This window comes from Tractidigestivibacter sp., from assembly GCF_050946515.1.
GTDB lineage: Bacteria > Actinomycetota > Coriobacteriia > Coriobacteriales > Atopobiaceae > Tractidigestivibacter.
This window is the reverse complement of sequence record NZ_JBMNUX010000006.1, coordinates 57,672-115,342: the sequence shown is the minus strand read 5'-3', so window position 1 is coordinate 115,342 and position 57,671 is coordinate 57,672. Positions and strand designations below refer to the sequence as shown.

The following is a 57,671-nucleotide window of genomic DNA, read 5'->3' as shown; positions in this document are numbered from 1 at the left end:
GCGCGCCAGCGTTCTGCCCACTCGGCGCCCCTATTTCTCGTCTTCTCCTGCGTCTCCCAGCGAGTCAAAGCGCACGGCGACCATGGCCACGTCGTCATCCAAGCGGCTCCCCGTGAACGCGTCAAGGCGCTGCAGGAACCGCTCGAGAAGGTGGTCGAAGTCGTCCTTGCTCACCTCGTCCATCACCATGTCGCGAAGGCCGTCCTCCCCGAAGAACGCCCCCGAGGGCGAGCGCGCCTCAGTGGTGCCGTCGGTATAGAGCAACAGCACGTCGCCTTCGTGTAGGTGCTCGCGTCCATCCTGGTAGTTCATGTCATGGAAGGCGCCCACCACGCCCGACTGCACGTCTAGCATGTCAATCTCTCCGGTCTTTGCACGCCAAAGGACCGCGGGCGGGTGGCCTGCGGAGCAGTACGTAAGCGTTGCCGAAGGAAGGTCGATGATGCCCACGAACAGCGTCGCAAAGGTCTCGATGCGCGAGAAGCCCAGAAGGAAGTCGTTCAGCGAGCGAACCATGGAAGCGGGCGGCAGGCCCTCCCACGAATAGGCGCCAAGCGCCGTCTTGACGGCCGCAGAGACCGATGCCGCCTCGACGCCCTTGCCCGAGACGTCCCCCATGATCACGCAGGCGCGGCCACCTGGCAGGCGGATGAGGTCATAGAAGTCTCCGCCCACAAACGCGTCAGCCGTGGCCGAAGAATAGATGCCATGCGCAGTGATGCCGTCCACGCGCTGAAGGACGTTCTGCATGCCGCTCTGAAGTGCCTGCGAGATGCGCTTGTCCTGCTCGCGTGCAAGCTCTCCCTGAGAGATGTCACGGACGTCCTCGCCCAGGCGCCGGAGGAAGCGCAGCTCAAGCTCGTCTAGGGGCTCGGCGCCGTCCTCCCTCAAGAGCATGCACGCGCGGTGGTTGCCGCTTGAGTCAAGGAAGTCGAGAAGGGCCCCCACGCACGGCTCGCCAAGCTCGTGAAGGCAGTCGTAGACCTTGGTGCCCGGCACGACGCTCACTACCGCCACGCCGCCGATGTAGCGCCCCGAGGTGGCCTCCTCCAGGTCAAGCGGGATGGCTCGCATGCCAGCGTTTGGCAAATCAGCCACAAGCACGTTCTGATGGGTGTTGAGCGACAGGGGCACGTAGCGCGCGTCGAGGCTCTCGGCCGCCTCGGAAACGGTCTTGCGCGTTGCCTCAACGAGGTCGTCCCCTTTGCCGGACGCGTCTAGGAGCTCTTCTCGAAGCGTTGTCCCAAGGCTCTCAAGGCGTTCCGAGCGCTGCGTTTGCATGGCGGAAAGAGCGCCGACAAGCTGGACGGACAGATAGTGCGCGACGGCGTCAAGCAGTCGCCTGTCCTCGCGAGACGTGGAGCGGAGCTTGTTCCATCCGACCTCGATGATTGCGATAACGTCGCTGCCGAACCACACCGGCACGACAAAGAAGCAAGAGAAGGGCGGCATGGAGCTGACGCCCACGCGAAGGACCTCTTTGGTCTCTTGGTTCACGACCTCGCGCGTCTGCAGGCGGCCCCTGCGAAGGTCTTGCGAGTCAGGGGGCAGAACGCGCAGGCTCAGCGAGTGGCCGACCTCGATAGCGATAGACGCCACCGTACGACCGGGCTCAAGAAAGCGGGGAACCCGAGAGCCTCGAAGCGATTCGGACATTCCGCGCAGGTGATAGCCGTCGGACTCGGCCAGATAAAGAATCGTTGCATCTGCTTCCATCGTTGAGGTGATCTCGTCAATCACGCGCGAGAAGAGCGTGCTGACGTCACGCGAGTCAAGCGTGTCGAGAACGATGTTCAAGGCACCCGAGAGCTGGTGGTTTGCATGGCGCAGCTCGTCAAGCTCGCGCTCGCCAGCCTGGAATGCTTGCTCGTTCTCGTCTGCGGGAAGCGCCACCATAAGATAGGTCTCGCCAGGAGCGGGAATGTGGTCGCAGCGAACCCAGAGCGTCAGCGGCGTACCATCCGGTGCCGAGCGATTGACAAGCTTTGATGAGCCGTCAACGGGAAATGGCAGATCGGTTGGCGAGAAAGTCCCGGGATTTGGCCCCACCGCCTCCGGCGGGGTGTCAACGGGCGCGAAGAGGTCGGCAACGTTCTTGTTCACGAGCCTCTCGCCCTCGCGGCAGAACAGCAGCGTCGCCTGGTCGTTCGCCAGAAGAATCTGACCGAACATGTCGAATACGACAATCGCCTCGTTTACCAGCTGCATGAGGCGGGACAACGTCCCGACGGCACCGTTCTCGCCAAGTCCTTCCATGCGTACGCTCAGTGCGTTGTTTGCCACGTCTCGTCCTCTTCCCGAACGCAGCCAAACGCAGCGGTCGCATCAGGAAGAGGAAGCTCCCTGGACGAAGCTATGCGCCTGGGCGTGCGTAAATCTGATCGGCGGGAACCATCACGAGGTTGCTTTCTTGCAGCTTGACCTCAAGCGGCTCTCCCGTAACCTTGATGATATCGATGGTCCTACCCTCAATGGAGCAGGTATAAGCGTACTCCAGGTTGAGGTCGCAAGACGAGAGATGATCGAGCAATGCGGCAAGTCCGCCAGGCTCGTTGGTGACTTCGACGGCGACGACCTGCGTGAGCATGACGGTATAGTCCTTAGAGGCGAGGAGCTTCTCAGCCTCCGCAGGACGGTCGCAAATGAGGCGAACCGTGCTGAAATCGGTCGTGTCGGCAATCATGATGGCATGAATTTGAATGTCCACCTCGCCAAGAAGGTGACAGACTTTCGCAAGGCTTCCCGGCTCGTTGGGCAAGCAAACAGTAACCTGGTCAATCATCGCTCTCCCCTTCCCTAAAACTATTGAGTAGTTTGATGCTAGTTCTCGTTCGCTACAGGAAGGTTTCGACAGCGATACGAACGGGGCACAGCTGCCAGACGGTGGGCCAGGGAGGACGGGCGGCAATCGGCATAAAAAACGAGCCCCGGTTGGGGCTCGCTAAATTTCGTGGTGTCGGAGGCGGGACTTGAACCCGCACGACCTTTTAGTCAGTCACTAGCACCTCAAGCTAGCGCGTCTGCCAATTCCGCCACTCCGACATGCGCATCAGCGCGAGGAACATATTAACACAGACGACCCTCAGGGCAAGTGTGATTTGCGAGATTTCTTGATTCTCGCTTTGGCGGAGTCCGCCCGCCACGCGGCACCCGCACCCGCTTCAGCAGATTGCCCTCCGGCACCAAACTAATAAACACCAAAACGGCTGCGCCGCTTGCTCCAGACCGGATTGCCCGAGCGGTGTTTATTGTTTCCCCACAGCCACGCAAGCTGCAGTAAACGCCACGCATCGCGCGCCAGCAGCTCCCCCGCCCCGGATTAACAAACACCAAACCGGCTGGGACGCGTGAACCAGGTCTGATTGCCAGAGCGGTGTTTATTAATCTGCTTCGGAAAAATCATCTGCTTCAACAAGCAGATTCTGGTTGGTCGTGCGAGAAAGGCGGCGGTCGACGCCAGCAGGCGCACCGATTGACAGATTAATAAACACCAGAATGGCTGACTGAATTGCTCAACTCGGAAAACGTCTAGCGTTGTCCCTGCCGTGTTTATTAATTTCCACGGCGAGACCCAGCTTGCAAAAGTGCGGACCACACGGAGAGAAGTGCGGGATATCTCCGCATGATCTGATGCCAGCGAAAGCCGAATGGCGTGAAAGCGGAGGCTGGCGCCAGATTAATAAACACCATCCGACATTTATGCGTTTCAAAGTCCAATATGCCCGAGTGGTGTTTATTAATCTGAGGCAGCAGGCAGATATTGGCGACCGAGAAGGCGAACCAGGCGAGCAGGGCGAACCAGGCGAGCAGGGCGAACCGGGCGAGAAGGGCGAGCCAGGCGAGAAGGGGCTGCCAAGCCGGGCGAGAAGGGCTTCCGGACCAGGCAAGAAGGACCAACGGAGCAGCGCAGGTCGCCGGCCGGCGCTACTCTCCCCTGCTACAAAAAACGGCACCCGGCCGCAAAGCGAAGCCGGGTGCCGCATGTCTAGCAGCTTAAAGCCAAACGGGGAAGCTACTCGTCCTTCTGCCAGCCGATGTCCTCGGGACGGACGTAGTCGGTGTGGTACAGAGCAGGACCGTAGTTGGCCAGGCCCTTCTTGGTGACGACCACGTCGGGGCCGTTGTACAGGGGGATGAAGGCGTAAGACTCCAGGGCCTCCTTCTCGGCCTCGTTGACGGCAGCCATCTGCTCCTCGTGGGTCGACTTGGTGATTGCCTCGGCAAGCTTCTCGTCCAGCTCGGTGCTGCCCCAGCCGGTGAAGTTGGAAGAGGAATCGGAGCCGTAGATCTGCGGGAGGTTCCAGAACGAGGTGGGCGTGCCGCTCCAGCCAAAGAGGACGGTGTCCCACTCGCCGCTGCTCAGGGTCTCGGAGAACTCGGAAGACGCCTTGGCGTCCTGCTCGACCAGCATGCCGGCGCTCTTTGCCATCTGGATGACGGCAGCGGCGCGGTTCTTGACCATGTTGGAGTCGCCGAAGGTGGTGAAGGAGAACGAGACCTGCTGACCGTCCTTCTCGTAGTAGCCGTCGTCGTTCAGCGTGTAGCCAGCGTCCTCGAGGGTCTGCTTAGCGGCAGCGATGCCGTCATCGGCGGAGGCGATGTTCTTGACGTCGTCGGGACGGTTGTCCTCGATGCCATCGGCCCAGAACGGATACATGAGCGAGCCGCAGGGGTCCTCGTCCCAGTTCACGCCGTTGAAGACGACGGAGCGGATGGTGGCCTGGTCGAGGCACTGCATGAAGGCCTTGCGGACAGCGATGTCAGACAGAGAGTCACGCGTGGTGTTGACCTCGATGCACGCAATGGAGATGCTGTTGGCGCGACGGACGTAGGCGTCCTCCATGGAGCTGAAGTTGGAGAGCATCTCCTGCGAACCGGACTGGGCGGTACCGGTGGCGTCGATCTCGCCGTTGCGGAAGGCGTTGAAGAGCGCCTGGGAGTCCATCTGCTTGTAGGTGATCTTGTCCAGCTTGGGAGCGTCGCCCCACCAGTTCTCGTTGGGCACGTAGACGACCTCGGTCTCGGACACGGAGTCGATCGTGTACGGGCCATAGCCCCACTCGGCGTGCGGCTCGACGTTCCAGCCGCTGTTGAAGACCTCGGGGTCGGCGGCGTCGGGGTGGATGACCTGCGTGAACAGGGCCTCGGGCGGATAGACCAGCGAGGAGGCGGTGATGACGACCTGGAAGTCGTTGTCGCCGCGCTCGACCGAGGTGATGCGGTCGTAGCCGTCGGTGGCTGCGGGCGTGTAGTCGGTGTTGCTGCCGTTCATGACGGTCCAGATTGCCTGGTAGGCGCGGTAGTCGAGCGGGGTGCCGTCGTTGAACTTGGCATCCTGGTTCAGGTCGAAGGTGACCGTCTGGGAATCGCCATTCTCCTGGATGTCGACGTTCGTGATGAAGTCGGGGTTGGGCGTCCAGGTGGAGCCGGTCTCGTCAGAGATGAAGATGTCGACGGGCATGTAGTAGCTCCAGAGGGTCTTCATCTCGACGGTGTTGCCCTCGACGGACAGCATGTTCCAGTTGGGGCCAATCTCGCCGGACGGAAGGACGAGCTCGCCGCCATCCTGGACGTTGTCGCGCTCCTGCGGGTTGTTGTAGGCCTTGCCTGCCTCGGGCAGCGGCAGCTGGTCGAGCGCCGTGGTGGCCGGGCTGCCCTCCTGAGGCTCGGTGCCTGTGGTGGAGGTGTCGTTCGTGGTCGTCGACGAGTCGCTGGAGCTCGAGTCGGACGAGCCGCCGCAGCCAGCAAGGCCAAGGCCCATCAACGTGGCAGCGGCACCGCTGACGCCCAAGAATGAGCGACGCGACAGGTTAGAACTCTTCATAAAGCTCTCCCTTTCCTTCCAATACTTACCAAACCAGCGAGGACGAAGCGATTGCCAGGTCCTCACAAGTAACCAAATGATACCAGAGCAAAACCTTAAAGCTTTCTATAGGCACTCCCATCCTTGCAGGAGACCCTCCGGCAGTCGCAGGCGTTACTTCTCGTCCCTGTAGTTGACAGGGATCAGGCTGGAAGCGGGCACAAGCTTGCCATCCTGGTACACAAGGCGCTCGCGCGTGCGTTCCACCTTAGGATCAGGGATGGGGATTGCAGACAGCAGGGCCTTGGTGTAGGGGTCCTTCGGATTGGTGAAGACGTCCTCGGTCTCGCCGTACTCGACGATCTTTCCAAGGTGCATGACTGCAACGGTGTCGGAGATGTGGCGAATGACGGCGAGGTCGTGCGCCACGAACAGGTACGAGATCTTCAGCTGGATCTGCAGGTCCTCAAGCAGGTTGATGATGCCAGCCTGGATGGACACGTCAAGAGACGCGATGGGCTCGTCCAGAAGCAGCAGCTTGGGCTCTGTTGCCAAGGCGCGTGCAATGGCGATGCGCTGGCGCTGGCCGCCGGAGAACTGCGACGGGAAGCGGTCGACGTAGTCGGGGTTGATGCCAACCAGATACATAAGCTCCCCGATGCGCTTGTTGATCTTGTTCTCGTCCCACTTCTGCGCGCGCAGGGGCTCGGCAAGCACGTCGTAGACGGGCATGCGAGGGTCAAGGGAGCTCATGGGGTCCTGGAAGATAACCTGGAGATTGCGCCTCACCTCGCGGCGCTCGCGGTTGTTCTTGAGCTCAGCGACGTCCTTGCCCAGAACGATGATGCGACCTTCCTCGGGCTTGACCAGGTCCATGATCTGCGTCAGCGTAGTGGACTTGCCTGAGCCGGACTCGCCGACAAGCGCAAGCGTCTCGCCTTCGTGAATCTTGAACGACGCGTGGTCGACGGCGGTCATCGTTCCCTTTTTCCTGCGGATAAGGCCCTTGCCCTGAACCGGGAAGGTCTTGACAAGGTTCTCGACCTCAAGCACAACGGGACGCTTCTCACGCGGCACGTCTGCCCATTTGGGAAGAATCGGCTCGACGCCAGGATAGACGTCGGCAAAGGTAAGGCTATTTTCTTTGATCTCCTGCTGGCGATGGCAAGAGACAAGGTGCCCCTCTGAGGCCTCAATAGGCAGCAGGTCAGGCTCGACCTTGTGGCACTCGGGGCGCGCCATCGGGCAGCGCGGCGAGAACGGGCAGCCAGAGGGAATGGCGGCCAGCGAGGGCGGATTGCCCTTGATGGGGACGAGGCGCGTGGTCGCCTTCTCGTGCGGCTTAGGAACAGCGCCGAGAAGGCCCATGGTGTAGGGGTGAGAGGGACGGTCGAACACGGTGTCGATGCTGGCGCGCTCGACGGCACGGCCGGCGTACATGACCATGACGTCGTCCGCGGTTCCGGCGACGACGCCCAGGTCGTGCGTGATCAGCACGACGGCAGCGCCGGTCTCGCGCTGCGCAACCTTCAGGATGTCCAGGATCTGCGCCTGGATGGTGACGTCGAGCGCCGTGGTGGGCTCGTCGGCGATGATGATGTCGGGGTTGTTCGCGATGGCGATTGCGATGACCACGCGCTGGCGCATGCCGCCGGAGAACTCGTGCGGATAGGCATCAAGGCGGTCCTCGGGATCGGTGATGCCAACCATGGTGAGAAGCTCGATGCAGCGCTTGCGCACTTGGTCCTTCGGCATGTCGGGGTTATGGATGAGAAGCGCCTCGGCAATCTGGTCGCCGATGGAGAACATGGGCGTGAGCGCCGAGAGCGGGTCCTGGAAGATCATCGAGATCTTGGTGCCGCGATACTTGGACATCTCCTCGTCGGTCTTGCCCAGAAGCTCCTCGCCGTTCAGCTTGATTGAGCCCGTGACGTGCGCGTTGTCGTCCAGAAGCCCAATCAGCGAAAGCGCCGTGACCGACTTGCCGGAGCCGGACTCGCCGACGATGCCCAGCGTGCGCCCGCCCCAAAGGTCAAAGTTGACGCCACGAACAGCGCGGACGACGCCCGCCTCGGTGTTGAACGAGACGTGCAGGTCACGAACCTGCATGACGGGCTTGCCCTTGGGCGCGCCCTTGGGACCGTTCGACTCGTTCAGCTCATAGCGAAGGACGTCATCCTCCTGGAAGCCAGAGCCTGCGGAGTCGGCCGCAGTGGTCTTGTTGTCAATAGTCTCAGACATGTGCCTGCTCCGTTACCTACTCGTTGCCGTTCTCGTTGACATTCTCGGCAGCCGTTGTCTCGGCCACCTCGGCGGTCTCCTGCTCGTCCTTCTTGGACTCCTCGTCGCTGACCTTGCCAGCAGCGCGAGAATACGGGTCGAAGGCGTCTCTCAGGCCGTCGCCGATGAGCTGCATGCTCACGCAGAGCACGATCAGCACGATGGACGGGATAAGGACCATCCATGGGGCGGAGATCATTGCAGAGGAGCCTTGCGAAAGGATGTAGCCGAGCGAGGTGTCAGGGGCCTTGATGCCCAGGCCGAGGAAGCTGTAAGCCGTCTCGGAGTTGATGCCGCTGATGACGCCCAGCACCGTCTCGATAATCAGGATGGAGCCCAGGTTGGGGATCAGGTGGCGGACGATGATCTTGATCGGCGAGACACCCATGTACTTGGCGGCGCGCACGTAGTCACGCTCGCGGAGCGAAAGCGCCATGGTGTGAAGCACTCGCGCATAGCCAATCCAGCCGAATGCCGTCAGACCCAGGATGAGCACGACCCAACCCGTGGTGCCAGAGGAAGACCGAACGATCATTGCGACGAGAAGGAAGCTCGGGATAACAAGGAGCATGTCCAGGATCCACATGCCGACCTTCTCGCCCCAGCCGCGAGCATAGGCGATGGCTGTGCCCACGAAGGCCGCGATGATCATCGTGAGGACTGCGTAGGTGATGCCAATCACGAGCGAGCGGCCAAGGCCGTGCACGACGCAGGCAAAGAGGTCAAAGCCGCCGCCATCCGTGCCAAACCAGTGCTTGGCGCTGGGGGGCTGGCTGATAGACGTGAAGTCGGGCGTCTGGTAGTCGTACTCGCAGATGAAGGGGCCAAAGATGGCGACCAGCACCAAAAACACCAGGATGACGAGGCCCACGATGGCGCTCGGCTGCCTAAAGAACCTTCGGGCGATAAGGCCCGCGTAGCTGATTCGCTTGACCTGAGAAGGACCGGCCGCGTCAGCCTCGAGCTCAAGCTGGGCGTTGGTGAGCTGCTGGCCCTGCTCCTGCTCTTGCTTGTTCTGCTCTTCCATGGCCATCTCCTTAGCTCATCTTGATTCGAGGGTCGAGCGCAGCGGCGAAGAGGTCCGCCAAAAGCGCGCCGGCCAGGGTGCACACGCCAGAGAACGCCGCTACGGCGACGGCACCGTTGATGTTGTTGTCATTGATGCAGTTCACGAAGTACTCGCCCAAGCCGTGGATGGCGAAGATCTTCTCGGTCATGACGGCGCCCGTGAAGATGCCGGCGATGGAGAAGGCCACGTTGACAGAGGTGGGAATCAGGGAAGCGCGAAGCGCGTGCTTGCGGATGGCCTGCTTCTTGGTGAGGCCCTTTGCGCGTGCCGTGCGCACGTAGTCGGCATGCATCTCATCGAGAAGATAGGTGCGCTGGTTCAGGTGATAGCTCACGGAGCTGATGATGGTAAGCACGACGGTGGGCAAGAAGAGGTGCTGCATAAGGTCGATGAACTCGAGCCACAGGTCATTGCCTTCATAGCTTGAAAGCCCGGTCACATAGAAGATGCGCATACCGGTTGCGTTGTTTATCTCAATGGCGATGAAGACGACCAAGATTGCAAGAACGACAGTCGGAATGACAAGGAAGACTGACGCCAAGCCGCTCCAGAATCGGTCTTGCCATTGGTACTGCCGCTGGGCCGTGTAGACGCCGAGGCTCACGCCAATCACAATCGAAAGGATCGTCGAGAGAAGCATGAGCTGCACGGATGCGGGAATGCGGGAGGCAATCTCGTCGTTAACCGAGCCGCCGTCGGGGGTAAGCCCCCAGTTGCCCTGAAGGACATCGCCAAGCCAACGCTGATAGCGCTCAAAGATGGGGGTGCGGTCGTTCAGGTTCGCCTTGTCAAGCGACGCCTCAATTGACTCTTGCGGCGGGCGAGGCGTCTTGGACTCGTAGTTGGAGCGTGGGTTCATGAACGTGCACGCAAGGAAATACGTCAGCGACGTCGCGACGAAAATCATCACGATGTAGTTGAGGACTCGCTTGGTAATGTACCAGACGAATCGTGCCATGGGGACTCCTTCTTCTTCCGATAATGCGGTGCAAACCATGCCCATAAGGGGAATGGAAGGCAAGGCAGGGCGACATCGCCCCAGCTCTTAGAAAGGCTATTCATCGCGGGCGCGATAAATACAACGGAAATAATTCTAACACTTGTTAGAAATAATCTAGAAACCGTGCCGTTCTGTAACAAACGTTTCAACTAGCTGAGCGGCAAGATGGCTAAAAATAGAAAGATGCGGAAGAGACCGTAAAGGTGTATCTTCCGCATCAGATATTCGATACTTTGTCTCCCCTGCCTACAGCCCGATGGTGCCGGTGGGGAATGTGATGGCCATCACGAGAACGCAAACGCCGAAGATGGTTGCGGAGATGATGGTAAGGCGGTCGAGGTTCTTCTCCCAGACGCCAGAGCCAGAGTTGGCGTTGTACATGGAGGAGGCAATCATATCCGAGACGCCCGTTCCTTTGCCCGAGTGCATAAGCACGAGCGCAATGCAAAGCAGTCCCGAAATGAACAGCAGGACGGTAAGAATGATGTTCAAAACACTCACGATTGTGGTCTCCTCTAGGTGACAGTGCGGGCTTTGAGCGCACATCGGCACGCTGCCCCAGTTCGCATGTACTTTGCTACATTACCACAATCGTTTGCCAAAGCGCAGAAGTATCGCAAACGGCCATGTGAGAGAAGTTTGATGGCCCGGAAGCAACGTCCCGAAAAGGGGAATCGTCGACCTTCCCAAAGGTGGCGTCGCTCCCCCACCGCTTCAGTCAAAAAAGGGCCGCGCGCCAAATAAGCGTGCGGCCCACAAGGTCTGGAAAGTGAGACCAAAGGCTACATGGCGGCCTTCACCATGGCGGCGAAGGAGTCGGCCTTCAGCGAAGCGCCGCCCACCAGAGCGCCGTCGACGTCGTCCTTCTCAAGGAACCCGGCGACGTTGTTAGGCTTGGCGGAGCCACCGTAGAGGATGCGGATGCCGTCGGCGGTCTTCTGACCAAAGATCTCTGCCAGGGTCTTGCGGATGGCGCCGCAGACCTCCTGGGCATCGTCGGCAGTGGCGGTCTTGCCGGTGCCGATGGCCCAGATGGGCTCGTAGGCGATGACGTACTTGGAGGGATCGGCAATCTCGAGGCCCTCGGTGTCCTTCTTGATCTGGTCGACGACAAACTCGACGTGCTTGCCGGCCTCACGGACCTCAAGCGGCTCGCCGCAGCAGCTGATGGGGACGATGCCGTGAGCCATCAGGGCCTTGGCCTTCTTGTTGATCTCCTCGTCGGTCTCGTGGAAATAGCCACGACGCTCGGAGTGGCCAATGATGCAGTACGTTGCGCCGATGTTGGTCAGCATGTCGGGAGCGGTCTCTCCGGTGAAGGCACCGTGCTCCTCCCAATAGACGTTCTGCGCACCAAGCGCGAAGGGGGCCTTCTTCTGGTCGATGACCTCGGCGACGCCCTTGAGGTCAACGGCGGGCGGGCAGACGACGACGTCGACGCTGCCAGTGCCGTCCTTGAGCTCGTCAGCAAGACCGCTCGCGAGCTCGACGCCCTCGGTGTAGGTCTTGTTCATCTTCCAGTTGCCAGCGATCATCCTGTTACGCATCGAGAAGCGCCTCCACTCCAGGAAGAGCCTTGCCCTCGACGAGCTCCATGGAAGCGCCACCGCCGGTGGAGATCCAGCTCATCTTGTCGGCCAGGCCGAACTTGTTGATTGCTGCGACAGAGTCGCCACCGCCGATGATGGAGGTGCCGCCATTGGCCTTGACCTCGGCAACCGCACGAGCGACGGCCTCGGTGCCCTTGGCGAACTGGTCCATCTCGAAGACGCCCATGGGGCCGTTCCAGAAGACGGTCTTGGCGCCCTTGACGGCCTCGGCGTAGAGCTCGACGGTCTTGGGACCAATGTCCATGCCCATGCGGTCATCGGGGATGCTGTCGGATGCGACGACCTCGCCGGTGGCGTCCTCGCCAAAGTGGTCGGCAACGACGTTGTCAACGGGGAGAAGAACCTTGCAGCCCTTGGCCTCTGCCTTCTTCAGCATCTCGCCAGCACGCTCGACCCAGTCGGGCTCCTGCAGGGAGGTGCCGACCTTGTAGCCCTTGGCCAGGAAGAAGGTGTAGGCCATGCCGCCGCCGATGATCAGGGTGTCGGCGGAGTCGATCAGGTGGTCAAGCACGCCGATCTTGGAGGACACCTTGGAGCCGCCGACGATGGCGACGAACGGACGGGCAGGGTCTGCGAAGATCGACGTAAGGGTGTCGACCTCCTTCTCAAGCAGGAAGCCGGCGTACGCGGGCAGATAAGCGGCGGGGCCGACGACGGAGCCCTGAGAGCGGTGGGCGGTGCCGAAGGCATCCAGCACGAAGATGTCGCCATAGGAGGCGAGGGTCTTGGCGATCTCGGGGTCGTTCTTCTTCTCGCGCTTGTCGAAGCGGACGTTCTCGAGCAGGATGATGTCGCCCGGCTTCATGGCGGCAACGGCGTCGGCGGCAACCTGGCCGTAGGTGTCAGGCACGAACTTGACGTCGTAGCCGGTGAGCTCGGCGAGCTTGCCAGCGACAGGCTTCAGGGAGAACTCCTCCTGATAGCCAGTTCCGTCAGGACGGCCAAGGTGGCTCATCAGGATGATCTTTGCGTTGTGCTCCTTGAGGTACTTGATGGTGGGGATGGCAGCGCGCACGCGCGTATCGTCAGTGACGACGCCATCCTTCAGAGGCACGTTGAAGTCGACGCGGACGAGGACGCGCTTGCCGTCGACGTCAGCATCGCGGACGGTCTTCTTGGTAAAGGCCATGATGCTTCTCCTTCTGATAGTGCTTCCAACAGAAAAAAGGGTGCGGCCGCGGCCTTTAGACCTGCGACCGCACCCCTTAGAAACCGAGCGAGTGCGCCAAACTAGGCGACGAACTTCTCGAAGTACTTGATGGTGCGGACCATCTGAGAGGTGTAGGAGTTCTCGTTGTCGTACCAAGAGACGACCTGGACGAGGTACTCGTTGCCACCGACGGGCAGGACGGAGGTCTGCGTGGCGTCGAAGATGGAGCCGTGGGTCTCGCCCACGATGTCGGAGGAGACGATCTCGTCCTCGTTGTAGGCGAAGGTCTCGGGGATCTTCTCGGCGTAAGCCTTCATGGCAGCGTTGACCATGTCGACGGTCAGCGGCTCAGCGGACTCAACGACCGCGTAGAGCAGCGTGGTGGAGCCATCGGGCACGGGCACGCGCTGAGCGGCGCCGATGAGCTTGCCGTCGAGCTCGGGGAGGACCAGGCCGATTGCCTTGGCGGCACCCGAGGAGGTCGGGACGATGTTGGCAGAGGAGGTGCGGCTACGACGCTTGTTGCCCTTGCGCTGCGGGCCGTCGAGCGGCATCTGGTCGCCGGTGAAGGCGTGGATGGTCTGCATGATGCCGGACTTGATGGGGAACGCGTCGTTCAGGCCCTTGGCCATAGGAGCCAGGCAGTTGGTGGTGCAGGAGGCAGCGGAGATGATGTTGTCGTCTGCGGTCAGCGTCTCATGGTTGACGTTGTAGACGATGGTCTTGAGGTCCTTGCCTGCAGGAGCAGAGATGACGACCTTCTTGGCGCCGGCGTCGATGTGAGCCTGGGCCTTGGCCTTGGAGGTGTAGAAACCGGTGCACTCGAGGACGACGTCAACGCCGAGCTCGCCCCAAGGAAGCTTGGAAGCGTCGGGCTCCTTGTAAATGGTGATCTCCTTGCCATCAACGATGATGGAGTGATCGGTAGCCTCGACCTTGTGATCGCGAGCATAGTTACCGTGCGTGGTGTCGTACTTCAGGAGGTACGCCAGCATATCGGGGGACGTGAGGTCGTTGATTGCGACGATCTCGGAGCCCTCGTGGGCGAACATCTGGCGGAACGCCAGACGACCGATGCGGCCAAAGCCGTTAATTGCAACCTTAACTGCCATGCTGTCTCCTTTCGAGAGGTCGATGGGGCCTCCCCCCACCTAACCTGTAACAACGCCGAAATGACATTGCTAGTGGCTATTCTAGCGCACGTTTGCGCTGCAGGAAGGCTTAATAATTGTCGTTGGCAAATTTGTCGGCAATTTCCTCCCAGCTTTGTTGTATGTACCCCACTTTACCTGCCCTTATATCAGCAGAATTATTTCTTTTTTTGTGTGGGAACGTTCCCGGTTTCCTCAACTTCACCGACTAGTTGTTGCAGGCGCAGGAGCCTGTGGTACATTGCTGATTTTGAGGCAGGCGGATCAAGCTTCTGGCCGAGGGCCCCCAGGGAGAGCTCTGGGTTTGCCTTCCTTACGCGGCAAAACTCGCGCACGGCGGGCGGCAGCTTCGATAGGCCAATCTCGCGCTCTGCTCGCGCGATGAGGTCGAGCTGGTCTGCCGCCGCGCTTGAAGAACGCGCTTGGTTTGCGACCTCGGCGTTCACACGACGGTTCACGTCGTTTTTCACCGACTTTCGCACGCGCGCCACCTCGACAACCTGAGCCATCCTGTGCGCCCCCATAGCGCTTAGCAAGCAAGACACGTCGTCGAAGCTCTTGAGGTATATGGCAAACGAGCCGCGCCTATGGTTGAGGCGGGCAGAGACGCCCAACGTGCCCATGACGTCCACAAGCCCGTGGGCAAAGGTCTCGCCCGTCACGGCAATCTCAAGGTGGAAATCTCCTCTGGGATCCGCGATGAAGCCGCCCGCCATGAAGGCCCCCCGCACGAAGGCCCGCCTTCCGTCAGCGGTGCGCAGGAGCTGGCGTGGCACGCCTGAGGCAATGCCCCTGCCAGGCACGAGAATTCCCAGCCCCTCAAGGTCGTCTGCTAGGCGCTCCTGCTCTGGAATCTCGATTAGGTAGTTTCTCGTCTTATGGAGGACGGAGCGGCGAACGGTCAGCGCCGTCTCAAGGTCGAAGAGCTTGTGAGTAAGCTTGATGATGGTGCGAGCGACAGCGCCCGTCTCTGTCGCAATGCGAATTGAGTAGCGCCCCGAGCCATGGAAGCTCAGGGTGCCGCAGACGCGCACAAGAGCCGATAGCTGCGCCAGCTCCGCCTCGCGGGTAGGCGGCTCGACGCGCGAAAGCTCGTCTTTCACCTGCGCCGTGAACGACATGGCCCTCTCCTAGCTGGCGTTCGCCCGCGGAAGGTCGCGGTGCGAAAGCCGAACCTGATAGCCGTTGGAGGCGAGGTAGTGCGCCGTCTCTGTTGCCAGGACCACCGAGCGATGCTGGCCTCCCGTGCAGCCCACGGCAATGGAGAGGCGCGGCTTGCCCTCTGCAACGTAGCCGGGCATGACAGCGTCAAGCAGGGAGTGCCAAGCCTTCAGAAACTTCCTGGTTTCGGGGCGATCGAGCACGAATGACGAGACCTTCTCGTCTAGCCCGGTAAGCTCGCGCATCTCGGGGTCGTAGAACGGGTTGGGCAAAAAGCGCACGTCGATGAGAAGGTCAGCCTCCACCGGCATGCCGTACTTGAAGCCGAACGAGAAGACGTTGACCTCCATGAGCTGCTGGTCAGAGAGCTCGGAGTAGTGCTCTAGGAGCTTCTTGCGCAGGCGCTGCGTACGCATGTGCGAGGTGTCAATGACCACGTCCGCGCGCTCGCGAACCTCAGAGAGCTGCTGGCGCTCGCGCTTGATGGCGGATACCGTCGACTCTCCGTCATGGGCCAGCGGGTGACGACGGCGGCGCTCGGAGAAACGGCGCAGCAGCACCTCGTCAGAGGCGTCCAAGAAGAGCAGGCTGTAGGAGAGCTCCTGGTCGCCAAGGCTGTCCAGAACGTCGAGCATCTCGTCAAAAAGACCTTGGCTGCGCAGGTCGCAGACAATGGCGAGGTGGCGGCCGATGCCCGAGTTGATGCCCGTGAGCTGCGCCATCGTGGGAATCAGGCGCGGCGGCAAGTTGTCGATCACGTAGTAGCCCAGGTCCTCGAAGGTATGCATGGCCTCAGTGCGGCCGGCGCCGCTCATGCCCGTAATGATGATGATGTCGGGAATAACGCGTTCCGATGTTGCCTTCTCGCCTGTCCTTGGTTGCTCGTGACCGGCCATAGCGCCTCCTTGCGTCGCATACTTTAGCTAGTATAGCCGCGGGCACAGACGATAATGGCTCCCGCAACACACCCGACGCGAGGCGCGCATGCTCCATCTTGAGCCAAAGGGGCGTGCATGGGGACGACCGCAAAGGAGCAAACCATGGGGCAGATATCCAAGAGGCGCGGACAGAGGGGCTCGAGCCTGCTTCTTGAGGCAGCGGGGCTCAAATGGCTCGCCGACGCCGAGCAGGACGGCGGCATCCGCGTGGCAAAGGTAGTAAGCGCCACAGACGAGAAGCTCTCCGAGGAGCGCATCACAGAGGTCGCGCCAAGCGCAGAGGCAGCGCGGCGCATTGGGACGGGCCTTGCCCACATGCACGCCGCGGGCGCCCCCTGGCTCGGCTGCCCTCCTGAGGGCTGGCCTCCCGCCGACGGCGAGCCCTTCCCCAGCGAGAGCCTTGGGCGCGGGCTTTGGACCGGTCGCGCACGCACGCCCTACGCAAGCCGCAAGGACGCGCCGGCGACGTGGGGAGAGTTCTTCGCCGAGTACCGCATCATGTACTACGTGCGCATCCTGAGGGACGAGGGAAGCTTTGGGAGAGAGGACGCGACGCTTCTCGAGCGCGTTGCGTCGCGCGTCTTTGCCGGCACGTTCGACGCGCCAGAGCCTGCGCTTGTGGAGCAGGCCATGAAGGAGGACCCCGCCACAATAGCCTGCGCGCGCCTGCACGGAGACCTGTGGGGCGGAAACGTGCTCTATTGCGCAGGACCCACCGGCGGAGCTCTCATCGACCCCATGGCGTACGGCGGGCATGCCGAGACAGACCTCGCAATGCTCGCGCTCTTCGGGTTTCCATTCCTAGACGAGGTGCTCGCGGGATATGACGAGGCCTCCCCTCTCGCGAATGGCTGGCGCGAGCGCATGGGGCTTCACCAGCTGGCGCCGTTACTGCTCCATTGCGTGCTGTTTGGGGGCGCCTACATACCCGAGACGCTCCGCATGGCCAGGCGCTATGCATGATCGGAACGCTCACCACAACAAAACCCAACGGTTACGGCACCGCCACAAGAGTGGGCTACACTCAGGCTAGATGCAGCCGCTTTTAGAAGGGGTCATCATGTACAGCCCATTCCAAGACGAGCAGGGCAGGCCAAAGACGCTCGAAGAGGTCACGTGGGACGACCTTTCGCAGCTCGCCGACCTTGAGGAGGGCTTTGCTCTGGAGTTCAAGCAGACCTTTGGGCCGAGCGTCCGCCGCAAGATTCCCAAGATCATCGCATCGTTCTCGAACTCTCGCGGGGGCTGGCTGGTGATTGGCATTGCCGACGACACGCGCGCGGTGACGCCCGTCCCCAAGGGGACCGCGGACTTCAGCCAAGTGATTGGCGAGCTCTGCCGGCGTCACGTCTCGCCTGCCCCGCGTTTTGACGTTCGCTTCATCCCCGACCCGAGAAATTCCGATCAGGGCGTTGCCATCGTACGCGTGGACGAGGGAGACTTCCCCCCGTACGTGGCAGACGGCATCGTCGAAATTCGCGAGGGCTCGTCCTCTGGGCCTGCAGCGGGAACGGCGCTCGTAGACCTTTATGACCGCGCCACGGCACGCAAGCTCGACGTGCGCCGGTTCTGCGAGCGCACGGTCTACTACCCTATGACAGAAGGCGTGGACGACCCGCTGCCCCTCTTTGACCTGTACCTCTTCAAGCTGGGCCCCAGGTCCGACGAGGTGGGCACGCGCGCCAAAATAAACGAGTGCGCCACGGCGATGCGAAAGGCGTTCAAGCGGCAAGGGCTTGGGTGCCGAGTCCAGCATGCCCACGACAGCCTCGTCTTCAGGACGGCCCAGCGCGACGAGACCATCGTCCCGCACTCTGCCATAGAGCTCTTTCCCGATGAGTCGATGAAGCTCTCCGTGCCTGCGGTGATCCTAACGGGCGATGACCTTGACCACGCGATCAAAGTCCTCTCCGAGCGCACGCTCTTTCCCCCAAGGGCAGATGCGCGCCTGATTGACGCGTCCGCCACCCTCAGGCGCGTAACCAGGATGGCGTCGCTCCTCGATCGCTACGTAAGGATACGGCGTCTTTCTTGGCGTGAATACGCGGTGGCATACGAGCTGGAGAACATGGCCGGGGTGATGCTTTGGTCTGCTGACGAGACGTACCTCAACTACGCGGCAAAGAACGGCGTCCTCTACTGCGCGACGACGGACTGCCTCTCGCGCGTGCGCTATCTCGACGATGGGTCTCACGATACCTTCCGCGCGCGCCAGTTTGCTGGAAGCCACTTCTTCGAGGCTTGCGGCCTTCCGCTTGGCTCGCAAGATCCAGAGGACAACGAGCTGGTAAACGCCCTATTGAGCACAAGCGACGAGAAGTAGGCCCGGCTCCTCCGCGACCCGCAGCACTACGCCGGCTGACTGCCATGCGCCCAATTGACCGCCAGCACAAGAAACGCCGCCGCTGCAAGGGAGGAAGCGGCGGCGGCGAAAGAACGTGTTAGAGCAGCCTTAGCCCTCGATGGCCGCCTTGAACCACTTGGTGAGGCTCGTGGGATGGGTGATGCCCGTCCCCACGACGACCGCCCATGCCCCTGCGGCAATGGCGGCGGCGCCGTCGGCAGGGGTGTGAACGTGCCCCTCGCAGACGATGGGAAGCCCCGGGAACTCAGAGGTTGCCTGCTGGAGAAGCGCGATGTCGGGGCCTTCGTCCATCGTCGTGTCGATGGCCGCCTTGTTGTGCGAGAGGGTCGTGGACACCAGGTCGCAGCCGCACGCGACGCCGCGGCGGATGTCCTCGATGGTCATGCAGTCGGCCATGACCAGGGTGTCGCACTGGGCGCGGAGTTCTGCCACGGTCTGCTCGAAGGTTCGCCCGTCGGGGCGCGGACGGTCCGTTGCGTCGATGGCGACAACGTCAGCGCCGGCGTTCACGCAGGCGACGGCATGGCGAAGGGTGGGGGTGATGTAGACGCCCTCGTGGCCTTCCTTCCAAAGGCCGATCACGGGAATCTCCACGCGGCCCTTGATGGCGGCGATGTCAGAAAGTCCCTGGCAGCGGATTGCAGCTGCCCCGCCAAGCTCGCAGGCCCGAGCCATCTGCGCCATGGTCTCGGGATGGCGAAGCGGCTCCCCCGGATAGGCTTGGACGCTCACGATAAGCTTGCCCTTGAGGGATTGAACAAGCGGCGAAATATCCATTGACAGCTCCCCTACTCGAATTCTGCATAGCCAGAAGAGACGACATTTTCTGCAGCGCCAATGAGAGGGGCGTCACCGCCCAGCTCGCCAGAGACGACGGGCGTGGAGGCGACGGGCGGCATGACGGCCTCGTCCCAGCCGCGTTTCATGGCGTTGTGCCACGCATCGCCGCACTGAGCGACTGATCCCGACAAGATGATGCAGTCTGGGTCGAACATGTTGCACATGCTGCCCAAGACCTCGCCGATGGCATGGCCAGAGCGCTCTTCGGCCGCAATGGCGGCCTGGTCGCCAGCGGCGGCGCGCTGGTCAATGACGGCCCCGTCGACGTCGGACCCGTCATCGGCCCTGGGGTTTCCTCCCAGCTCGATGTAGCGGTCAATGATGCCGGGACCTGCCGCGATGGGCTCGAGGTGGCCGGTGGCTCCGCACGAGCAGGGCACGCCGATTGCGTCTGAGCAGCTCACGTGGCCGATGTGACCGGCCTCGTTGTGGGCCCCCAGCAAGATCTTGCCGTTGTTAACGAAGGCGCCGCCGATGCCGGTGCCAACGGCCACCACAAGGCAGCTCCCCGCCTCGCGGCCACCGCCCCAGCGCGCCTCGCCCAAGGCATGGGCGTGCACGTCATTCATGATGCGCGCGGGGACGCCAAAGGCGGCCTCAAGCTCGGCTCCCAGATGCGTGCCGCCCCATCCAGGCATAATCTCGTTGGCATAGGTGACGTCGCCGGTCTTGGGGTCAATGACTCCGGCAGACGAGACGCCAATTCCGTCGACGGTCCCTCCCGCTGCGTCCACGACGCGCCTTGCCGAGGCGATGGCATTGGCGAGGACCTTCTCGCCGCCCTTCTTTGCCTCGGTAGGAACCTTGCCAACAAACTCGATGACGGGCTTCTCGCCGGGCTCCAAGGTCACAAGCGCAGACGCAATCTTGGTGCCTCCGATGTCGAGCGCAACGATGCGCTTTTTGGTATCGGACATGGAAGCATCTCTCCTTCCCTATGAGAATTGAGTTATAAGAGCGGCGCGACCATCGCCGCGCCGCAAAGCATTTGACTAGGACTCAAGAAGACCGTTGTCGACGAGGACCTTCTTGATGGCCTCGACGTTCTCGCCCTCCAGAGGCTTCACGGGCGGAAGCATGGTGTTTGACGAGAAGATGCCCATGAGCGCAAGTGCCGTCTTGAACGAGCCGACGCCCGCGCCGTAGCCCGCGACGCCCTTGGTGACGTCGAAGATGTGGCTGATCTCGTTGATGCGCTCCTGCTCCTTGCGGGCGCTCTCCCAATCGCCCGCCTGCGCGGCCTTCCACATGCGGACGTAGCCATAGGGCTCGACGTTCGCAAGGCCAGGCACCGAGCCGTCAGCGCCAGAGAGATAGGCGCAGTCGACCACCATCTCATGGCCAGAGAGCACGCTCATGGGGTGACCCATCTTGGCATTTGCCTCGCAGAGGTAGCGGAACCCGATGTCGTCGCCGGAGGAGTCCTTAACGCCGGCGAGCACGCCCTCCTGGCCGAGCTTGGCGAGCATCTTCCAAGGGAGCTTCACATGCACGCAGACGGGAATGTCATAGGCAAAGATGGGGGCATCGAGCTCCTTGTGAAGGATGCGGAAGTGGTTCTCGACATCCTGCAGGGTGCCCAGAGCGTAGAACGGGGCGGTGGCGACGAGCGCGTCGACGCCAATCTTCAGGGCGCGCTTGCCCTGCTCGACCATGCGCTCGGTCTCGGTGTCGATGATGCCCGCCAGCACGGGAACGCGGTGGTCCACGATGCGCACGGCCTCGGTCAGCACGTGATCGCGGCGAGCATCGGAGGAGAACGCGACCTCGCCCGAGGAGCCCAGGAAGAACAGGCCATCGACGCCAGCGTCAATCAGACGATTGATCAGGCGCTCGAAGGACGGGACGTCCAGCTTGTAGTCGGGGGTGTCGGGGACGACGACAGGTGGTACGACTCCAGAGATCTTGAAGTCTGACATGTGTACTTTCTCCTTTTGTTGGAGCATCGATTGAATTGCCGTGAAGCCAGGGCAGCGCCAGCGCTCTCGGGGCCCGGGGCGCCAGAAGGCGCCCCGGGGCTGGGGGAGATTGCCGCTACTGTCCCAAGTTGGGATGCAGCAAAGACGGCGCGGCACCAAGAAGCGTCTTGGTGTAGGGGTCCTGCGGGTGCTCGAAGACCTGCTTGGCCGGGCCCTCTTCCATGATCTGGCCGTGGTTCATAACAATGATGCGGTCAGAGATGTAGCGCACGGTCTGGATGTCGTGGCTGATGAAGATCATGGACAGGCCAAGGTCGTGCTTGAGGTCGGTCAGCAGGTTCAGGATCTGGGCGCGGACGGAAACGTCGAGCGCCGAGGTGGGCTCGTCTGCGATGATCGCCTTCGGGTTCAGCGACATGGCGCGGGCGATTGCGACGCGCTGGCGCTGGCCGCCGGAGAGCTGCCCGGGAAGCGCGCGGAGCGCCGAGTGCGGAAGGCCGACGAGGCTCACGAGCTCCTCGATGCGCTTCTCGTTCTCCTCGGGCGTGCCGATCTTGTGAACCAGCAGCGGGTCGAGCAGCTGGTCGTGCACGATCATGCGCGGGTTCAGGGCCGTTGCTGGGTCCTGGAACACGACAGAGACGACGCGGCCGATCTTCTTGCGAAGCTCGGGGGTGCGCTTGGTGACGTCCTCGCCCATGAAGTAGACGCGCCCTGAGGTGGGAGCCTGAAGCCCGCACATGACGTTTGCCGTGGTGGACTTGCCGCAGCCTGACTCGCCGACGATGCCGATGACCTCGCCGGGCATGAGCTTGAGCGAGACATGCTGGACCGCATGCACGAGGTTCGGGTGGAAGAGCGACCCCGTGCGGGTCTTGAAGGTGACACAGATGTCGTCGAGGAAGATGATGGGTTCCTGCCCGGTCTTTTCGGCCGTCGTGGCCGTGGGAGTGGTCATGGTCTCGGCCATCTACCTCACCTCCGTTCCAGTGGAAGCTTGCTGCTTGGCCATGCGCTCGAGGTACGGGGTGAGCCCGTTTGCCTTGAGATAGTCGTCCGGCAGCTCGGAGAACTTGTGGTGCGCCTCTCCCGGGAGCTCTTTGATGACGGGGTGCACGTCCAGACCCAGCGTCGGGTGGCTGGAGCGCGGCGCGAAGCGGTCGCCTGTGGGGAAGTCCTCGGGAGACGGGACGGAGCCAGGAACCTGATGCAGGCGCGTGCCGTTCTTTGCGCCTTCCTCGATGGAGAGGACCGAGCCCAGAAGGCCGCGGGTGTACTCGTGGATCGGGTTGGTGAGCAGCTCCTTGGTGGGCGCCTGCTCCACCACCTGGCCGGCGTACATGACCGTAATCTCGGAGGCAACCTCGGCAACGAGCGCCAGGTCGTGGGACACGAAGATCATGGCGAACCCGAGCTTTGCCTGCAGGTCGTTCAGAAGCTTGATGACCTGCTTCTGGACGGTGACGTCGAGGGCGGTGGTGGGCTCGTCGCAGATGATCAGCGACGGGTCGCGCGTCAGCGCCATGGCGATGAGGACGCGCTGGCGCTGGCCGCCGGAGAGCTCGTGCGGGTAGCTCTCGAGGGTGCGCTTGGGGTCAAGCCCGACGAGCTCGAGGAGCTCCTCGGCGGAGCGGGTTCCGCCGCGGTCGGTGAGCTGCTTCATCTGGGCAGAGATCAGCATGGAGGGGTTGAGCGACGACAGAGCGTCCTGGTAGACCATTGCGATCTCGTGGCCGAGGAGCTTGCGGTGCTCCTCGTGCGTGAGCTTGAGAAGGTCCTGGCCCTTGTAGAGCACCTGGCCGGTGACGGTCTCGTTGGGGTCGGTGAGGCCCATGATGACCTTCGTGGTGATGGACTTGCCGCAGCCGGACTCGCCGACAAGCGCCATGCACTGGTGCGGGCGAACGTCGAAGGAGACGTTGTCGACAACGTGCACGTCGCCGTGGCTCTCGAAGCTGATGCAGAGGTTCTTGACAGACAGGATGGGCTCGACGGAGAGGTCGGGAACATGGCGGTCGGTGCGCTTGAGCTCGACCTTGCGAAGCTCGGAGAGCCTGCGCTCCAGAGCGGGGCCCTGCTCCTTGTAGGCGCGGACGGGGTCGGAGGCGAGGATGTCGTCCTTGCGGCGGCTCTCGGAGTTCTCGGAGGCGACGGGGGCGCCAGGGGCGGCGGCCATTGCGTCGGTGATGCCCTCGGAGAGGATGTTCAGCGCAAGGCAGGTGAGCATGATCGCGAGACCCGGGAACAGCGCCTGCCACCAACGACCGGCGAGGACGCCAGCGCGGGCGTCGGCGAGGATGTTGCCCCAGGTAGGCGTGGGCTCGACGATGCCTGCTCCGATGAAGGTCAGCGACGCCTCGAAGATGATTGCGTCAGCGACGAGGGTGACCGTGAAGACCAGGATCGGGGCAAGGCAGTTGCGGAGCACGTGGCGCCACAGGATCCAAGGCGCGCGGGCGCCAGAGACGATGACGGCACGAACGTAGTCCTCGCCGTACTCGGAGACGATGTTGGCGCGAACGATGCGGGCAATCTGCGGCGTGTACATAAAGCCGATGGAGAAGATGATTGCCGGCACGGAGTTGCCAAGGATCGTTACGAAGACGGCGGCAAGGGCGATGCCAGGGATCGACATGATGATGTCGAGGATACGCATGATGATCTCGGAGACCACCTTGCCGGAGACGGCCGCAAGCGCGCCCACGATGGAGCCGAGCACGAGCGCCATGCCGGTTGCGCCAAAGCCAATGACGAGCGAGTAGCGACCGCCGTAGAACATGCGGGACAGGATGTCGCGGCCCTTGTCGTCGGTGCCGAAGAGGAACTCGGCGCTTGGAGCCTGGCGCGCGGTGAAGATCTCGGTCGGGTCATAGGGTGCCAGGAAGTTGGCGAAGACAGAGACGAACACGACGACGATCAGCATGATGCATGCGATCTTCGAAGACGTCTTCATCTTCTTGAAGCCGCCAAACTTGGCGCCGCTAGCGGCGGCCTTCTCGAGCTTCTCGGTCTGCTTCTCTCTTACTTTAACCATGGCTACACCGTCCTAATGCGCGGGTTGATCAGGAGGTACAGCATGTCAACCACGATGTTGATGATGATGAACGCAAGGGCGACCACGATAACGACGCCCTGGACGAGCATGGTCTCATTGCCTTGGATGCCCTCGAGGATTGCCGTGCCCATGCCAGGCAGGTTGAAGATGACCTCGATGACCACGGCGCCGCCCATGAGGTAGCCAATCTTGAGGCCAAGGGTGGTGACCGGGGTGATAAGGGCGTTCCTCAGGACGTTGTGGCCAACGACAACGCGCTCAGGCAGTCCGCCTCCGCGGGCGGTCTTGACGTAGTCCTTGTCAAGCTCCTCGACCATGGAGGTACGCACGATACGCGTCATCTGGCCGGTGAGCGGGAACGCAAGCGCGATGGCGGGCATGATCATGCGGGCCATGTAGCCGCCGGGGTTGGTGAAGAAGTCAGGCAGGGAGCCCGATGCGGGAAGCCAGTGCAAATAGGAAGAGAACACGAGGATCATGAGGACTGCGAGCCAGAAGGACGGAGTTGCGATCCCTATGATTGACAGAACGCGGATGAGCTGGTCAGGCCACCTGTCGCGATACAGGGCCGCGATGACGCCCAAGAGAAACGACACGACAGCACCAATGATGAGGCCGATGAAGGTGAGCTGCATGGTGACGGGCAAAGCCTTGCCGACGCGCTCGCCCACGGAGTACTCGGCGGCGCCATAGGTGCCCAGGTCGCCGTGAAGCAGACCGCCCATGTAGTTGACGTAACGGACCGGCCACGGATCATCCAAGCCGTGCTCGGCGTGGTACTCGGCAATTGCCTCAGGCGTAGCGCCCTCGCCAAGGGCGTTGTATGCCGGGTCCACCTTTGAGAAAGACATGAGGAAGAACACCAGAAGCGTCACGCCGATTGCCATGATTGGCAGCGCGATCAGCCTGCGTCCGATAAGTCGCAGAAGGTTGTTCACGTAGTCTCCGCTCCTCTAGCTCGAAAGCGAACGGACAAACGATTCCATACCGTACGAAACATAAAAACGGGGCCCGTGCGTCACGAAGGACGCCCGGGCCCCTCGGATCTCACGCTAACGTGCAGGCCACGTGGCCGCACGACTCATGCGAAGGAGCAGATTAGGCGCTGACAGTGCAGGCGTCGATGAACGACATGCCCGTGGTGCCAATGCCCTGGAAGTCCTTGATGCCGACGCCGTTGGGGGCCTTGGAGGTGTCCTGCCAAGAGGCGGTCACGGTCTGGACCTGGAGCACCGGGTAAAGGACGCAGTTCTCGGCGATGATGTCGAAGCACTCGTTCCAGGTGCTCTGCTGCTCGTCGCCGGTCTGCTCGAGGGCCTGGGCCATGAGCTCGGAGAGCTGCTTGTACTCGTCGGAGCTGCTCCAGGGGCAACGGGTGTTCATCCACACGTTGTCGCCATACCACCAGTTCATGAGCAGGTCGGGGTCGGCGCCGAAGCAGGACGGGTCGCCAGGGGCCAGCAGCAGGTCGTAGGAGTTGTCGCCGGAGTCGATGGCGGAGTAGGTCGCAGAGGAGGTGTCGGTCTGGATGGTGGTGTTGAAGCCGAGGGCGTCGAGGTCCTCCTTCACCTGGACGGCCATGTTCTCTACCTGCTCGTTGTCGGTGGTGCGCAGGGTGATGTCGCCCGGGGTGATGCCGGCCTCTTCGATCAGGGACTTTGCCTTGTCGGGGTCGTGGGTGTAGACCGTGGAGGCCTTGTGATAGTTGGTGAAGGTCTCAGGCAGGTAGCAGGTAGGAGCGGTGGCAAGGCCGGCGAAGGCGTTCTCGATCATCTTGTCGTAGTCGAGCGCGTACATGACGGCCTGGCGGACCCTGACGTCGTCCCAAGGAGCCTTGGCAACGTCGAACATCATGAAGCGGGTGCCGAAGCCCTGAACGTTGTCGATGGTGCAGCCAACATTCTCGAGCGTGGTGACGGCGTCGGCGGTAGCCATCTCCATGACGAGCGTGGAGCCCTCCTGCTGGGCGGTCAGACGAGCGGTGGCGTCCTTGAGGATGTCGTAGTGAATCTTCTCGTCCTTGGCGGGGTGGTCGCCGTTGTAGTTGGGGTTCGGGACGAGCTCGAGGGACTCGTCGCTGATCGTGTCGTACATCCAAGGACCAGAGCCGACGGGCTTGGCGGTCATGTCGTCATCGGTGGAGGAAGCGGGCACGACGCGGACGATGGCGAGGCGCTCCTTCAGCAGCGAGAAGTTGGGGACGGTAGTCGTGATCGTGAGGGTGGTGTCGTCCTTCTTCTCGATGGAGGCAATCGGAGCGAGCATGGAGACGTAGATGTTGCCCTCGGCCGTGGCGCGAGCGAAGGACTCGATGACGTCCTCGGGGGTGACGTCGGTGCCGTCGGAGAACTTTGCGCCATCGCGGAGCGTGACCTCAAAGGTGGTGTCGTCGACCTGCGTGGGGTCGCCAGATGCCAGCTCGTTGAAGGTGCTGTAGTCGTGGTAGTCGATGCCGTAGAGGCCCTCGACGACGTGCCAGTTGGTGCCAAGAGCAAGTGCCGAAGAGGTGCTGGACGGGTTGTAGTTCTGCGTAGAGTAGGCAGAGCCAGCCGTGATGGTGCCGCCGCCCTCGGTGCCCGTGGAAGAGCTGTCGGAGCTGGAGCTGCTGGAGCTAGAGTCCGAGGAGCCGCCGCAAGCAGCCAGTCCCAATGCCGCGACGCCAGCCGCGCCACCAAGGAACGTACGACGAGAAACGGGGCGGTTCATGTTGTACTTCATGTCAACCTCTTTCTTCACGCCTAAGAATCCTCCCTTACGAACACCTCTTAGGGTGCTCGCCCTGTATTTCGAGCATATTTACTGCGGGCTAATAAAAGTTTGGGATTCTTTACGACTACGCGCCAAATGCCGCAGACGGTAGCTTCTGTGGCCGTGAAATGCGTTGTTGACTTTTTTGATGGTTTCTGCTATGGACAAAAACCATCACCATGTTTTCTAACTATGGGAGCACATTCTTAGACGAGGCGCCTGCCGCGGGAGCCGCTGCGTACAAGGGGGGCGACCGCCGGGCTAGCCTGCGGCGCCGTCTTTTTTGCCACCATCGCGGGCATCCTGCGCGCCCGGCTGGGCATGCTGGTCATCAAGCTCCTCTGTCATGCGCTCCCTTGCCGCCGCGGCCTCGCTTTCCCAGTCGCGGAGCGCCTGCCAGACCTCGTGCGCAACGTCGTCGGGGACGCCGGGGACCGCAGCGATGTCCTGCTCGCTTGCCGCACGGAGGCGCTTCATCGAGCCAAACCTCTTCATGATGGCGCGCTTGCGCTTGGGCCCGACCCCAGGCACGTCATCCAGCACCGACACCGTCATGGCCTTGTCGCGCAGCTCGCGATGGAAGGTGATCGCAAAGCGGTGGCTCTCGTCTCGCACCTGCTTGATGAGGTAGAGCGACGCCGAGCCGCTCGGCAGCACCACGGGCGTGTCGTCCCAGGGGACGAAGACCTCCTCGTCGGACTTGGCAAGGCCGCACACCGGGATGTCGAGCCCGAGCGAGTCAAGCTGCTCGATTGCTGCCGTGAGCTGTGGCTTTCCGCCATCCACCACGAGAAGGTCCGGGCGGCTCCCAAAGCGCTCGTCGGCCATGCGCTCGGGAGCGTAGCGTCGACCGAGGACCTCGGACATGCTGGCGAAGTCGTTCGCCTCGTCGAGGTCCGCGCGGATCTTGAAGCGGCGATACTGCGACTTGTCGGGTCGGCCGTTGGTGAAGACCACCATCGACGCCACCGTGAAGTTGCCATGCAAGGTCGAGATGTCGAAGCACTCGATGCGCATGGGCGGCGCGTCCAGCGCAAGCGCGCTCTCCAGCTGGAGCAGCGCCTCGTTGGTGCGCTTGTCCGCATAGCCGGTGCGCACCATGTAGCGCGCGAGGGCATGGTGAGCGTTCTCCTCGGCCATCTGCAGCAGGTGGCGCTTCTCGCCGCGCTGGGGGCGGTGAAGATGGCAGTTGTGGCCGCGCTTCTCGGTGAGCCACTCGGAGAGCAGCTCGGCGTCGGGAAGGTCCACCGAGAGGTCGACCTCCGCTGGGATGTCGGCCGTCTCGTCGTAGTAGCGCTTGAGAAAGCCCGCTTGCAGCTCGAGCTCGTCGACGTCGGCCCCCTTGTCGAGAATGAACTCGACAGAGCGCACCGTGCGGCCCTCGCGCACCACGAAGACGCAGGCGGCGGAGATGGTCTCCTCTCGGTAGAAGCCGATCAGGTCGGCGCTCACCGACGACGCGAACATGACCTGCTGCTTGACGTCGAGCGCGGAGAGGTTCTGCAGGCGCTGCTTGATGCGGGCGGCGCGCTCGAACTCGAGGCTCTCGGCGGCGTCGCGCATCTCGTCGTTGAGCTCGCCCACGATCTGCGAGCGCTGGCCGCGCAGGAACTTCTCGACCTGCGCCACGTGGACGGCGTAGTCGTCGGGGCTGATGGCGCCCACGCACACGCCGGGGCCGCGCCCCACGTGGTAGTCAAAGCAGGGGCGGTTCTTGCGGGCTGCCAGCGCGATGTTTGCGACCTCGGCCTCGTCGGGATGGCTTTCGAGCTCGCGGCGGCAGCGCTTCCACTCCGCGCAGGTAGCGATGCAGATGGGCACGACCTTGCGCAGCGTGTCGATAGTGTCGCGCGCGGCATGGGCGTCGGTGTAGGGGCCGAAGTAGCGCGTGCCCTTCTTGTGTCGCTCGCGCGTGTACTTGATGGCCGGGAAGACGTCAGACTCGGTGATCGCGATGTAGGGGTAGCTCTTGTCGTCCTTGAAGTCCACGTTGAAGTAGGGGTGGTACTGGGCGATGAGGTTTCTCTCCAGCACCAGGGCCTCGTGCTCCGAGCCCACCACGATGTAGTCGAAGCCGTGCGCCACCTGCATCATCAGAGGGATCTTGTCGCGGTCGTCCTGCAGCGTCACGTACTGGCGCAGCCGCGCGCGGAGGTTCTTGGCCTTGCCCACGTAGATGACCTCGCCCTTGGCGTCCTTCCAGAGGTAGCAGCCAGGGTCGGTGGGCACCTGGTCCACCTGGCGGCGAAGCTCTGGTAGGTTTTCGTCAAGCGGGCGCGCATCGCCGAAGTCGGGATGCGCGCCGGGGTCTCGGATGGTCATGACTTTGCTGGTTCGGACGCGCCGCTAGAACGAGCTGTCCGTGGGCTTGGGGTAGTTGGCACGGAACTTGCGCACCTGGTTTTCCTCCGTCAGCGTCACGTCGAGGTTGCGGCGCGTGGAGGAGTCAGCCTGGTAGCGCTGCGGGTCGACGACGCGACCGGATGCCACGAGCTCGCGGACCTCCTGGTAAAGCTGGGGGTCGCGCAGGTAGCGGTACAGAAGCGAGTTAGGGACCAGCGTGTAGAGCGCCTTGCCGTCCGCCACCACAAGGTCTGCGTCGCGACCGTCCACGAGGTCCTCTACCATTATCTGCATGGGGTTGGCGCCCGCCGCCACCACGTAGTAGGAGTTCCTTCCCACGCGCGGGTTGAGCTCGAAGAAGACCCACTCCCCCGTCTTTGCGTCGCGCTTGATGTCAATCTCGGCAAAGCCGGCATATCCGAGGTCCTTGAGCAGGGCCTCGACGTTGGAGACCAGGTCGGGCATGGGGCGGGGCAGCATGGCCACCGAGTTTCCGCGCATGGTGGGAGCGTGGTCCTCGAGGAGCGTCTGGGCAGCCGAGAAGAGCCTGAGCTTTCCCGAAGCGTCCACGTAGAGCGTGATGGCGCCCATGTGCGTGTCGTCGCCCTCGATGAGCTCCTGGAGAAGCAGGTCTCCCGTGAAGCTGGCGTCTGCGAGCGCGTCCAGGAGGGCGTCGAGCTCCGCCTGATCGCGCAGGCAATAGACCTTCTTGAAGCCCTGCGCGTAGAGGCGCGCGAAGTCTGCCGAGCGGGCCGCCTTCGCAACCAGCGGAAAGTCGGCCGCCTCAAGCTGCGGGCGCTCCCCTGCTGCAAGGTGCGCGACGCGCGTCTTGGGCGTGCGAAGGCCGTGCGCGGCGCACAGGCGGGCAAACTCCTGCTTGTCGCTGGAGCGGCGGAAGGCCTCGCGAGACGGGATCGGCAGGATGACGTTTTCGGGAAGGTCGTCGCGAATCTCCTCGAGCGTCTGCACGAGGGCGTCGGTAGAGGCAACCACGGGCAGGCGCTTTGCGGGGCTCTGGGACGCAAGGCGGCAGATCTCGGCCTTGAGCGAGGGACCGTCCAGAGACGGCACGCTCACGCAGTCCAGGATCTGGGAGTGCTGGAGCGCGGCAATGAAGCCGGTGCAGACAACTGCCGAGCGCACGCCGAAGGCCTCGTGGAACTCGCGCGCATAGGCGTAGCACGAGACGTCGCCGCCCAAGATGACAGGGAGCAGGTCGCTTCGAGCGGCCGCGACCCCTGCCTGCGCCGCGCCACCCTTCGGGTTAGGGCGCGCGTCGCCCTTCTCGCCCTTGTCGCCCTTCTCGCCTTTCTCGCCGCCAGCGGACTTGTCGGACGAGCGGCGCTCGCCTGAGTCGTCACCAGGCGCGGTGCGCGCTGAGTCGCGGACGGTGCGAGCGAGCTGGAGCGCCTTGTACGCAACCGAGCGAACGGGCAGGTCGCGGTCTGGCGCGACCTCGGCGATCTGCTTGCAGAACTTGGTCTTGAACTCGTTCAGGCCCTTCAGCGAGGGCGAGAAGTCGGAGCCGATCGCCATGAGGTCGTAGTCCTCGCAGCCGCGGCGACCCAGCTCGCAGCACTCGAAGTAGACGAGCTTGTCGGCAGCGTGGTTGCGGCCGGCGCCAGGGGCGGTGGCCGCGTAGTAGCGAACGCCGCGCTTGGCCACGATGGAGAGCATCGACCAGGCGGCCACGTTGCCGTCTTGGTCGCGACCGACGGCGAGCATGCTGTGCTCGGGTCCGAGGATGCGAAGGAAGTCCTGGTAGTCGCTCATGGGCGCGGGCGTGAACCCGTCTCGCTCGCCGGTTTGGCACATGATCTTGTAGTAGGGCGAGAAGTCGGCGGCACCCTGCTCGGTCTCGACGGAGCAGGTGATGGGAGCCTCGCGCAGGGCCTTGCGCACGTCGCGGCGGCCGCGCGGCTTCATGCGAGCGAGAATCTGGTCGTCGCCGCCCGTGACGTCCACCACGACGGTGCGGTCATAGGGAACGCCGGAGAGGACCGGCTGGCACTCGGGAAGGTCGGCCTTCACGCCAAGGCGCACAAAGAGAATGCGGTGGTCATGCGCGTGGACATAGGAGGATATGGCCGCCAGGGCCTCAGACTCTTCTTCCGGAGTAGGCTCGCAAACCCAGACGGGGCCATGGAACGAGCGCAGGAAGTGATAGCCGTGCGTCTCGTGGTCCATGAACGAGACGAATGCCGCGGGGGTTCCATCCTCGCGGTCGATGCGGAAGCAGCCCCACGGCGTGCGGCCTTCGATTGTGCCCTGGTAGGTTGCCCATGTGTGAGTCTGCTCGATGGGGAGCAGCACGCCGGCGGCGCTGGCCTCGTCCTCAAAGCGGTCAAAGTCGAGCTTTGTCAGCTGCATCGTGCGATGGTCCTTTCTTGGCAGAGTTGTCTCTGTTGGTTTTTCTGGTTGCGGGGCACGCCGCGAGTGTGACAGCGCTGCGACGCGCTACTTGCGGCGGGCGTTCAGCTCGCCGGCGAGCTCGTCGAGCGTGATGCCGTACTTCTCGGCGACAACGAGCAGGTGGTAGAGAAGGTCGCCCATTTCGTAGCGAATGTGGTCGTGGTCATTGTCCTTGCAGGCCATGATGATTTCCGAAGACTCCTCCGCGAGCTTGGAGAGCAGCTTGTCGCCCATCTCAGGCTGAAGGAGATGAGCGGTATAGCTCGTATCCGGCGACGCGTCACGGCGACCATGGATTACGTCGGCGAGCCCGTAGAGCGTATCCCCGATGTTGCCATCCTGCACGTTAGCGGTCCTGACGCCCATGTGTTTACTCCCTTGTCCCGTTGATTCAGCCTGTTTAGTGTACGGCAAGAGAGAGTTTCGATTGTGCAGGGGCGGTGTTCGCTGCCAAGTTCCAGGACTCCTAATGGCACTCGATGTGGGCTTGATCCCCTCGCCGCCAGGTTGCGATGGCAAAACCTAGCCCAGAGGAACCTCGCGGAAGAAGCAGCTGCGGTGACCGGTATGGCAGGCCGGTCCAGGAGAGTCGACCACGTAGATGAGCGTGTCGGCGTCACAATCAACCAAGACGCGCTTCACCTGCTGCATGTTTCCGCTGGTAGCTCCCTTGTTCCAGAGCTCTTTCCGCGAACGGGACCAAAACCAGCTGGTCCGGGTATCGAGCGTCCTCCTCAGCGCCTCGGCGTTTGCCCACGCAACCATCAGGACCTCGCCGGCCCCCTCCTGCTGCACCACAACCGGCACGAGCCCTCGGTCATCGAAGCGCACGCAGTCGGGAAAGCCGTTGCAAGGCAGGGTGGGCTCGCCGGCATAGGAAGCTATTTCGTCAGTCATGGGACCTCCTCGAAAAAGTTGCCGTAACCTTACCACGAGACGCAAGGACGCCGACGGGAGGTAGCATGCGCGTAACGTGGGAGACGGCTTGCGACGTGCTCGTCGTTGGGGCGGGCATCGCGGGGACAACTGCCGCGCTCGCGGCGGCCGAGCGAGGCGTGCGCGTAACGCTTGCTAGCGCAGGCGCGACGTTCTCTGGCGCAAGCTTCTATGGCGGTACCTGGGGCCTTGGCGTTGTAGGACCGGACGGAGCGGCAGACGAGCCGGACATGGAAAAGACCATCCTTCAAGTGGGCGGCGGAGTTGCCAATCCCACGCTCGTCCACGCGCTCGTGACGGGGATTGCCCCGGCAATCGAGCGGCTGGAGCGAAGGGGCGTGAGCCTTCGCAAGCCGAGCAATCCCGGCGAGCGCGAGTACATCCCCTGCTTCGACCACAAGACGCGCAGCTGGCATGGTCTCGAACGCCAGCCATACCGCCTCGCCATCGCCCAAGGGCTGGAGCGCGCTGGAGTGCATCGTCTTGAGCGGTGCTTGCTCCTCGACGTCGTTGTAGCTGGGCAAGGGACTTGCGGCGAGAGAACGTCGGGAGGACAGCTGGCGGGCGCCGTGCTCTACAGCATGGGCGCGCGGCGCGCATTTGGAATACGCTGCCGCTCGATAGTGCTGGCGACAGGGGGCCTAGGTGGCCTTTTTGGTCGCAGGCTCACGGCACCGGACGTTCTTGGAAGCGCGCACGCGGTTGCAACGACACATGGCGCAAGCCTTGTGAACGTCGAGTTTGTGCAGCTCATGCCTACGATTTTCTCTCCTGTATCAGGCATAGTGTTCAATGAAAAGACTTTCCGCTACCTAGAGGGAACCGGCTGCGCGCAAGATTTGCTCGAGATGCGATCGGGATACGGGCCCTTCACGGCGTCTCGACCATCTTGTGCCGTCGACCTCGCGATTGACGGGGCTGGGAGCACGGGGCTTCGTGTGCGATACCGGACGCTCCCCGACCCGCTTCCCGAGTTTGTGAGGACGTACTTCGACTGGCTTTCGAGGCGTGGAATCTCCCCAACGGACGAGCTGCGCATCGCGCATAGTGCGCACGCGTCAAACGGCGGCATTAGGATTGACGCGGCGGCAAGGTGTGCGGGCGGCCCAAGCGGCCTTTTTGCTTGCGGAGAGTGCACCGGCGGGATGCATGGGGCGAATCGCCTGGGAGGTCTTTCAAGCGCAAACTGCCTCGTGTTTGGGGAGATTGCAGGCAGAGGCGCAGCCGAGTGGGCGCTTGGCCGCGAGCGCAGCGAAAAGGCAGACGGCGTCGAGCTGGCAGAAGAGGCGAATGCAAGCGCAAGCGATGCCATCACTGCCATGCGCTCCATCTTGGACGAACGCTGCATGGTCGTGCGTACCGAAATGGGGCTGAAAGCAGCGGTCGCAGAGCTCGACGAACTTTGCCAGCAAGCCGCTGGTGACCTGATGCCAACAAGCGATATGCGAGCAATCGCCTGCACGCTGCTCGCGCGCCAGCAGCTTGCCTCGGCGCGCGCCATGACAGCCGCCATGCTCGCGCGCCCCGACAGCCTCGGGTCGCACTATCGCGCCTCGTGAGCTTTTGCGGTGAGACGACCAGCCGGATTTTGCGCCACGATGGCGAAAAGGGGGTGCGAAGCGGCCTCCGACAAGGGGGTTCTGGAAGACTGGCTGCAGAAAATCTTCGGTTGTAGGTCTTTTATCACGGGATAGCCGAGTACGAAGAGGCTAACAATACGCTGCGCCGCAGGTAGATAAATGGCACCACTGAGGTGATACTTAGGGGTATCGGCAAAAAAGACCTACAACCGAAGATTTTCTGCAGAGACCTGTCTCGAGGGACTGCAGAAGAAACGTGCGACGGAAATTGTTGGCACTGGCCTGCAGAGCAACGACCCCGTGAAATGCGAACGCATTTCACGGGGTCGTGTTTGTGCGCGAAGCGGCAGCGGTGCTAGAAGTCGAGCCTCACGGGAATGCCCTGGCTTGCCATGTACTCCTTGACCTGGCGAATCGTATAGGTGCCGAAATGGAAGACGCTCGCAGCGAGAACCGCGTCGGCCTCGCCGTCGATAATCCCCTCGGCAAAGTGCTCAAGCGTGCCGACGCCACCGGAAGCGATCACGGGGATTGGCACCGCGCGGGCAACGGCGCGGGTCAGCGGGATGTCGAAGCCCTCCTTAGTGCCGTCGCGGTCCATGCTGGTAAGCAGTATCTCGCCGGCGCCGCGCCGGGCTGCCTCCTCCGCCCACTCGACGGCATCGATGCCCGTCGGAACACGACCGCCTGCAAGATAAACCTCCCATTTGTCGCCCGGTCCGACATGCTTGGCATCGATAGCGCACACAACGGCCTGGCTCCCAAACGCGGCAGCAGCTCGCGTGATCAGCGAGGGGTCCTTCACAGCCGCAGAGTTGATAGAAATCTTGTCGGCTCCGGCAGAGATCATCGTGCGGCAGCCATCGATGTCGCGAAACCCGCCGCCTACCGTATATGGGATGTGCAGCTGCGACGCGGCTCTCGAGGCCAAGTCGATCGTGGTCTTGCGGTCGTCAGAAGTCGCCGTGATATCAAGGAAAACAATCTCGTCGGCGCCTTCGCGGTCATACTTGCTCGCGAGCTCGACGGGGTCGCCAGCATCGCGCAGGTCAACAAAATTGACGCCCTTCACGACTCGACCGTCGCGAACGTCCAGGCAGGGAATGACGCGTTTGGTAAGCATGGTAGATCCTCCTTCTTTCAAGCGACCTGGGATAACTGGAGCCTAACCAGCCTGTCCGGCTTATAAGGTCTTTGCTGCCGCGAGTGCATCTTCCAGCGTGAAGCTTCCCTCGTAGATGGCTCGACCCGTAATGGCACCCTCGATCACCTGGGGACCAAGCGCCGCCAGCGCGCGGATGTCTTCCAAGCTGGCAATGCCGCCTGACGCCACGACCGGAAAGCCCGCAACGGCAGCGATGTGCTGATAGGCCTTGGCGTCGATGCCCGTTTGGGTGCCATCGCGGCCGATGTCGGTGAACACCAGGTGGCGAAAGCCCATGCCTGCAAGGCGTCCGACCAGCTCGTCGGCGCTTAAGCCAGCGCCCTCGGTCCAGCCCGAGACGCGCACCACGCCATCGCGCGCGGCAACGTCAGCCACGATCGCAGAGCCAAACTCGGAAACCGCTGCCTCGGCAAGCGCGGGGTCCTTCACCAGTGCCGTCCCCATGGCCACGCGGGAAACGCCAAGGTCAAGCAGCCGCTGCGCCGCATCGAGCGAGCGGACGCCTCCCCCAGCGTCAACGTTTATGCCCTCAACTCCGCAAATCCCGCGAATCGCCCGAGCGTTCGCCGAGCGCGCGGCGTCGTCCTCGCCAAGCGCGCTCGAGAGGTCGACCACGTGAATCCACTTTGCCCCTCGCGTCGCAAAGTCGCGAGCGACGGCAACGGGGTCGTCGGAATAGACGTCCATCTGGGAGCGGTCCCCGTTTCTCAAGCGAACGACGCGACCCCCTATCAGGTCGATCGCGGGAAAGAGAATCATTTGATCCCTCCGGAGCGCACGACGTCCACAAAGTTGCCCATCACGATCTGCCCCGTCGAGGACGACTTCTCGGGATGGAACTGAACGCCAAAGACGTTGCCCTTCTCAACAGCCGAGGGGAAGCTGCGCGCATAGTGCGTCAGCCCGGTGACGATGCTCGAATCGATGTCGTCACCGACGGCGTAGGAGTGCGTGAAGTAGAAGTTGGAGCCCACGGGAACCCCCCGCAGGATGCGGCTCTTGTGACCCGTCTTGGTGGCAAAGACCTGGTCCCAGCCCACATGAGGCACCTTCAGGCGCCCCGAGCGAAGCCGCGAGCACGAACCCTCAAGAATGCCGAGGCCGGCAACCCAACGGTCGTTGCCCGGCGTTCCGGCGGCAACGGGCGTCTCGTTCTGAACGGGCGCGCCATGCTCGCCCGAGCGCTCGTCTCCACGGGTGTACAGCAGCTGAAGCCCCAGGCAGATGCCCAAAAACGGCACGCCGCGCGCAATTGAGTCGCGAATGGCGTCGGACTGGCCCGACTCGTCCATGTAGGCCATGGCGTCCTCAAAGCTGCCGACGCCGGGAAGCACGAGGCCATCGGCAGAGGCAATCTCTGCCGGGTCGTCCGAGATCGTTGCGGACGCACCTGCAGCCGAAAGCCCATGCACCACCGACAAAAGGTTTCCGCGGTGGTAGTCGATAACGACGATCTTTCCAGCCATCACAACGCCCCCTTCGTAGACGGAATGCCATCGACGCGCGGGTCGCTCTCGACGGCCGTGCGCAGCGCCCGCGCGAACGACTTGAACGTGGCCTCAAGGATGTGGTGCGCGTTCTCGCCGGAGACCTCGCGCAAATGAAGCGTGATGCCCGCCTCGCGCGCAAGCCCTCCGAAGAACTCGCGACCAAGCTCGGTGTCAAAGCTGCCTACCTTCTGGGCGGCTATGGGCACGTCCCAATAGAGCTCGCCGCGACCAGAGATGTCGACTGCGGCCATGATCAGCGCCTCGTCGAGCGGCACGAGCGCGTCGCCAAAGCGACGGATGCCGCGCTTGTCGCCCAAGGCCTTCCTCAGCGCCTGCCCGAGCGCGATGCCCGCGTCCTCGACGCTGTGGTGGTCGTCCACCCAGGTGTCGCCCTTCACGCTGATCGTGAGGTCGATGAGCGAGTGTCGCGAGAGCGCCGTGAGCATGTGGTCGAAAAAGCCGATGCCCGTCGACACGTCTGCGACGCCGGTCCCGTCGAGGTTGACCGTCACCTCGATGGCGGTCTCGGACGTCTTCCTCGAAACGCTGGCGATGCGTGCCATGTCACTCCTTTCCCAGAAGCTCCTGAAGCGCCTTGACGACGCGCTCGTTTTCCTCGGGCGTGCCCACCGTGATGCGCAGGCAGTCGGAAAGGCCCGGAGCCGACGAGAAGTCGCGCACGAGAATCGAGTGCTCGTCGCGCAGCCTCTCCCATACATGATGAGCGTTCGGCACGCGAACGAGAAGGAAGTTCGACTGACTTGGCCAGACGGTAACACCAAGCGGCGCCAGCGTCTTGAGCTGCGAGAAGAGCTCCTCGCGCCCACGGCGGATCTGCTGCACGATAGGCGCCATCTTGTCGCGCCGGCGCAGCACCGCAAGCGCTGCCGCCTGCGAGAGCGAGTTGACCGAATAGGGCTGGCGCACGGCGGAGAGCGCGCCGATCACCGACGGGTCAGCAAGGACGTAGCCCACGCGCGCGGAAGCGAGCGCGAACGCCTTCGAGAACGTATGGAGAATCGCCAGGTTCTTGTAGGAGCCGAGCAGGTCCTCGACCGTCGAGCCGGGGTCGGCAAACTCGATGTAGGCCTCGTCCACCAAGACGACGCCCGGGCAGGCCTCGCAGAGCCTGGGCACCGCGTCACGCGGGAAGAGGTCGCCGGTGGGGTTGTTCGGAGAGGTCACCACGACAAGGCTCGCGCGCGATGCGTCCTGCACCATCGCGTCGACGTCGGGCACAAAGCTCACCGGGTCGCGAGACACGTTGGCGACGCCCGTCTCGACCAGGCTCGCGTAGAGCTCGTAGACCGAGAAGGCGGGCGGGCAGTTCACCAGCACGTGGCCGCGGCCGCCAAAGGCGAGAAACAGGTTGAAGAGGAGCTCGTCTCCGCCGTTGCCCACGATCACGTGGTCGGCATCGACGCCATGCCAGGAGGCAAGCTCGGCGCGAAGCTCGGGCGCAAGCGCCTGGGGGTAGCGGTTGAATGCCACCTCTGAGACCGCCTGGGTCACTGCTTGGCGCAGCTCGTCGGGCATGCCGAAGCTGTTCTCGTTGGCCGACAGGTTCACCTCGACGGGAGAGAACTTTGGGTCGTAGGGCTCAAGCGCCGCGGCCGACGGGCGCATCTGGGCGCGAATGTCATCGTCAATCTGGATAGCCACGCGATCACCCTAGCCTCTCGGAGCCGCCCAGCATTGCCTTGCCAGGCTCGCTGAGGTCGCGCGGCCACGCGGTCTTGCCAGCATTCTCGCAGGCAGCCGACGGGTCGGCAAAGCTCGAGGCGCCTTCGTCGGTCAGCTTCACGCGAACGCCCACGGAAAGCGCGTGGGCCCAAAGGCCCTCGGCCTGCGCCATCGCCTGGACGGACGGGGCGTCGGCGAGGAATCCCTCCTGCGAGTAGGAGATCACGCTCGAGTGCTTCTGGAAGTCGTAGACGCCCAAGGGGTTTGAGAAGCGCGCGGTGCCGCCGGTTGGAAGCGTGTGGTCGGGTCCGGCTACGTAGTCTCCGAGCGGCTCGGAGCTCCACTCCCCCACAAAGATGGCGCCTGCGTTCTTGACCTTGCCGAGAAGGGCCATGGCGTCGGCGCAGTGCAGCTCCAGGTGCTCGGGGGCAACCACGTTCACAGCGTCAACGGCGGAGTCGAGGTCGTCAGTCACCACGATGACGCCGCGGTTGTCGAGGGAATCGCGCGTGATCTTCTCGCGTGGGCTCTGCGAGACGAGGCGCTCGACGGCGTCGAGCACGCGGGCGGGAAGGGTGTCGTCGGGCGTCACGAGGTAGCACGAGGCCATGGGGTCGTGCTCGGCCTGGGCCATGAGGTCGGCAGCGACCACCACGGGGTCGGCCGTGGCGTCGGCAAGCACGCAGACCTCGGAGGGGCCGGCGATCATGTCGATGCCCACGTCCCCGGACACGTGGCGCTTGGCGGCAGCCACGTAGGCGTTGCCAGGTCCCACGATCTTGTCGACGGCAGGGATGGTCTCGGTGCCGTAGGCTACGGCGCCGATTGCCTGAGCGCCGCCCACGGCATAGACCTCGTCCACGCCGGCGACGGCAGCGGCGGCCAGCGTGTAGGCCGATAGCGACCCGTCACGCTGGGGCGGCGTCACCATGATCACGCGCGGGACGCCGGCCACCTTGGCCGGGATGGTGTCCATGAGGACTGTCGAGGGGTACTGGGCGCGTCCTCCGGGAACGTAGACGGCGGCGGAGGCGACAGGCGTCACCTTCACGCCCAGGATCGTGCCGTCGGGGCGGGCCTCGAACCAGGAGTTCTCGCGCTGGCGCATGTGGAACTCGAGGATCTGCTCGTGCGCACGGCGCAGCGCGGCGAGAAACTCGGGGTCAACCATCTGAAGCGCGCCCTGCACGAGCTCGTCGGGGACGCGGAAGCTATCAGGGCAGAAGCCGTCGAACTTCTCGCAGTACTCGCGCACGGCCACGTCGCCACGGGCCCGAACGTCGTCCACGATGGCGGCGGCTGAGTCGAGAACCTCCTTGGGCAAAGATCCCGAACGGTTGATATCGGCAGTCGTCAGCTTGCGGCCGCCCCTAATGTCACAGGTTCTCACTGGTCCTCCCTCCCCACGACCTCGGCAAGGCGCGCCGCAAGGTCGCGGATTCTCTTGTCGCAACGATAGGCCGCCGGGCCCGCAAAGAAGCGAGCGGTGCAGCTCATGACCTCGTCCACAACAACGAGGTCGTTCTCGCGAAGGGTCGTGCCCGTCGCGGTGATGTCCACAATGCGGTCGGTCATGCCGACAATCGGGCCAAGCTCGATGTTGCCGTGCAGGGTCACGATGTCTACCTGCTGGCCGATGGAGTCGTAGTAGGCCTGGGTGATGCGCGGGTACTTGGTGGCCACGCGAACCGTGCCGCGCCATGCGTAGTTGCGCTCGGCAACGCCAGCCTTCGATCGGGGCTCGGCCACCACGAAGCGGCAGCCGCCATAGCCAAGGTCAACAAGCTGGAGCACGTCCATGTCGGCCTCGACGAGCGAGTCGCGACCGCAGATGCCGCAGTCGCAGCCGCCGTGGCCGACGAAGGCCGGCGCGTCCTGCGCGCGCACGATCACGTACTCGTAGTCGCCTTCGCGCACCGTCAGCTGGCGGCCCGGGTCGCGCAGCCCCTCTACGGGAAGGCCGGCCGCCTCGAGCACGCGGATGCTGTCCTTCAGAAGCGAACCCTTGGGCACGGCGATGCGCAGCGGCCGCTCGGCCAGGCGCACCCCCGGCGTGACGACGCCGGACTCGCCGGGCTCGCCCAAGATCTCTTGCAGGCGCTCGAGCGAGAGGGCAAATCCGCAGGCGGCGGTGTTGGCGCACCCGAGGTTGTCCAGCACTGCGTCGTAGCGGCCTCCCGACGCGAGCGATGCCGCGATGCCCTCGGCGTAGGCCTTGAAGATGATGCCCGTGTAGTAGTCAAAGGAATTGATGATCGAGAAGTCAAAGGACGCGCGACCTTGCGAGAAGAGCTCCGAGAGCGAGTCCACCAGGCGCGCAAGCTCGGACGTCCCGCGGCGCTCGGGCGCGACGCCAGCCCTGTCGAGCAGGTCGTCTAGCGTGTCCACAACCTCGGCGCCACCGGACAGACGGGGAATGCGGCGCAGCGCCTCGGCCGGCGACTTCCCAAGGTGGCCCTGCTCGACGGCCTCGTTTACGAGCTCGTCAAAGGAAACGAGATCAGAGTCGTGCACGAGCGACAGGGCCTTCTCGCGGAACTCCGGGGTGGGCGCGCAGACGTCGAGAAGCGCCTTGATGGGCGTGACAGAGCCAAGCACGATGCGCCAGTCGGGGACGTTGAGCTCGGAGAGGGCCTCGGCCAGAAGCTGGACGACCTCGCGCTCCGCAGCGGCGCCCTCCTCGCCCACGAGCTCGACGCCCAGCTGCGTGAACTGGCGCGGCTGGCCCTTGAGCGATGACTCTTCTCGCACGACGGGGGCCTCGTAGCGCAGGCGGACGGGCAGCTCGCCCTTGTCGACGCGCGTCGCCACCAGCCTTGCGATTGGCAGGGTGAGGTCGGGGCGCAGCATCAGCAGGCTGCCGTCGACATCAAAGAGCTGAAACGGCGCGCCCTTGACGCGCCCCGCGCGCTCTATCGCGTCTTTCGACTCCAGAAGCGGGGTCTCGACCGGCAGGTACCCGTGCGACGAGAAGACCTTGCGCACGGTGCCGGTGATGCGCTCGCGAGCAAGCGCCTCTTGAGGAAGGATGTCACGAAACCCGCTTGGCGTTCCTACAACCACATGTGCTCCCGTCTCGAAAAGGCAGGCGATGCCTGCTGAAAGGTCGGTTGGCAAGAAGGGCGCGAGCCTTTTGCTGCAGGAAATTGCAGTCGCTGCGCTCGGGCGCAAGGTCCTTATCGCGCTCTTCTCGCGTCATGTCACTTTAGCACACTAAAGCGCAGGCGCTTTCCCGCAGGCTCGCATAGGTCATGATTTACCGTCCCTTAATGTTGCGCCCGTTGGACTGGCAGTCCCAGCGAGGGAGCGAGCGGCCCCTAGCCGCGGCGGCGCGTCAGCCTCTTGAGCGCGGACTTCACGAAGCGCGCCTCGGGCATGTGCGTCGCAATGGCAAGGCCGTACGTCACGACAAGCGCGGGAATTCCGCCGAGCACGCAGTACAGTATCGACTGCAGGACGTGACCGCTGCAATCGCCTAGGTAGGCGTTGCAAAGCCATAGGATGAGGCCTCCCACGAGTCCGCCCACGACGCCGAGCGCGAGCGACTTCACAAACGACACGGCCACCGAGCGAAGCCCAAGGGGACCGAGCTTGTGCCTGATGCTGATGAAGTTCACGAGGTCGACGACCGCGAAGAACAAGCACGACGTGAACGCCACCCAGAAAAGCGAGGCGAGCTCTCCCAGTTGGTAGGGCGTGAAGAACGTGAGCAGCACGACCTGAAGAAGGGTGCCGATGCAGCTGGAGACCGCATAAAGCACCATCTGGCGCATCGACGAGCATATTTTCTGCTGATACATGCACGTTCCGTAGAACGGAAGGGCGAGCGCCAGGCCGCAGAGATACACGACGGTCATATAGAGCTGCTCCTCCGTGAACTTGCCTGCGGCGACAATGGAGGTGAGCGGCACGGAGAAGACGATCAAGAGGACGCTCATCGGCACCATGAAGAACAAGATCTCGGAGACGCCGCTCGAGATCTGGCGCTTATAGCTCGTCATGTCGTTATGCGCAAAGCTGTCGGAAAGCTCCGTGAACATGGCCGTCGTGATGGGCACCGCCAGGATCGCGTAGGGCAGCGTGTACCAAAGGCGCGCGTAGTAGGCCACCGATGCGCCCGAGACGGTGACGGAAAGGGCCGTGCTCTGCTGAAACGAGGTCTGGACGAACGAGGTGATCATGACGACCAGCGACGGGACGCCAATCGTGAGGGTGTCCTTCAAGTTGGGGTCATGCCAGTCAATGTGCCAGGTGAGGTGGATCCCGTGCTTCTTGAGCGATGGCATCTGTACGATGACCTGCACGGCGACGCCGAGCGGGTTGCCAATGGCGAGGATTACGGTGGCAAGGCCGGGGTTTACGTTGACAAGCGCGGCGTAAAGCAGAAACGACGCCGTGGTCACAAAGTTGTTGAATATCGAGGATGCCGTGCTCCAGAAGTAGTCCCTCTCGGCGTTGAGCACGCCCGAGAAGATCGACGAGAGCGAGTAGAGCACGACTTCGATCACGAAGAAGCGGAAGAGGTAGGTGGCAAAGCTCGAGTCGAACTCCTCGGTTGCCGAGAAGGACTGGGTCCAGATGAGCTGCGCCGCGAAAATGAAGCCGAGAACCGCGACGATGCCCATGAGCAGCACCACAATCGATACAAGATTTGACGTGTATCGACTTGCGCCCTTGGAACCTTCCTTGCGCTTGACCGACATGTAGACTGGCAAGAACGCGGTGACGAGCATTCCGCCGACGACGATTTCGTAGAGCTGGTTGGGCAGGTTGTTCGCAACCGAATAGCAGCTTGCGACCATTCCGGCGCCGAGCGCGAAGGACTGTCCCCACGTGCGGAAGAATCCCGTGATTCGGCTGACGATGACGAGGAAGCTCATCATTGCGGCCGAGCGACCGACCTGCGTCTCCTCTTGCGAGCCTCCGGAATTTTGCTGGTAAGGCTCATTGGGCTGCTGCTTGGCAGGTTGGTTGGCTTGGCCGGGCTGATTGATTTGCTCGGGTTGGATTGGCTCTTCGAGCTGCTCAGGCTGTTCAGGCTGCTCGACCTTAAAGTGCTTTTGCTTGACGCTCACCTCGTAGGTCCCTTCCGTTAGCAATCAATCTCTTGATTGTGCCACTCTGCCCCACAGCACGCACCAGCCCACCTCTCCCCCACACAAGAGCTTCAGCCGGTCTCCGCACCATTAACGCAAAATCCCTTCGACAGCGAGGAGCGACCGTTTCTTCGGCAGCCCCACACAATGCACGCCTGCCAGGTTCCGCGACTTCTGCGGCATCAGAGGTCGCGCAACCTGGCAGGTCGGGCATCAGAGGTCGCAGAACTTGGCAAAACGGGCATCAGAAGTCGCGCAAGTTGGCAGCGCCCAGCATCAGAAGTCGCGGAACTTGGCAGACGGGGTGGCGGGGGCAGCTGGGGCGGCGGGAGCAGACGGGGTGGCGGGGGCAGCGGTGGCGGGGACAGCTGGGGCGGCGCGCCCCATCGTGCAGGCATCAGAGGTCACAGGACCTGGCAAAAGTGGGCGGGCGCTGAAGCGCTAGCGGGTAATGTCAGCGAGCGTGGCGCCGGTGAACGAGACCAAGTCGTCGGGAGAAAGGCGCAGGGAAAGGCCTCGTCTGCCACCGGAGATGCCAATCTCGTCAAAGAGCTGCGCCGTCTCGTCAATCAGCGTAGGAAAGCGCTTCTTCATGCCAACGGGAGAGCAGCCGCCCCGGACATACCCTGTCGTTGCTTCAAGCTCCTTGGTGGGTAGCATCGAGAGGCTCTTCTCCCCTGCTGCCGCTGCGGCCTTTTTGAAGTCGAGCTCCTCGCCCACGGGAATGCAGCAGACCACGTGGTCGCCGGAGGGCGACACGGTAACGAGCGTCTTGAACGTTGAGTCAGGGTCCTCCCCCGCCTCCTCGGCCATGCGCATCCCAAGACCTCGTGAAAGGTCTTCCTCCTGAAGTTCCCTGCACCGGTAGGAGACACCCGCGGTGTCGAGCTCGCGCATCGCGTTTGTCTTTTGTATCTTTTCGCGCTTTGCCATGACGCCCCCTAAGCCTGCTCCTTCTCGGCTGCCATCCGCGCTCGGTCGCGCGCAAGGATCTTCGCCAAGAACTGGCCCGTATAGCTTTCGGGCACCTTTGCGACCTCCTCGGGCGTGCCGTACGCGACCACGGATCCGCCCGCGTTTCCGCCCTCGGGACCAAGGTCGAGCACGCGGTCGGCCATTTTGATAACGTCGAGGTTGTGCTCGATTACCAGCACCGTGTTGCCTGCATCGACCAGGCGCTCGAGCACGTCGATCAGCTGGCGGACGTCCTCAAAGTGGAGTCCTGTGGTGGGCTCGTCCAAGATATAGAAAGTTTTTCCGGTCTGCTGTCGGTGAAGCTCCTTGGCGAGCTTGACGCGCTGAGTCTCGCCGCCAGAGAGCGTGGTTGCCGGCTGGCCCAGGTGAATGTAGCCAAGACCCACGTCGTAGAGCGTTTGCAGCTTGTTCTTTATGCGAGGAATATTCGCAAAGAACGCCAGCGCCTCGGAGACGGTCATGTCGAGCACGTCCGAGATGGACTTGCCGTGATAGGTGACCTCAAGCGTCTCGCGGTTGTACCGCTTGCCGTGGCAGACCTCGCAGGGAACGTAGACGTCGGGCAGGAAGTTCATTTCAATCTTTATCTGGCCATCGCCCTTGCATGCCTCGCAGCGGCCGCCGGGGACGTTGAACGAGAAGCGGCCGGGGCTGTATCCGCGCGCGCGGCTCTCGGGAGTGGATGCAAAAAGCGCGCGCAGGTCGTCCCAAAGCCCCACGTAGGTAGCGGGGTTCGAGCGCGGGGTGCGCCCGATGGGCGACTGGTCGATGTCGATGACCTTGTCGACCAGCTCGATGCCCTCAAGGCGCTTGTACGGGCCGACCGGGCGCTTGGAGCGGTGGACGGCATTGGTGAGCGCCGGCGCCAGCGTGTCGGTGACCAGGCTCGACTTGCCCGAGCCCGAGACGCCCGTGACCACGGTGAAGGTGCCAATCTCGATCTTCGCGGTGATGTTCTTGAGGTTGTTTGCGGATGCTCCGACGATCTTTATGCACCCACGCTTGGGGTTTCGGCGCTCCTCGGGAAGGCGAATCTGCCGCCGGCCGGTGAGATAGGCGCCGGTGATCGAGTCGGGGTTGGCGGCAATCTGCGCAGGAGTGCCTTGGGCAACCACGTGACCGCCCAGCTCGCCGGCGCCGGGCCCCATGTCAATAACGTAATCAGCCGCAAGGATAGTGTCCTCGTCGTGCTCGACCACGATCACGGTGTTGCCCATGTCGCGCAGGTTCTTGAGGGTCGCTATCAGGCGGTCGTTGTCACGCTGATGAAGGCCGATCGAGGGCTCGTCCAGAATGTAGAGCACGCCCATGAGGCCCGAGCCGATCTGCGTGGCAAGGCGGATGCGCTGGGCCTCGCCGCCGGAAAGCGTCGCCGCCGCACGAGACAGCGTGAGGTAGTCGAGCCCCACGTTGACCAGAAAGCGCAGGCGCGCGCGAATCTCCTTGACGATGGGACCCGCGATGACAAGCTGGCGGTCCGTAAGCTCGAGGTTGTCAAAGAACTCGAGGCACTCGCGGCAGGACATGTCGCAGACTTGGTTGATGTTCTTGTCGCCCACAGTGACGGCCAGGATCTCAGGCTTCAGGCGCGCGCCATGGCAGGTTGGGCATGGCACTTCGCGAATGTAGCGCTCGAGGTGCGTCTTCATCGTCTCCGACGTCGTCTCTTGGTACTTCTCGAAGAGGATCTTCCGCACGCCCGGGAACGTGGTGGACCAATGGGTGTCGCGACCGTCGCGCGTATGGTAGTCAACGCGCACCTTGGTGGTCCCAAGGCCGTCGAGAAGCGCGCTCTGCGTCTTCTTGGGAAGGTCCTTCCAGGGAGTCTGGTCAGAGGAGCCCATGTGCTTGCAAACTGCCGAGAGAATCTGCGGGTAGTAGTTTGAGTGGCCGAAGAGCGATCCAAAGACGCCGTCCGCCACGGAAAGCGACGGGTCATCGATCAGCGCCTCGGCGTCGACCACCTTTCTGACGCCCAGTCCGTCGCAGTCGGGGCAGGCGCCGTACGGGGCGTTGAACGAGAAGTCGCGCGGCTGCAGGTCGTCGATCGAGTGGCCATGGATGGGGCATGCCAGCGCAAGCGAGTACTGGAGAAGCTCGCCGGGCATGGCCTCGGGGTCGTCGCGGTCGGGCAGCAGGTAGACGCCGACCTTGCCATCGGCGAGCTTGGTCGCCTGCTCGACCGCCTCGGCAATTCTGCCCAGGGAGTTCTCGCGAATCACGATTCTGTCGACAACGACCTCGACCGTGTGCTTGAGCTTCTTCTCGAGCCTGATGTCCTCGTCCAGCTGGCGGACCTCGCCGTCGATGCGCACGCGCGAGAAGCCTTCCTTTCGAAGGTCCTCGAAGAGCTTCGTGTACTCCCCCTTGCGGCCCAAGACCACGGGGGCAAGCACGAGCGCGCGACGCCCCTGACCCGCGGCAAGCACCTTGTCCGCCACCTGGTCGGTGGTCTGGCGCTCGATCACGCGACCGCACTCGGGGCAGTGCGGGATGCCCACGCGAGCAAACAGAAGGCGCAGGTAGTCATAGATCTCTGTGACCGTGCCCACCGTGGAGCGCGGGTTTCGGCTGGTCGTCTTCTGGTCTATGGAGACGGCCGGCGAAAGCCCGTCGATGCTGTCAAGGTCGGGCTTGTCCATCTGCCCCAAGAACTGGCGCGCATAGCTTGAGAGGCTCTCGACGTAGCGGCGCTGGCCTTCGGCGTAGATGGTGTCAAAGGCCAGGCTTGACTTGCCTGAGCCGGAAAGCCCCGTGATCACGACAAGCTTGTCGCGCGGAATGTCGACGTCGACGTTCTGCAAGTTGTGCTCGCGAGCGCCGCGGATAACGATTGAATCGGATGCCATGGCTTCCCTTCTTGCAAAGTTCAACAGCATCCAAGTCTAGCTGAGCTGAAGATGGCCGCTCGCTTGGGCGACGCAACGTTGCGAGACTTTCACACCGAACACATGTTTGCTTCTGCGATGTCGCCGGCTCGCCATAAGAAGATGGGCGACGCACCAGGATGCGTCGCCCAGTGAGGGGAGGAGCGGTTGGCAAGCCTCGAGCTACTTTGCAGCCTCGACCTTCTCGACCTTCTCGGCCTTCTCGTCCTTGTCTTCCTTCTTGTCGGGCATTATCCAGAACTTGAGAAGCGGGAAGCTCACGATGACGGCGGCAAGGGTGTTGACAGCAGAGGCGACGGTGCCGGAAAGGCCGGCGTCCCAGCCGAAGGTGGTCTGGCAGAAGCCAGTCACGTAGCTGGGCAGGATAAGGTTGACCACAACGATAAGGATGGCGAGCAGGGCATACTTCCAGGCGGCGTCCTTGAAGGACGTGTCGGAGTCAAAGACCCAGAACATCTGGACGAAGAAGTTGACGACCTGGGCGAGAACCTCGGCAATCAGGAACGTGATGAAGCCGCCCAGGTAGTTGGAGCCGGGCGTGGTGTAGTCAAACAGCCAGAACTTGAACGGCGTGTTCAGCTGCATGCTGTTGATGAAGATGGCCGTCCCGATCCAGGTGCACACAAAGCGCGTGATGGTGGAGATGTTTGACAGGACGTTGAACTTGATGAACTGCCAGAGCGTCTTGTGCTCCTCGGTCCAAGACTTGAAACTCATGCGCGTTCCTTCCTTCCCAGTTGGAGCCTTACCTGAGGCTGCTTCGGAACTTGATTACTTCTTTGATACAAGTGACGCTGCGGTACCCACGAGAGAAGCTCTCGTTATTTCTTGCTATGCCTCCTTGAGCTTGGAAGACATTCCATTGCTGCGAACAAGGTTGATGATGAACTCGATAAGGATTGGAGCGAGGAACCACAAGAACCACGTAAGGATGAAGCCCTCGCCAGTTGCATACTTGATGGCAGCGGAGGGGATGATGCCCACAAGGCCCCACCACTTTATCTCACGCACCAAAGCGTCGACCATTCCCATCGAGACCATGCCATTTGTCATCTTTGCAAGCGCCCGGAGCGGCATGTTCCAGATGAAGAGGACGTTGAGGTTAGGCGTGCCGGAAGCGTCGGACGAGCGCTTGATGGCCGCGAGCACGCACCACACTATCCAGAAGATTGGCGAGCGGCCATGGTTGAGGTCGCGGAAGCACATGTTGCGGTCGATCTTAGTGGCCGTCGGCGGGATGGGATGGCCGAGAAGGGCCTCAAACTGCTTGTCGCTCACGTGCTGCACGTGTCCGGTCTCGTATGAGGCGAGCGTCTCGCCCTCGTAGGGGTTGGGAGCGCCGGTTCCGGCGACCTTGATTGCGGTCTTCAGGCGAATGTCCTCGGAGGATGCGCCGACGCGCAGCTCATAGGTGCCGCCCTCGACCTCCCACGACGCGGTCTTCACGTTGAAGTAGCGGAAGGTCTTGTCGTCGAAGCCAATCGTGACCTCGCGGCTCTCGCCGGGCTGAAGCTCGACGCGAGCAAAGCCCTTGAGCTCCTGGGCAGGGCGGAACACCTTGTGATTGGGCAGCGCGACATAGAGCTGGCAGACCTCGGTGCCCGTGACCTCGCCGGTGTTGGTCAGCGTGAAGCTGACGCCCTCCTCGTTTGCACGCGGGTTAGCGTACTCGAACGTGGTGTAGGAAAGACCGTAGCCAAAGGGGTAGGCAACCTTGACGCCGGCGGTCTGGTAGTAGCGATAGCCCACATAGATGCCCTCGCGATACTCGGCCGTGCGCTCCTGCGACGGGAAGCGACCGGCCGTGGGGGTGTCGTCAAGCGCGCGCGGCCAGGTCTCGGTGAGCTTGCCGGACGGATTGACGGCGCCGGTCACGATGTCGAGCGCAGCTCCGGCTCCAGCCTGGCCGCCCAGCGCAAGGTAGAGAACCGCTCGGGCGTCCACGACCCAGTCCGTCTCGACGCAGGAGCCGGCGGCCAGAAGCACCACGACGTTGGGGTTCACTCCCGCGACGGCGTGCAGCAGCTCGACCTGGTTCTGGTTCAGGCGCATGTTCTGGCGGTCGGCGCCCTCGGACTCGGCGATCTCGTCGAGCGCAAGGCACATCAGCACAACGTCGGCCCGGCGGGCAAGGTCAAGGGCGGCGTCGCGCTTCGAGGCGTTTTCGCCACCGTGACGCTCGAAGCCCGGCTCGTAGCCGACCAGCGTAAGGTCAGTCTGGCCGATAAGGCCAAGCACGCTGTCGACCTTGGTGCAGTTGACCTGGGAAGACCCCGCGCCCTGGTAGCGAGGCTCCTTGGCGAAGTCGCCGATGAGCGCGACCTTGGTGCCTTTGGCAAGCGGCAGCGCGTTGTTCTCGTTCTTGAGAAGAACGGCGCCTTCTGCCGCGGCAGCGCGAGCGATGGCGTGGTGGCCCTCGACGTCAAACTCCTTGGGCGCCGACTCGACGGCCCTGTGAGTAGAAAGCACGAGCTCAAGGGCGTCGTCCACGCAAGCGTTGAGGTCTTCTTCGGAGAGCTTGCCGGCCTTCACGGCATCGCGCAGGATGCAGGCGGAGTCCATGCCGGGCGCAGGCATCTCGAAGTCCGAGCCAGCGCGGACTCCAGCAACGTGATCGTTCGATCCGCCCCAGTCGGTGACGACCGCCCCGTCAAAGCCCCACTCGTCACGCAGGATGTCCTTCAGAAGGTGCTCGTTCTCGTTTGCGTAGGTGCCGTTGACCTGGTTGTAGGAGCTCATAATCGCCTTCGGCGCGGCTTCCTTCACCACGGTCTCAAAGCCGGTTAGATAGATCTCGCGCATCGTGCGCTCGTCAATCACGGAGTCTGACGCCTGGCGGCGGGTCTCCTGGCTGTTGACGGCAAAGTGCTTGGGGCAGGCAGCAACGCCGTTTGACTGGATTCCGCGAACGTAGGCGGCTGCCATCTTGCCAGCAAGGTAGGGGTCCTCGGAGAAGTACTCGAAGTTGCGACCGCAAAGCGGAGAGCGCTTGATGCAGAGACCAGGACCCAGCACGGTGCCAACGCCCTGCACGCGAGCCTCGTTGCCAAGGACCTCGCCAAGCTTCTCGGCCATCTTCTCGTCCCAGCTGTTGGCAACAGTCACGGCCGTGGGGAGGCAGGTTGCCGGCTCGGCGGGGTTGATTCCCAAGTGATCGGCGGCGCCGGCCTGATGGCGCATGCCGTTAGGGCCGTCGGAGAAGGACATCTCGGGGATTCCCAGACGCTTTGACCCCCACGAGCCAAACGTCGTAGCGCCCTGAAGCAGGGCGCACTTCTCCTCAAGCGTCATCTTGCTGATGATGTCTTCGTGCTTCATCGGTCAGATCCCGTCCCTTCCATGGCCCCGTGCTTGGGCGCAGGCGCCCGGCATAAGGCTTCTTTTCTTCTAGCTGAAACTGTACGACCGGCAGCCAGCTCAGCGAGGCACTTGGCACATTTGGTTGCCCTCATGCCACGAATGGTCAACCTCGAGCCCAAGCGAGACAAAGTATTCCGGACAAATCGAAAGGCATGGTCTGAGCTTGATCCGCAACTGAACTGTAGAGTATGGCCAAATAGTCGCCTTCTCCACAAATGGGCGCAACCTGTCAAAAGTGCGGCGCAGAATGCAAGCCGCTGCGGCAGCCGCGCCAGCTCGCTCTCGCCTCGCTTCGCTTACCATAAGCAAAGGGAAATCGGAAAGGAATGGGATGTATCGCATTCTGATGGTAGAGGACGACGAGGCGGAGGCCGACTCATTGCGCCACAGCCTTGAACGCTATGCTCGCGAGAACAAACTTGAGTTCCAGATAACTTGGACCCGTACAGCGCTGGACATCTCTACCGACAGCACCAAATACGACCTGATCTTCATGGACATTGGGCTTCCTGGTATCAATGGCATGGAGGCGGCAACGCTCATCCGCACCTATGACCCCGAGACGCCTATCATTTTTGTAACCAATCTCGCGCAGTACGCCGTGCGTGGCTACGAGGTGGACGCGCTTGACTTCGTGCTGAAGCCCGTCTCGTATTACAACTTCAAGATGCGCATGGACAAGGCAATGCGCGTCATCAAGCGCAGCGCCGGAAAGAGCATCGTGGTGAGCGCCCATGACGGGCTTCGAGTAATCCTGACATCCGAGCTCGTTGCTGTCGAGATCTCTAACCACAGCCTCGTATACCACCTGGCGGGAGACGAGGACCCCATCGTCGTGAGGGGAAGCCTCTCGAAGGTCGAGGACGAGCTCGTCGACGCGCCGTTCGTGCGCATCTCAAACAGCTGCCTTCTCAACATGGCATACGTGCGCACCGTCAAGGGATCCGAGGTCCACACCACGACAGGCGACGTCTACTACTTCAGCCGCTCGAAACGGCATGCTGCCATAGACAAGATTGCCAAGTATCTCGGCGGGAGCATTTGATGCCAGCGAACGCCGACTTCTCTGAGTCGCTTTTCACGCTGGCGCAGTTCGTCTGCGCCATGCTTCTCGTGACGTGGTCGCTCCCCCGCCGCGGGCGCTTCGCGACAAGGATTGCCGTCGTCATTGCGGCGGCCCTCGCCTTGACCGCCCTTTCCGCTTGGGTGGGATTTGTCGCGCATCCGCAGCTCATGGAGCTGCCGGCAAGGTCCCTGACAGAGCTTCTGTTCTTCTCGGCAGTGCTCTTTCTATCCGCAGCTGCCCTCTATGCGCTTTACGACGTGGACGGCTGGGCGGCAGTTGCCCTTGCTACCGCAGGCTACACGATAGAAAACCTCGCAAGCAGCGTCATCGGGCTTGTTGCGCTGCTCCTTGGCAGGGTCGGCGAGAGCGAGTGGACCGGGGAGTTTTTTGTAGCCGCGCTCTTGATGACCGTCGGAATCTACGCCATCTTCTACGTGCTCGTGGCGCGGCCGCTTTCGCGCCTTGCAACAGCAGGCATCGAGAACCGGGCGATGGTTGCGGGAATCTCCGCCCTGCTTTTGGCTCTCATTGCGTTTGACATCGTAAACAAGGCGCTCCCCTCTCTTGGCGTGGCCCTCTTTGACTGCCTGGTTCTGCGCGCGGTCCATGGCATCTGCTGCGTCTACCTTCTGTGCTGCGAGTATGAGCTGTTCTACAACGTGTCTCTCAAGACGTACATCGCGACCCTTGACCGGGCGCGCGCCGACGAGGCGAAAAGCTATGCCATATCGCAGGCCAGCGCGAGCGCAATCAACGTAAAGATGCATGATATCCGCCACCGCCTGCACGACCTTGACGCGCTTGGCTTCGTGGGGCCTGACGAGCTCCGGGACCTCATGGAGAGCCTGAACATCTACGACTCGAGCTACGTCACCGGAAACGACGCTCTCGACACGGTGCTCACCGAGAAGGGGCTCGTCTGCGAGCAGCACGACATTGCGCTTGGCTGCGTTGCCGATGGCGGCGCGCTTGACTTCATGGAGCCCGCTGACGTCTACTCGCTCTTTGGCGACGCAATCGACAACGCCATCGAGGCCGTGCAGAAGCTCAGGTCGATCGACCATCGCGTTATTGACGTGACCGTCAAGCGCGTTGGCGGGATGGTCGTCGCGCACGTTGAGAACTATTACGAAAGCAATCCCGCAATCGATCGGCGCATTAGGCGAGGGGACAAGACCGTTGGCCGAGGCTACGGCATGCGTCACATGCGTGCCATCGCCGAGCGCTACGGGGGGTCGGTCACCACGAGCGTCGAGGGCGACCTCTTTCGCCTGGATGCAATCCTCCCGATACCGGAAGGGGTGCCGAACGTCAACGTGCCCGGCAATGGAGCCGGGGCATCCGTGGAAGACGGCGCGCGGCAAGCAAAAGGGGGCGCGCGATGAGCCAGAGCGTCTATGCAGCCTTTACGAGCGCGTCATATCTCCTGTCCATCACCATCACCGTTCAGCTTTGCCTCGCCGCGCTGATGTTCGAGGCCGTATTGCCTCGGCGCTCTCGCTTCGTGCTCCGCTTTGCGCTCTGCGCTGCGGCAATCGGCGCAGTTTCGTTCTTCCTCTACAGAAACTTGATGGTGCAGTCGGTATTCAAGCCCCGGTCCGTTTCATTGCTGCTCGAGGGGCTCGACTTTGTGGTCATCCTTGCCATGATGGTTGGGATGACGCTCGTCTGCAGCCACGTCTCGCTCTGGACGGCCATCTTCTGTTCGACTGCAGCCTATACCATCCAAAATCTGGCAAGCTCGCTTACCTACTACTGCTTCATGATTCTTGAGGGCACCGGGACGAGCATGGCAAGCCCGCTCTTCATTCCGCTGAACATCCTAGGGGTTGTAGTCGTCTATCCCATCTGCGCTTATCTCTTTGGAGGACCCATCCGCCGCGGTGGACTGGTTGAAATCGAAGACCGAAAGATGCTCTTAATGTTCGCGCTGGTCATCCTCATTGCCATCTTCTTCGATATTGAGAACAAGACGCTCTACACAAACGGGCTGGCACTCCCTCTTGTCTTGGTGCTTCGCCTGGTGCATGACATCGTGTGCGTGACGGCTCTGGCCATGCAATTCGAGATGCTCTACACGCGCTCGCTTGAAACCAATGTCGCCACCCTCAAGCGCATTGGCGATGACCAGAAGCGCAACTATCGCCTGGTGCGGCAGAGCATCAATGCTGTGAATGCTCGTCTGGAATCGCTTCGCAAGCAGGTAAGCGACGCCATAGCCGACGGCGGCGCGGACGCCGCAACCGTCGACAGGCTCGTGAGCGCAACTCGGCTTCCAGGCGTTCGCGTAAAGACTGGGAATGAGGCCCTTGACGCGCTTCTGCTTCTAAAGGGCCTCGTCTGCGAGCAAGAGGGCGTCACGCTCTCGAGCGTCGCCGACGGCGGAGCCCTCTCGTTTATGAGCGAAGAGGACGTGTACTCGCTGATAGGCAATGCAATCGACAATGCGCTCGACGCAGTCACCAAGGTAAAAGACCCCGAAAAGCATGCCATCGGCCTGGTTGTTCGCAGGTCAGGCGACCTGGCAAGCATCAATGTGGAGAACTATTACACGGGAGACGTCCATATGATTGACGGTCTTCCCCAAACAACAGCCGAAGACCCCAAGGGCCACGGCCTGGGAACGCGCTCGATGCGCGACGTTGCCGAGCGCTATGGCGGAACCGTCACCTTTAGTACGGACGGCGACATCTTCCATATGAACGCGCTCATTCCGATTCCGGAATAGGAGCCCATTAGGCGCAGTGCAAGCCAAAGCCATGATTGATCTGCGCTGAACTGCGCTTAGTTACACAAATTGTTTGATTTCTGCACCGAAGTCGCCTTAGTTACAATGGGCTTGCAGGGTCCATCCAGTAGCAGCGAGTTGGTCGGTACCATATCTTGTGGCAGTGACTTTGCTCTACAGCAATATCTAGACTCGCTACTTTTGTCTTCCCTAAACCTCAGTGTGAATAAGGAGGTTTCGGTGCAAAAAGCTCTAGAAATGTGTAACTAGGGGAACTTTGGCGCATTCAAAGTCGCAAACAGCGCCAACTCGTGCCCGAGAGACCTCGCCGAATGCCGCAAACGATCCCGCGGGGCGTAAACTCCGCGGGGCTTTACAAACAACCCGCCAAGCACCCCTGTTTGATTGGCGTCTATGATGGTGGGCGTGTGTCACGATCAACCGAGGAGGCTCCATGCCCTGCACTACCATCCTGATTGGCAAAAAGGCCAGCTACGATGGGTCAACCATCATTGCGAGAAACGAGGACTCCAGCAACGGCGAGTTCTGCCCCAAGCGTTTTGTGAGCGTTGACCCCGCCGGCCGCAGCAGCTACACCAGCGTCATCTCGCACTTGACGATTCCCCTACCGGAAAGCGAGGGCGTTCGTTACACCGCCGTCCCCAACGCCGACCTCAAGGAAGGGCTCTGGGAAGAGGCAGGCGTATCCGCACGTGGCGTTGCCATGAGCGCCACCGAGACGATTACCTCGAACGAGCGCGTCTTGGGCGCTGACCCCATGGTCGTCTATCGTCCCGCAAAGGGAAAGCCCGGCGAGGACGGCTACGAGCCCGAGCAGCCTGGCGGAATCGGCGAGGAAGACATGGTCACGCTCGTTCTTCCCTATATGACTTCCGCTCGCGACGGTGTGCGCCGCATGGGAGAGCTGCTTGAACGCTATGGCACCTACGAGATGAACGCCATCGCTTTCTCTGACCCCGACGAGATCTGGTGGATGGAGACGATTGGCGGCCACCACTGGATTGCCCGTCGCGTGCCAGACAACTGCTATGTCACGATGCCCAACCAGCTAGGCATCGACGAGTTTGACCTGTCCGACGCCGCGGGCGAGCAGATCAAGTACATGTGCTCCGCCGACCTTGGGGAGTTCATGGCCGCCCATCACCTCGACCTGACCCTCGACGGTCACGCCAAGCGCTTTAACCCGCGCGAGGCCTTCGGCAGCCATTCCGACGAGGACCATGTCTACAACACCCCTCGCGCCTGGGCCATGCAGCGCTTCTTGAACCCGCACGCCGAGGACTGGGACAATCCCCGCTCTGACATGAGCCCGTTTTCGGACGAGCTCCCTTGGGCACGCATCCCCGAGCGCAAGCTGACCATCGAGGACGTCAAGTACGTACTGTCGCTTCACTACCAGGGCACTCCATACGACCCCTACGGCAAGGGCGGGGACCCAGCGCTTCGAGGCTCGCTTCGCCCAATCGGCATCAACCGCAACTCGCAGCTTTCCGTGCTGCAGCTGCGTCCCTACGGCGCCGAGGCAGGAAGGGCTCTCCAATGGATCAGCTTCGGCTCCAACGCCTTCAACGCTATCGTCCCCTTCTATGCAAACGTGGACGATACCCCCGCCTACCTGCGCGACACCAACCCCAAGCAGGTCTCGACCGACAGCTTCTACTGGGCGAACCGCCTCATTGCTGCCATGGCGGACGCCGATTTTGCCGACTGTGCCGGCGCAATCGAGGCCTACCAGCTTGAGCTTGGTTCGCTCGGGCACAAGATCGTCTCCGAAACCGACGCCAAGCTTGCAGGTGAAGGCCTTACCGGCAAGAATGCGACGGCAGTGCTCGAGGCGGCAAACCAGCGCATGGCCGACCTCGCGCGCGAGAAGACCGACGAGCTGTTGGGCAAGGTTCTCTACGTTCGCAGCATGTCCATGAAGAACCACTTCTCTCGCTCCGACGCGTAAGGCCGGCCCAGCGTGAAAACCCTGTCGTGCCAGGCGGCGTAAAGTCCTTAAGATAGAACACGCCATTCATCAGACATTGGAGGAATGCATGGAACAGCAGAACGACGCAGAGCTCAAGCAGCGCGTCGACGCGTACGTGGACGAGGTCTGGGAGGACGTTATCGCCGACATCCGCTCGCTCGTCAGAATCGAGTCAGTCTTTGACCCCACTGCCGCCGAGCCAGGCAAGCCCTTTGGCCCCAAGTCAAACGAGGCGCTGGTCCAAGCCGAGAAAATCGCCGAGCGCCTTGGGCTTGAGGTGACCGACGTCGATGGCTACCTTGGCTTTGGCGACGTTCCCGGCGAGTCCGAGGGCTGCCTTGCCACGATTGCACACTCTGACGTCGTGCCAATTGGTCTTGGCTGGACCGTCAACCCGCTCGAGGTCACGCGCCGTGACGGCTACCTTCTCGGCCGCGGCGTGATTGACGACAAGGGCCCTCTGACCATCTCGCTTTGGGCGGCTCACTTCTTTGCCCTCGAGGCCGAGCGCACGGGCAAGCGCATGCCCTACACGCTGCGCTGCATCATCGGCAACGACGAGGAGACCGAGATGAAAGACGTCGAGGTCTACCTCAAGCGCTATGGCGAGCCTCTCTTCTGCTTCTCCCCCGACGCCGACTTCCCGCTGATCTGCGGCGAGAAGGGCCGCATTGCCGGCAGCTTCGCCTCCCCGGCCGTTGCTGGCGAGAAGATCGTGGAGCTGGACGGCGGCACCGTTCCCAATGCCATCCCTGGCCAGGCCACGGCGCTCGTGCGCGCCGATGCGGCAACGCTTCCCGCCCGCGAAAACATCGCGGTCGAGGACGCGGGCGACGGACTCGCGCGCGTGGTTGCGACGGGCAAGGG

43 protein-coding genes and 1 tRNA gene (1 of these 44 only partly in view) are annotated in these 57,671 nt (G+C 62.6%); 8 read left to right on the top strand and 36 right to left on the bottom strand.

The features are described 5' to 3' along the window. Nucleotides 1–30: 30 nt before the first annotated feature. From ACOYJL_RS05395 to rapZ, 13 genes are all read right to left on the bottom strand, one after another. Nucleotides 31–2,283 carry a SpoIIE family protein phosphatase gene (locus ACOYJL_RS05395; protein WP_433569200.1) on the bottom strand — a complete coding sequence of 751 codons (2,253 nt, stop codon included), beginning with the start codon at nt 2,281–2,283 and terminating at the stop codon, nt 31–33. 70 nt (nt 2,284–2,353) lie between these two features. Continuing rightward, a complete protein-coding gene (locus ACOYJL_RS05390) occupies nt 2,354–2,782 on the bottom strand; it encodes a hypothetical protein (RefSeq protein ID WP_433569199.1) in 429 nt (142 codons plus the stop codon). Between the two features lie 169 nt (nt 2,783–2,951). Continuing rightward, nucleotides 2,952–3,042, bottom strand: a tRNA-Leu gene (locus ACOYJL_RS05385). 970 nt (nt 3,043–4,012) lie between these two features. After that, entirely contained in the window at nt 4,013–5,824 is a 1,812-nt protein-coding gene (locus tag ACOYJL_RS05380; RefSeq protein WP_433569198.1) for an ABC transporter family substrate-binding protein, read from the bottom strand. Between the two features lie 153 nt (nt 5,825–5,977). After that, a complete protein-coding gene (locus ACOYJL_RS05375; RefSeq protein ID WP_433569197.1) occupies nt 5,978–8,044 on the bottom strand; it encodes a dipeptide ABC transporter ATP-binding protein in 2,067 nt (688 codons plus the stop codon). 16 nt (nt 8,045–8,060) lie between these two features. Then, complete coding sequence (locus tag ACOYJL_RS05370) at nt 8,061–9,110, bottom strand: ABC transporter permease (protein ID WP_433569196.1); 1,050 nt, start codon at nt 9,108–9,110, stop codon at nt 8,061–8,063. Nucleotides 9,111–9,120: 10 nt separating this feature from the next. Further along, entirely contained in the window at nt 9,121–10,110 is a 990-nt protein-coding gene (locus tag ACOYJL_RS05365) for an ABC transporter permease (protein ID WP_433569195.1), read from the bottom strand. Nucleotides 10,111–10,398: 288 nt separating this feature from the next. After that, nucleotides 10,399–10,653 (bottom strand): preprotein translocase subunit SecG, encoded by a 255-nt coding sequence (gene secG, locus ACOYJL_RS05360; protein WP_433569194.1) that lies wholly within the window; start codon nt 10,651–10,653, stop codon nt 10,399–10,401. Between the two features lie 281 nt (nt 10,654–10,934). After that, a complete protein-coding gene (gene tpiA, locus ACOYJL_RS05355; protein ID WP_433569193.1) occupies nt 10,935–11,699 on the bottom strand; it encodes a triose-phosphate isomerase in 765 nt (254 codons plus the stop codon). Beyond that, nucleotides 11,692–12,891: a phosphoglycerate kinase gene (locus ACOYJL_RS05350; RefSeq protein WP_433569192.1), complete on the bottom strand. Its 1,200-nt coding sequence runs from the start codon at nt 12,889–12,891 to the stop codon at nt 11,692–11,694. Before ACOYJL_RS05350 ends, tpiA begins: the two co-directional genes overlap by 8 nt. A 101-nt stretch (nt 12,892–12,992) precedes the next feature. Beyond that, nucleotides 12,993–14,024, bottom strand: a complete 1,032-nt coding sequence (gene gap, locus ACOYJL_RS05345; RefSeq protein ID WP_433569191.1) for a type I glyceraldehyde-3-phosphate dehydrogenase — start codon at nt 14,022–14,024, stop codon at nt 12,993–12,995. 197 nt (nt 14,025–14,221) lie between these two features. Continuing rightward, nucleotides 14,222–15,184, bottom strand: coding sequence for a DNA-binding protein WhiA (whiA, locus tag ACOYJL_RS05340; protein ID WP_433569190.1), 963 nt, complete (start codon nt 15,182–15,184; stop codon nt 14,222–14,224). Between the two features lie 9 nt (nt 15,185–15,193). Further along, the gene (gene rapZ / locus ACOYJL_RS05335) at nt 15,194–16,120 is read right to left on the bottom strand and encodes an RNase adapter RapZ (protein ID WP_433569189.1); all 927 of its coding nucleotides are present in this window, start codon (nt 16,118–16,120) and stop codon (nt 15,194–15,196) included. A 144-nt stretch (nt 16,121–16,264) separates the two neighbouring features. Here rapZ and ACOYJL_RS05330 point away from each other — a divergent pair, with 144 nt between their 5' ends. Both ACOYJL_RS05330 and ACOYJL_RS05325 read left to right on the top strand, forming a co-directional pair. After that, complete coding sequence (locus tag ACOYJL_RS05330; RefSeq protein WP_433569188.1) at nt 16,265–17,125, top strand: fructosamine kinase family protein; 861 nt, start codon at nt 16,265–16,267, stop codon at nt 17,123–17,125. A 97-nt stretch (nt 17,126–17,222) separates the two neighbouring features. Continuing rightward, nucleotides 17,223–18,485, top strand: a complete 1,263-nt coding sequence (locus ACOYJL_RS05325; RefSeq protein WP_433569187.1) for an ATP-binding protein — start codon at nt 17,223–17,225, stop codon at nt 18,483–18,485. A gap of 129 nt (nt 18,486–18,614) precedes the next feature. Here the strand turns inward: ACOYJL_RS05325 and ACOYJL_RS05320 are convergent, their stop codons facing one another. From ACOYJL_RS05320 to hisI, 11 genes are all read right to left on the bottom strand, one after another. After that, a complete protein-coding gene (locus ACOYJL_RS05320; protein WP_433569186.1) occupies nt 18,615–19,304 on the bottom strand; it encodes an N-acetylmannosamine-6-phosphate 2-epimerase in 690 nt (229 codons plus the stop codon). Between the two features lie 11 nt (nt 19,305–19,315). Continuing rightward, nucleotides 19,316–20,284, bottom strand: a complete 969-nt coding sequence (locus ACOYJL_RS05315) for an ROK family protein (RefSeq protein WP_433569185.1) — start codon at nt 20,282–20,284, stop codon at nt 19,316–19,318. A gap of 75 nt (nt 20,285–20,359) precedes the next feature. Then, entirely contained in the window at nt 20,360–21,286 is a 927-nt protein-coding gene (locus ACOYJL_RS05310) for a dihydrodipicolinate synthase family protein (RefSeq protein WP_433569184.1), read from the bottom strand. A gap of 115 nt (nt 21,287–21,401) precedes the next feature. Then, entirely contained in the window at nt 21,402–22,256 is an 855-nt protein-coding gene (locus tag ACOYJL_RS05305; RefSeq protein ID WP_433569183.1) for an ABC transporter ATP-binding protein, read from the bottom strand. After that, complete coding sequence (locus ACOYJL_RS05300; protein ID WP_433569182.1) at nt 22,257–24,320, bottom strand: dipeptide/oligopeptide/nickel ABC transporter permease/ATP-binding protein; 2,064 nt, start codon at nt 24,318–24,320, stop codon at nt 22,257–22,259. Between the two features lie 2 nt (nt 24,321–24,322). Next, nucleotides 24,323–25,279 (bottom strand): ABC transporter permease, encoded by a 957-nt coding sequence (locus ACOYJL_RS05295; RefSeq protein WP_433569181.1) that lies wholly within the window; start codon nt 25,277–25,279, stop codon nt 24,323–24,325. Nucleotides 25,280–25,439: 160 nt separating this feature from the next. Then, nucleotides 25,440–27,059, bottom strand: a complete 1,620-nt coding sequence (locus tag ACOYJL_RS05290) for an ABC transporter substrate-binding protein (protein ID WP_433569223.1) — start codon at nt 27,057–27,059, stop codon at nt 25,440–25,442. 291 nt (nt 27,060–27,350) lie between these two features. Further along, nucleotides 27,351–29,411 (bottom strand): excinuclease ABC subunit UvrC, encoded by a 2,061-nt coding sequence (uvrC, locus tag ACOYJL_RS05285; protein ID WP_433569180.1) that lies wholly within the window; start codon nt 29,409–29,411, stop codon nt 27,351–27,353. 24 nt (nt 29,412–29,435) lie between these two features. Then, the gene (locus ACOYJL_RS05280; protein ID WP_433569179.1) at nt 29,436–31,802 is read right to left on the bottom strand and encodes a hypothetical protein; all 2,367 of its coding nucleotides are present in this window, start codon (nt 31,800–31,802) and stop codon (nt 29,436–29,438) included. A gap of 87 nt (nt 31,803–31,889) precedes the next feature. Beyond that, on the bottom strand, nt 31,890–32,210 hold the full coding sequence (gene hisE, locus ACOYJL_RS05275) for a phosphoribosyl-ATP diphosphatase (RefSeq protein ID WP_433569178.1): 321 nt from the start codon (nt 32,208–32,210) through the stop codon (nt 31,890–31,892). A gap of 156 nt (nt 32,211–32,366) precedes the next feature. After that, nucleotides 32,367–32,741, bottom strand: a complete 375-nt coding sequence (hisI, locus tag ACOYJL_RS05270) for a phosphoribosyl-AMP cyclohydrolase (protein ID WP_433569177.1) — start codon at nt 32,739–32,741, stop codon at nt 32,367–32,369. Nucleotides 32,742–32,806: 65 nt separating this feature from the next. Between hisI and ACOYJL_RS05265 the strand changes: the two genes are divergently transcribed. Continuing rightward, nucleotides 32,807–34,339, top strand: a complete 1,533-nt coding sequence (locus ACOYJL_RS05265) for an FAD-binding protein (RefSeq protein ID WP_433569176.1) — start codon at nt 32,807–32,809, stop codon at nt 34,337–34,339. A 376-nt stretch (nt 34,340–34,715) separates the two neighbouring features. Here ACOYJL_RS05265 and hisF read toward each other — a convergent pair whose 3' ends face one another. The 12 genes from hisF to ACOYJL_RS05205 form a co-directional block, all read right to left on the bottom strand. Then, the gene (gene hisF, locus ACOYJL_RS05260; protein WP_433569175.1) at nt 34,716–35,483 is read right to left on the bottom strand and encodes an imidazole glycerol phosphate synthase subunit HisF; all 768 of its coding nucleotides are present in this window, start codon (nt 35,481–35,483) and stop codon (nt 34,716–34,718) included. A gap of 60 nt (nt 35,484–35,543) precedes the next feature. After that, nucleotides 35,544–36,284, bottom strand: a complete 741-nt coding sequence (locus ACOYJL_RS05255) for a HisA/HisF-related TIM barrel protein (protein WP_433569174.1) — start codon at nt 36,282–36,284, stop codon at nt 35,544–35,546. Then, nucleotides 36,281–36,991, bottom strand: coding sequence for an imidazole glycerol phosphate synthase subunit HisH (locus ACOYJL_RS05250; protein WP_433569173.1), 711 nt, complete (start codon nt 36,989–36,991; stop codon nt 36,281–36,283). Before ACOYJL_RS05250 ends, ACOYJL_RS05255 begins: the two co-directional genes overlap by 4 nt. After that, nucleotides 36,991–37,578 (bottom strand): imidazoleglycerol-phosphate dehydratase HisB, encoded by a 588-nt coding sequence (hisB, locus tag ACOYJL_RS05245; RefSeq protein WP_433569172.1) that lies wholly within the window; start codon nt 37,576–37,578, stop codon nt 36,991–36,993. Before hisB ends, ACOYJL_RS05250 begins: the two co-directional genes overlap by 1 nt. A gap of 1 nt (nt 37,579) precedes the next feature. Continuing rightward, the gene (gene hisC / locus ACOYJL_RS05240) at nt 37,580–38,677 is read right to left on the bottom strand and encodes a histidinol-phosphate transaminase (RefSeq protein ID WP_433569171.1); all 1,098 of its coding nucleotides are present in this window, start codon (nt 38,675–38,677) and stop codon (nt 37,580–37,582) included. 4 nt (nt 38,678–38,681) lie between these two features. Beyond that, nucleotides 38,682–40,088, bottom strand: a complete 1,407-nt coding sequence (hisD, locus tag ACOYJL_RS05235) for a histidinol dehydrogenase (RefSeq protein WP_433569170.1) — start codon at nt 40,086–40,088, stop codon at nt 38,682–38,684. Beyond that, nucleotides 40,085–41,761: an ATP phosphoribosyltransferase gene (hisG, locus tag ACOYJL_RS05230; RefSeq protein WP_433569169.1), complete on the bottom strand. Its 1,677-nt coding sequence runs from the start codon at nt 41,759–41,761 to the stop codon at nt 40,085–40,087. The genes hisD and hisG overlap by 4 nt, the downstream gene beginning before the upstream one ends. Before the next feature lie 254 nt (nt 41,762–42,015). Next, on the bottom strand, nt 42,016–43,773 hold the full coding sequence (locus ACOYJL_RS05225) for a lipid II flippase MurJ (protein ID WP_433569168.1): 1,758 nt from the start codon (nt 43,771–43,773) through the stop codon (nt 42,016–42,018). 462 nt (nt 43,774–44,235) lie between these two features. Next, nucleotides 44,236–44,727: a Cys-tRNA(Pro) deacylase gene (ybaK, locus tag ACOYJL_RS05220; protein WP_433569167.1), complete on the bottom strand. Its 492-nt coding sequence runs from the start codon at nt 44,725–44,727 to the stop codon at nt 44,236–44,238. A gap of 8 nt (nt 44,728–44,735) precedes the next feature. Then, nucleotides 44,736–47,618 (bottom strand): excinuclease ABC subunit UvrA, encoded by a 2,883-nt coding sequence (gene uvrA, locus ACOYJL_RS05215; protein WP_433569166.1) that lies wholly within the window; start codon nt 47,616–47,618, stop codon nt 44,736–44,738. Between the two features lie 201 nt (nt 47,619–47,819). Next, complete coding sequence (locus tag ACOYJL_RS05210) at nt 47,820–48,374, bottom strand: PTS cellobiose transporter subunit IIC (protein WP_433569165.1); 555 nt, start codon at nt 48,372–48,374, stop codon at nt 47,820–47,822. A gap of 114 nt (nt 48,375–48,488) precedes the next feature. Then, the gene (locus tag ACOYJL_RS05205) at nt 48,489–50,975 is read right to left on the bottom strand and encodes a glycoside hydrolase family 3 C-terminal domain-containing protein (protein WP_433569164.1); all 2,487 of its coding nucleotides are present in this window, start codon (nt 50,973–50,975) and stop codon (nt 48,489–48,491) included. Nucleotides 50,976–51,348: 373 nt separating this feature from the next. On the opposite strand from ACOYJL_RS05205, the gene ACOYJL_RS05200 reads away from it, so the two are divergent. The 5 genes from ACOYJL_RS05200 to ACOYJL_RS05180 all read left to right on the top strand — a co-directional run. After that, nucleotides 51,349–52,062 carry a LytR/AlgR family response regulator transcription factor gene (locus tag ACOYJL_RS05200; protein WP_433569163.1) on the top strand — a complete coding sequence of 238 codons (714 nt, stop codon included), beginning with the start codon at nt 51,349–51,351 and terminating at the stop codon, nt 52,060–52,062. Then, on the top strand, nt 52,062–53,468 hold the full coding sequence (locus tag ACOYJL_RS05195; RefSeq protein ID WP_433569162.1) for a GHKL domain-containing protein: 1,407 nt from the start codon (nt 52,062–52,064) through the stop codon (nt 53,466–53,468). The genes ACOYJL_RS05200 and ACOYJL_RS05195 overlap by 1 nt, the downstream gene beginning before the upstream one ends. Continuing rightward, nucleotides 53,465–54,811 (top strand): ATP-binding protein, encoded by a 1,347-nt coding sequence (locus ACOYJL_RS05190; RefSeq protein ID WP_433569161.1) that lies wholly within the window; start codon nt 53,465–53,467, stop codon nt 54,809–54,811. Before ACOYJL_RS05195 ends, ACOYJL_RS05190 begins: the two co-directional genes overlap by 4 nt. Before the next feature lie 454 nt (nt 54,812–55,265). Next, nucleotides 55,266–56,783 (top strand): C69 family dipeptidase, encoded by a 1,518-nt coding sequence (locus ACOYJL_RS05185; RefSeq protein ID WP_433569160.1) that lies wholly within the window; start codon nt 55,266–55,268, stop codon nt 56,781–56,783. 88 nt (nt 56,784–56,871) lie between these two features. Further along, nucleotides 56,872–57,671 carry the 5' portion of a Sapep family Mn(2+)-dependent dipeptidase gene (locus ACOYJL_RS05180; RefSeq protein ID WP_433569159.1) on the top strand. It continues 631 nt past the right edge of the window, so only the first 800 of its 1,431 coding nucleotides appear in the window; the start codon lies at nt 56,872–56,874; its stop codon lies beyond the right edge, outside the window.

Excerpts from the sequence above, each read along its gene's own strand:
- ACOYJL_RS05195 (WP_433569162.1), top strand. The coding sequence starts at position 52,062 with ATGCCAGCGAACGCCGACTTCTCTGAGTCGCTTTTCACGCTGGCGCAG.
- hisI (WP_433569177.1), bottom strand. The coding sequence starts at position 32,741 with ATGACTGACGAAATAGCTTCCTATGCCGGCGAGCCCACCCTGCCTTGC.
- ACOYJL_RS05370 (WP_433569196.1), bottom strand. The coding sequence starts at position 9,110 with ATGGAAGAGCAGAACAAGCAAGAGCAGGAGCAGGGCCAGCAGCTCACC.
- ACOYJL_RS05315 (WP_433569185.1), bottom strand. The coding sequence starts at position 20,284 with ATGTCCGATACCAAAAAGCGCATCGTTGCGCTCGACATCGGAGGCACC.
- ACOYJL_RS05205 (WP_433569164.1), bottom strand. The coding sequence starts at position 50,975 with ATGAAGCACGAAGACATCATCAGCAAGATGACGCTTGAGGAGAAGTGC.
- ACOYJL_RS05380 (WP_433569198.1), bottom strand. The coding sequence starts at position 5,824 with ATGAAGAGTTCTAACCTGTCGCGTCGCTCATTCTTGGGCGTCAGCGGT.
- ACOYJL_RS05300 (WP_433569182.1), bottom strand. The coding sequence starts at position 24,320 with ATGGTTAAAGTAAGAGAGAAGCAGACCGAGAAGCTCGAGAAGGCCGCC.
- ACOYJL_RS05250 (WP_433569173.1), bottom strand. The coding sequence starts at position 36,991 with ATGGCTGGAAAGATCGTCGTTATCGACTACCACCGCGGAAACCTTTTG.
- ACOYJL_RS05365 (WP_433569195.1), bottom strand. The coding sequence starts at position 10,110 with ATGGCACGATTCGTCTGGTACATTACCAAGCGAGTCCTCAACTACATC.
- ACOYJL_RS05375 (WP_433569197.1), bottom strand. The coding sequence starts at position 8,044 with ATGTCTGAGACTATTGACAACAAGACCACTGCGGCCGACTCCGCAGGC.
- uvrA (WP_433569166.1), bottom strand. The coding sequence starts at position 47,618 with ATGGCATCCGATTCAATCGTTATCCGCGGCGCTCGCGAGCACAACTTG.
- whiA (WP_433569190.1), bottom strand. The coding sequence starts at position 15,184 with ATGTCGTTCACGGCGCAGGTGAAAGACGAGCTTTCGCGCGTCGAGCCG.
- ACOYJL_RS05200 (WP_433569163.1), top strand. The coding sequence starts at position 51,349 with ATGTATCGCATTCTGATGGTAGAGGACGACGAGGCGGAGGCCGACTCA.
- ACOYJL_RS05210 (WP_433569165.1), bottom strand. The coding sequence starts at position 48,374 with ATGAGTTTCAAGTCTTGGACCGAGGAGCACAAGACGCTCTGGCAGTTC.
- ACOYJL_RS05255 (WP_433569174.1), bottom strand. The coding sequence starts at position 36,284 with ATGATTCTCTTTCCCGCGATCGACCTGATAGGGGGTCGCGTCGTTCGC.
- rapZ (WP_433569189.1), bottom strand. The coding sequence starts at position 16,120 with ATGGCCGGTCACGAGCAACCAAGGACAGGCGAGAAGGCAACATCGGAA.
- uvrC (WP_433569180.1), bottom strand. The coding sequence starts at position 29,411 with ATGACCATCCGAGACCCCGGCGCGCATCCCGACTTCGGCGATGCGCGC.
- ACOYJL_RS05265 (WP_433569176.1), top strand. The coding sequence starts at position 32,807 with ATGCGCGTAACGTGGGAGACGGCTTGCGACGTGCTCGTCGTTGGGGCG.
- hisE (WP_433569178.1), bottom strand. The coding sequence starts at position 32,210 with ATGGGCGTCAGGACCGCTAACGTGCAGGATGGCAACATCGGGGATACG.
- ybaK (WP_433569167.1), bottom strand. The coding sequence starts at position 44,727 with ATGGCAAAGCGCGAAAAGATACAAAAGACAAACGCGATGCGCGAGCTC.
- tpiA (WP_433569193.1), bottom strand. The coding sequence starts at position 11,699 with ATGCGTAACAGGATGATCGCTGGCAACTGGAAGATGAACAAGACCTAC.
- ACOYJL_RS05185 (WP_433569160.1), top strand. The coding sequence starts at position 55,266 with ATGCCCTGCACTACCATCCTGATTGGCAAAAAGGCCAGCTACGATGGG.
- gap (WP_433569191.1), bottom strand. The coding sequence starts at position 14,024 with ATGGCAGTTAAGGTTGCAATTAACGGCTTTGGCCGCATCGGTCGTCTG.
- ACOYJL_RS05305 (WP_433569183.1), bottom strand. The coding sequence starts at position 22,256 with ATGGCCGAGACCATGACCACTCCCACGGCCACGACGGCCGAAAAGACC.
- hisF (WP_433569175.1), bottom strand. The coding sequence starts at position 35,483 with ATGCTTACCAAACGCGTCATTCCCTGCCTGGACGTTCGCGACGGTCGA.
- ACOYJL_RS05330 (WP_433569188.1), top strand. The coding sequence starts at position 16,265 with ATGGGGCAGATATCCAAGAGGCGCGGACAGAGGGGCTCGAGCCTGCTT.
- hisB (WP_433569172.1), bottom strand. The coding sequence starts at position 37,578 with ATGGCACGCATCGCCAGCGTTTCGAGGAAGACGTCCGAGACCGCCATC.
- ACOYJL_RS05280 (WP_433569179.1), bottom strand. The coding sequence starts at position 31,802 with ATGCAGCTGACAAAGCTCGACTTTGACCGCTTTGAGGACGAGGCCAGC.
- ACOYJL_RS05310 (WP_433569184.1), bottom strand. The coding sequence starts at position 21,286 with ATGTCAGACTTCAAGATCTCTGGAGTCGTACCACCTGTCGTCGTCCCC.
- ACOYJL_RS05350 (WP_433569192.1), bottom strand. The coding sequence starts at position 12,891 with ATGGCCTTTACCAAGAAGACCGTCCGCGATGCTGACGTCGACGGCAAG.
- ACOYJL_RS05320 (WP_433569186.1), bottom strand. The coding sequence starts at position 19,304 with ATGGATATTTCGCCGCTTGTTCAATCCCTCAAGGGCAAGCTTATCGTG.
- ACOYJL_RS05190 (WP_433569161.1), top strand. The coding sequence starts at position 53,465 with ATGAGCCAGAGCGTCTATGCAGCCTTTACGAGCGCGTCATATCTCCTG.
- ACOYJL_RS05325 (WP_433569187.1), top strand. The coding sequence starts at position 17,223 with ATGTACAGCCCATTCCAAGACGAGCAGGGCAGGCCAAAGACGCTCGAA.
- ACOYJL_RS05390 (WP_433569199.1), bottom strand. The coding sequence starts at position 2,782 with ATGATTGACCAGGTTACTGTTTGCTTGCCCAACGAGCCGGGAAGCCTT.
- ACOYJL_RS05290 (WP_433569223.1), bottom strand. The coding sequence starts at position 27,059 with ATGAAGTACAACATGAACCGCCCCGTTTCTCGTCGTACGTTCCTTGGT.